At 63.0% G+C, this 55,297-nt stretch carries 55 protein-coding genes (2 of these 55 cut by a window edge); 29 read left to right on the plus strand and 26 right to left on the minus strand.

Annotated elements, in window-relative coordinates; genetic code table 11:
* Positions 1–217 carry the 5' portion of a CidA/LrgA family protein gene (locus tag MM194_RS03230; protein ID WP_241342632.1) on the minus strand. 185 nt of this gene lie to the left of the window's left edge, so only the first 217 of its 402 coding nucleotides appear in the window; it begins with the start codon at positions 215–217; its stop codon lies off the left edge, out of view.
* A 125-nt stretch (positions 218–342) separates the two neighbouring features.
* Here MM194_RS03230 and MM194_RS03235 point away from each other — a divergent pair, with 125 nt between their 5' ends.
* The gene (locus tag MM194_RS03235) at positions 343–1,221 is read left to right on the plus strand and encodes a LysR family transcriptional regulator (protein WP_218329385.1); all 879 of its coding nucleotides are present in this window, start codon (positions 343–345) and stop codon (positions 1,219–1,221) included.
* Positions 1,222–1,224: 3 nt separating this feature from the next.
* On the opposite strand, the gene MM194_RS03240 is transcribed toward MM194_RS03235, so the two are convergent.
* Entirely contained in the window at positions 1,225–2,649 is a 1,425-nt protein-coding gene (locus tag MM194_RS03240; RefSeq protein ID WP_241342633.1) for a PLP-dependent aminotransferase family protein, read from the minus strand.
* Positions 2,646–2,780 carry a hypothetical protein gene (locus MM194_RS21915; RefSeq protein ID WP_277605017.1) on the minus strand — a complete coding sequence of 45 codons (135 nt, stop codon included), beginning with the start codon at positions 2,778–2,780 and terminating at the stop codon, positions 2,646–2,648. The genes MM194_RS03240 and MM194_RS21915 overlap by 4 nt, the downstream gene beginning before the upstream one ends.
* Before the next feature lie 131 nt (positions 2,781–2,911).
* Here MM194_RS21915 and MM194_RS03245 point away from each other — a divergent pair, with 131 nt between their 5' ends.
* Genes MM194_RS03245 through MM194_RS03255 form a run of 3 tightly spaced genes read left to right on the plus strand, consistent with a single transcriptional unit; the run spans position 2,912 to position 4,555 of the window.
* Positions 2,912–3,379, plus strand: coding sequence for an OsmC family protein (locus MM194_RS03245; protein ID WP_241342634.1), 468 nt, complete (start codon positions 2,912–2,914; stop codon positions 3,377–3,379).
* 17 nt (positions 3,380–3,396) lie between these two features.
* Entirely contained in the window at positions 3,397–3,846 is a 450-nt protein-coding gene (locus MM194_RS03250; protein WP_241342635.1) for a rhodanese-like domain-containing protein, read from the plus strand.
* A 7-nt stretch (positions 3,847–3,853) separates the two neighbouring features.
* Positions 3,854–4,555 carry a GNAT family protein gene (locus tag MM194_RS03255; RefSeq protein WP_241342731.1) on the plus strand — a complete coding sequence of 234 codons (702 nt, stop codon included), beginning with the start codon at positions 3,854–3,856 and terminating at the stop codon, positions 4,553–4,555.
* Positions 4,556–4,649: 94 nt separating this feature from the next.
* Here the strand turns inward: MM194_RS03255 and ybaK are convergent, their stop codons facing one another.
* On the minus strand, positions 4,650–5,120 hold the full coding sequence (gene ybaK, locus MM194_RS03260; protein ID WP_241342636.1) for a Cys-tRNA(Pro) deacylase: 471 nt from the start codon (positions 5,118–5,120) through the stop codon (positions 4,650–4,652).
* A 202-nt stretch (positions 5,121–5,322) separates the two neighbouring features.
* Between ybaK and MM194_RS03265 the strand changes: the two genes are divergently transcribed.
* A complete protein-coding gene (locus MM194_RS03265; RefSeq protein WP_241342637.1) occupies positions 5,323–6,804 on the plus strand; it encodes a diguanylate cyclase in 1,482 nt (493 codons plus the stop codon).
* Positions 6,805–7,158: 354 nt separating this feature from the next.
* Here the strand turns inward: MM194_RS03265 and MM194_RS03270 are convergent, their stop codons facing one another.
* From MM194_RS03270 to argE, 3 genes are all read right to left on the minus strand, one after another.
* Positions 7,159–7,737 carry a hypothetical protein gene (locus MM194_RS03270; RefSeq protein ID WP_152598964.1) on the minus strand — a complete coding sequence of 193 codons (579 nt, stop codon included), beginning with the start codon at positions 7,735–7,737 and terminating at the stop codon, positions 7,159–7,161.
* A gap of 482 nt (positions 7,738–8,219) precedes the next feature.
* The gene (ppc, locus tag MM194_RS03275) at positions 8,220–10,853 is read right to left on the minus strand and encodes a phosphoenolpyruvate carboxylase (protein ID WP_033128895.1); all 2,634 of its coding nucleotides are present in this window, start codon (positions 10,851–10,853) and stop codon (positions 8,220–8,222) included.
* Between the two features lie 215 nt (positions 10,854–11,068).
* On the minus strand, positions 11,069–12,214 hold the full coding sequence (gene argE, locus MM194_RS03280; protein ID WP_241342638.1) for an acetylornithine deacetylase: 1,146 nt from the start codon (positions 12,212–12,214) through the stop codon (positions 11,069–11,071).
* Positions 12,215–12,475: 261 nt separating this feature from the next.
* Here argE and argC point away from each other — a divergent pair, with 261 nt between their 5' ends.
* The 6 genes from argC (at position 12,476) to MM194_RS03310 (ending at position 18,870) form a co-directional block, all read left to right on the plus strand.
* Positions 12,476–13,483, plus strand: a complete 1,008-nt coding sequence (argC, locus tag MM194_RS03285; protein WP_241342640.1) for an N-acetyl-gamma-glutamyl-phosphate reductase — start codon at positions 12,476–12,478, stop codon at positions 13,481–13,483.
* 23 nt (positions 13,484–13,506) lie between these two features.
* Positions 13,507–14,286 carry an acetylglutamate kinase gene (argB, locus tag MM194_RS03290; RefSeq protein WP_042653100.1) on the plus strand — a complete coding sequence of 260 codons (780 nt, stop codon included), beginning with the start codon at positions 13,507–13,509 and terminating at the stop codon, positions 14,284–14,286.
* 25 nt (positions 14,287–14,311) lie between these two features.
* Positions 14,312–15,223 carry an ornithine carbamoyltransferase gene (locus MM194_RS03295; protein ID WP_241342641.1) on the plus strand — a complete coding sequence of 304 codons (912 nt, stop codon included), beginning with the start codon at positions 14,312–14,314 and terminating at the stop codon, positions 15,221–15,223.
* 55 nt (positions 15,224–15,278) lie between these two features.
* Positions 15,279–16,514, plus strand: coding sequence for an argininosuccinate synthase (locus tag MM194_RS03300; RefSeq protein WP_218291603.1), 1,236 nt, complete (start codon positions 15,279–15,281; stop codon positions 16,512–16,514).
* Positions 16,515–16,711: 197 nt separating this feature from the next.
* Positions 16,712–18,094, plus strand: coding sequence for an argininosuccinate lyase (argH, locus tag MM194_RS03305; RefSeq protein ID WP_033128889.1), 1,383 nt, complete (start codon positions 16,712–16,714; stop codon positions 18,092–18,094).
* Positions 18,095–18,240: 146 nt separating this feature from the next.
* Positions 18,241–18,870 carry an FMN-binding negative transcriptional regulator gene (locus tag MM194_RS03310; protein WP_241342643.1) on the plus strand — a complete coding sequence of 210 codons (630 nt, stop codon included), beginning with the start codon at positions 18,241–18,243 and terminating at the stop codon, positions 18,868–18,870.
* Between the two features lie 111 nt (positions 18,871–18,981).
* On the opposite strand, the gene MM194_RS03315 is transcribed toward MM194_RS03310, so the two are convergent.
* From MM194_RS03315 to MM194_RS03355, 9 genes are all read right to left on the minus strand, one after another.
* Entirely contained in the window at positions 18,982–19,194 is a 213-nt protein-coding gene (locus MM194_RS03315) for a hypothetical protein (protein WP_241342645.1), read from the minus strand.
* Between the two features lie 161 nt (positions 19,195–19,355).
* Entirely contained in the window at positions 19,356–19,697 is a 342-nt protein-coding gene (locus MM194_RS03320; RefSeq protein WP_241342646.1) for a DUF1294 domain-containing protein, read from the minus strand.
* The gene (locus MM194_RS03325) at positions 19,694–20,284 is read right to left on the minus strand and encodes a sugar O-acetyltransferase (RefSeq protein WP_241342647.1); all 591 of its coding nucleotides are present in this window, start codon (positions 20,282–20,284) and stop codon (positions 19,694–19,696) included. The genes MM194_RS03320 and MM194_RS03325 overlap by 4 nt, the downstream gene beginning before the upstream one ends.
* A gap of 84 nt (positions 20,285–20,368) precedes the next feature.
* Positions 20,369–21,619 (minus strand): MgtC/SapB family protein, encoded by a 1,251-nt coding sequence (locus MM194_RS03330; protein WP_033128884.1) that lies wholly within the window; start codon positions 21,617–21,619, stop codon positions 20,369–20,371.
* Between the two features lie 228 nt (positions 21,620–21,847).
* The gene (locus tag MM194_RS03335; protein WP_241342649.1) at positions 21,848–22,684 is read right to left on the minus strand and encodes a transporter substrate-binding domain-containing protein; all 837 of its coding nucleotides are present in this window, start codon (positions 22,682–22,684) and stop codon (positions 21,848–21,850) included.
* The gene (locus MM194_RS03340) at positions 22,681–23,442 is read right to left on the minus strand and encodes an amino acid ABC transporter ATP-binding protein (protein ID WP_241342650.1); all 762 of its coding nucleotides are present in this window, start codon (positions 23,440–23,442) and stop codon (positions 22,681–22,683) included. The genes MM194_RS03335 and MM194_RS03340 overlap by 4 nt, the downstream gene beginning before the upstream one ends.
* On the minus strand, positions 23,439–24,101 hold the full coding sequence (locus MM194_RS03345; RefSeq protein WP_241342652.1) for an amino acid ABC transporter permease: 663 nt from the start codon (positions 24,099–24,101) through the stop codon (positions 23,439–23,441). The genes MM194_RS03340 and MM194_RS03345 overlap by 4 nt, the downstream gene beginning before the upstream one ends.
* Positions 24,102–24,305: 204 nt before the next feature.
* A complete protein-coding gene (locus tag MM194_RS03350) occupies positions 24,306–24,971 on the minus strand; it encodes an amino acid ABC transporter permease (RefSeq protein ID WP_033128881.1) in 666 nt (221 codons plus the stop codon).
* Positions 24,968–26,179, minus strand: a complete 1,212-nt coding sequence (locus tag MM194_RS03355) for a threonine synthase (protein ID WP_241342654.1) — start codon at positions 26,177–26,179, stop codon at positions 24,968–24,970. The genes MM194_RS03350 and MM194_RS03355 overlap by 4 nt, the downstream gene beginning before the upstream one ends.
* 324 nt (positions 26,180–26,503) lie before the next feature.
* Here MM194_RS03355 and MM194_RS03360 point away from each other — a divergent pair, with 324 nt between their 5' ends.
* On the plus strand, positions 26,504–28,651 hold the full coding sequence (locus MM194_RS03360; RefSeq protein ID WP_241342656.1) for an AsmA family protein: 2,148 nt from the start codon (positions 26,504–26,506) through the stop codon (positions 28,649–28,651).
* A 203-nt stretch (positions 28,652–28,854) separates the two neighbouring features.
* Here MM194_RS03360 and MM194_RS03365 read toward each other — a convergent pair whose 3' ends face one another.
* A complete protein-coding gene (locus tag MM194_RS03365) occupies positions 28,855–29,082 on the minus strand; it encodes a hypothetical protein (RefSeq protein WP_033128878.1) in 228 nt (75 codons plus the stop codon).
* Between the two features lie 329 nt (positions 29,083–29,411).
* Here MM194_RS03365 and MM194_RS03370 point away from each other — a divergent pair, with 329 nt between their 5' ends.
* On the plus strand, positions 29,412–30,146 hold the full coding sequence (locus MM194_RS03370; protein ID WP_241342657.1) for an SDR family oxidoreductase: 735 nt from the start codon (positions 29,412–29,414) through the stop codon (positions 30,144–30,146).
* Positions 30,147–30,207: 61 nt separating this feature from the next.
* Here MM194_RS03370 and glnE read toward each other — a convergent pair whose 3' ends face one another.
* The 3 genes from glnE to MM194_RS03385 form a co-directional block, all read right to left on the minus strand.
* Entirely contained in the window at positions 30,208–33,093 is a 2,886-nt protein-coding gene (glnE, locus tag MM194_RS03375; RefSeq protein ID WP_241342658.1) for a bifunctional [glutamate--ammonia ligase]-adenylyl-L-tyrosine phosphorylase/[glutamate--ammonia-ligase] adenylyltransferase, read from the minus strand.
* 143 nt (positions 33,094–33,236) lie between these two features.
* Positions 33,237–33,683, minus strand: coding sequence for a GNAT family N-acetyltransferase (locus MM194_RS03380; RefSeq protein WP_033128874.1), 447 nt, complete (start codon positions 33,681–33,683; stop codon positions 33,237–33,239).
* A 206-nt stretch (positions 33,684–33,889) separates the two neighbouring features.
* The gene (locus MM194_RS03385; protein ID WP_033128873.1) at positions 33,890–35,140 is read right to left on the minus strand and encodes a methyl-accepting chemotaxis protein; all 1,251 of its coding nucleotides are present in this window, start codon (positions 35,138–35,140) and stop codon (positions 33,890–33,892) included.
* 32 nt (positions 35,141–35,172) lie between these two features.
* Between MM194_RS03385 and MM194_RS03390 the strand changes: the two genes are divergently transcribed.
* From MM194_RS03390 to MM194_RS03430, 9 genes are all read left to right on the plus strand, one after another.
* Positions 35,173–35,994: a potassium channel family protein gene (locus MM194_RS03390; protein ID WP_033128872.1), complete on the plus strand. Its 822-nt coding sequence runs from the start codon at positions 35,173–35,175 to the stop codon at positions 35,992–35,994.
* Positions 35,995–36,147: 153 nt separating this feature from the next.
* Positions 36,148–36,753 carry a TIGR04211 family SH3 domain-containing protein gene (locus tag MM194_RS03395; RefSeq protein ID WP_033128871.1) on the plus strand — a complete coding sequence of 202 codons (606 nt, stop codon included), beginning with the start codon at positions 36,148–36,150 and terminating at the stop codon, positions 36,751–36,753.
* A gap of 172 nt (positions 36,754–36,925) precedes the next feature.
* A complete protein-coding gene (gene nudC, locus MM194_RS03400; RefSeq protein ID WP_033128870.1) occupies positions 36,926–37,705 on the plus strand; it encodes an NAD(+) diphosphatase in 780 nt (259 codons plus the stop codon).
* 155 nt (positions 37,706–37,860) lie between these two features.
* Complete coding sequence (gene hemE / locus MM194_RS03405; RefSeq protein ID WP_033128869.1) at positions 37,861–38,928, plus strand: uroporphyrinogen decarboxylase; 1,068 nt, start codon at positions 37,861–37,863, stop codon at positions 38,926–38,928.
* 217 nt (positions 38,929–39,145) lie between these two features.
* Complete coding sequence (locus tag MM194_RS03410) at positions 39,146–40,075, plus strand: ROK family protein (protein ID WP_033128868.1); 930 nt, start codon at positions 39,146–39,148, stop codon at positions 40,073–40,075.
* Between the two features lie 46 nt (positions 40,076–40,121).
* A complete protein-coding gene (gene epd / locus MM194_RS03415) occupies positions 40,122–41,132 on the plus strand; it encodes an erythrose-4-phosphate dehydrogenase (RefSeq protein ID WP_033128867.1) in 1,011 nt (336 codons plus the stop codon).
* 62 nt (positions 41,133–41,194) lie between these two features.
* Positions 41,195–42,358, plus strand: coding sequence for a phosphoglycerate kinase (locus MM194_RS03420; RefSeq protein ID WP_241342659.1), 1,164 nt, complete (start codon positions 41,195–41,197; stop codon positions 42,356–42,358).
* 116 nt (positions 42,359–42,474) lie between these two features.
* Complete coding sequence (gene fbaA, locus MM194_RS03425; RefSeq protein ID WP_033128865.1) at positions 42,475–43,554, plus strand: class II fructose-bisphosphate aldolase; 1,080 nt, start codon at positions 42,475–42,477, stop codon at positions 43,552–43,554.
* A 205-nt stretch (positions 43,555–43,759) separates the two neighbouring features.
* Positions 43,760–45,070, plus strand: coding sequence for an FAD-binding oxidoreductase (locus MM194_RS03430; protein ID WP_033128864.1), 1,311 nt, complete (start codon positions 43,760–43,762; stop codon positions 45,068–45,070).
* Positions 45,071–45,168: 98 nt separating this feature from the next.
* On the opposite strand, the gene MM194_RS03435 is transcribed toward MM194_RS03430, so the two are convergent.
* The 3 genes from MM194_RS03435 to cutA form a co-directional block, all read right to left on the minus strand.
* Positions 45,169–45,609 (minus strand): hypothetical protein, encoded by a 441-nt coding sequence (locus MM194_RS03435; protein WP_033128863.1) that lies wholly within the window; start codon positions 45,607–45,609, stop codon positions 45,169–45,171.
* A 128-nt stretch (positions 45,610–45,737) separates the two neighbouring features.
* Positions 45,738–47,522, minus strand: a complete 1,785-nt coding sequence (locus MM194_RS03440; RefSeq protein ID WP_033128862.1) for a protein-disulfide reductase DsbD — start codon at positions 47,520–47,522, stop codon at positions 45,738–45,740.
* A complete protein-coding gene (cutA, locus tag MM194_RS03445; protein ID WP_241342660.1) occupies positions 47,519–47,836 on the minus strand; it encodes a divalent-cation tolerance protein CutA in 318 nt (105 codons plus the stop codon). Before cutA ends, MM194_RS03440 begins: the two co-directional genes overlap by 4 nt.
* A gap of 194 nt (positions 47,837–48,030) precedes the next feature.
* Between cutA and MM194_RS03450 the strand changes: the two genes are divergently transcribed.
* The gene (locus MM194_RS03450) at positions 48,031–48,372 is read left to right on the plus strand and encodes a hypothetical protein (RefSeq protein ID WP_033128860.1); all 342 of its coding nucleotides are present in this window, start codon (positions 48,031–48,033) and stop codon (positions 48,370–48,372) included.
* 91 nt (positions 48,373–48,463) lie between these two features.
* Here the strand turns inward: MM194_RS03450 and MM194_RS03455 are convergent, their stop codons facing one another.
* Positions 48,464–48,901, minus strand: coding sequence for a PACE efflux transporter (locus tag MM194_RS03455; RefSeq protein WP_033128859.1), 438 nt, complete (start codon positions 48,899–48,901; stop codon positions 48,464–48,466).
* Between the two features lie 130 nt (positions 48,902–49,031).
* Between MM194_RS03455 and MM194_RS03460 the strand changes: the two genes are divergently transcribed.
* Complete coding sequence (locus MM194_RS03460) at positions 49,032–49,913, plus strand: LysR family transcriptional regulator (RefSeq protein WP_033128858.1); 882 nt, start codon at positions 49,032–49,034, stop codon at positions 49,911–49,913.
* A gap of 24 nt (positions 49,914–49,937) precedes the next feature.
* Here the strand turns inward: MM194_RS03460 and ygfZ are convergent, their stop codons facing one another.
* Positions 49,938–50,849: a tRNA-modifying protein YgfZ gene (ygfZ, locus tag MM194_RS03465; protein WP_241342661.1), complete on the minus strand. Its 912-nt coding sequence runs from the start codon at positions 50,847–50,849 to the stop codon at positions 49,938–49,940.
* A gap of 113 nt (positions 50,850–50,962) precedes the next feature.
* Here ygfZ and MM194_RS03470 point away from each other — a divergent pair, with 113 nt between their 5' ends.
* Both MM194_RS03470 and MM194_RS03475 read left to right on the plus strand, forming a co-directional pair.
* Positions 50,963–51,232, plus strand: a complete 270-nt coding sequence (locus MM194_RS03470; RefSeq protein ID WP_033128856.1) for a succinate dehydrogenase assembly factor 2 — start codon at positions 50,963–50,965, stop codon at positions 51,230–51,232.
* 68 nt (positions 51,233–51,300) lie between these two features.
* The gene (locus MM194_RS03475) at positions 51,301–51,672 is read left to right on the plus strand and encodes a protein YgfX (protein ID WP_033128855.1); all 372 of its coding nucleotides are present in this window, start codon (positions 51,301–51,303) and stop codon (positions 51,670–51,672) included.
* Positions 51,673–51,882: 210 nt separating this feature from the next.
* Here MM194_RS03475 and nadB read toward each other — a convergent pair whose 3' ends face one another.
* Positions 51,883–53,490 carry an L-aspartate oxidase gene (gene nadB / locus MM194_RS03480; RefSeq protein WP_241342662.1) on the minus strand — a complete coding sequence of 536 codons (1,608 nt, stop codon included), beginning with the start codon at positions 53,488–53,490 and terminating at the stop codon, positions 51,883–51,885.
* Positions 53,491–53,671: 181 nt separating this feature from the next.
* Between nadB and rpoE the strand changes: the two genes are divergently transcribed.
* The 3 genes in view from rpoE to MM194_RS03495 are tightly spaced (at most 24 nt apart) and all read left to right on the plus strand, a layout consistent with a single transcriptional unit that may run on beyond the window.
* Positions 53,672–54,253, plus strand: coding sequence for an RNA polymerase sigma factor RpoE (rpoE, locus tag MM194_RS03485; protein WP_033128853.1), 582 nt, complete (start codon positions 53,672–53,674; stop codon positions 54,251–54,253).
* 24 nt (positions 54,254–54,277) lie between these two features.
* Complete coding sequence (locus MM194_RS03490) at positions 54,278–54,865, plus strand: RseA family anti-sigma factor (RefSeq protein ID WP_241342663.1); 588 nt, start codon at positions 54,278–54,280, stop codon at positions 54,863–54,865.
* 21 nt (positions 54,866–54,886) lie between these two features.
* On the plus strand, positions 54,887–55,297 hold the 5' end (the start) of the coding sequence (locus MM194_RS03495; protein ID WP_033128851.1) for a MucB/RseB C-terminal domain-containing protein. The gene runs 570 nt beyond the window's last position; only the first 411 of its 981 coding nucleotides appear in the window; it begins with the start codon at positions 54,887–54,889; its stop codon lies off the right edge, out of view.

Here is a 55,297-nt window from a genome sequence, read left to right on the forward strand (position 1 = left end):
GCAGCATCTCCGCCAGCAGCCAGCGGGCACCGGCGCTGAACCAGCGGACCTTGACCACCCCGAGCAGGATGCAGGCGAGCAGCAACAGCATGCCGGTCAGGTTGGCGGGCAGGGGCAGGTGGAAGGTGCGCACCGCGGTGTCGGCCAGCAGCCAGATGGCGGCCAGCAGGGCGATTTGGAAGGGGGTTTGTAGCCAGCGCAGGCAGAAGGCTTTCATGATGGGCGTCTTTCTGTGAACCTGGTCACAGTATAAGGGGGGGCCAAACCTGCAAAAAATGAATTTAAATTATGAAAAATATGCCAAATTGGCATTATTTAGCGAACCCCTCCGACGAGCGTCCCATGGATATCCGAGCCCTGCGTTACTTTGTCGAACTGGTGCGGGAGCAGAGCTTCACCCGCGCCTCCGAGAAGCTGTTTGTCACCCAACCCACTATCAGCAAGATGATCCGCAACATGGAGGAGGAGCTGGGTCAGCCCTTGCTCAACCGGGAGGGGCACAGCTTCACCCTGACCGACAGCGGCCAGGTGCTGTTTGCCCGTGGCCAGCTGATCCTGGCCCAGATGCAGCAGCTGGAGGCTGAGCTCGCGGATCTGCAGAGCCTGCAGCACGGGCGCCTCGCGCTCGGTATCCCGCCCATGGTGGGCCACGTCTATGCGGATCTCATCCGCACCTACCGCAGCCGCTACCCCAGGGTGGAGCTCTCCATCGTCGAATATGGTGGCCGTCGCATCGAGCAGGCGGTGCTGGAGGGGGAGCTGGATCTCGCCATCACCATGTTGCCGACCAGGGAGGGGGGCGCCCTGAGCGCGCTGGAGCTGGATTGCTACCCGATCCAGGTGGTGCTGCCGGACCTGCCGCGCTGGCGCGAGCGCAACGAGATCCGGCTGGAAGATCTGCAGGAGGAGCCCTTCCTGCTCTACACCCAGGCTTTCACCCTGAGCGAGCGGCTGGAGCAGGCCTGCCAGCAGGCGGGCTTCGTGCCCCAGGTGGCGGCGCGCAGCAGCCAGTGGGACTTTCTCACCGCCATGGTGCGCAGCGGCATGGGAGTCGCCTTCCTGCCCGAGCCCATCTGCCGGCGGCTGACCCCGGACGGGTTGGTGTTGCGCCCCCTGCTGCCGGAGCTGAGCTGGCGACTCGGGGTGATCTGGCCGAGCCGGCGCTACCTCTCCCGCACCGCCGAGGCCTGGCTGGCCCTGTGCCGCGAGAGCCACGGCTGAGCCTCAGCCGCGCAGCAGGGCGCCCAGTTGGCGACATAGTCTGCGAAGGGTCTGGTTGTCGAGGCAGCCAAAGCCGAGCAGCCAGCCCTCCAGCCCGGGTTCGCCGAGGTAGAACTGGCCGAGGGGGCGCAGGCCCAGCCCCAGGGCGTTGGCGGCGTCGGTCCAGCGGGCCTCGCCACCCGGCGGCAGCAGCACGGCACACTGCAGCCCGGCGCCGCTGTGGATGGGGGTGAGCAGGGGGCAGTGCTCGGCCAGTTCGCTCAGCAGCAGATCCCGCCGGCTCTGGTAGAGCAGACGACTCTGGCGCAGGTGGGTGGCGAAGTGGCCGGCGCGGATGAAGTCTGCGGTGACCGCCTGCTGCAGCTGGTTGCTGTGACCGTCGAAGGCGGCGCGGGCCCGGCTGAAGGCCTCCATCAGGGGGCGCGGCAGCACCAGGAAGGCGAGGCGCAAGGAACCAAACAGCACCTTGCTGAAGGTGCCAACATAGAGGACCCGCCCCTGACCATCCAGCCCCTGCAGGGCGGGCAGCGGGCGCTGATCGTACTGATATTCCCCGTCGTAATCATCTTCCAAAATCCAGGCGCCGTGCCGCTCGGCCTCGGCCAGCAAGGCCATCCGCCGCGGCAGGCTCATGGGCACGCCGAGGGGATACTGATGGGCCGGGGTGCAGTAGATGAGCCTTGGCCGCGGATGTTCCCCCGCCGGGTTGAGACCTTCCTCGTCAACCGGCACCGGATGGACGCGGGCGCCGGCACTCTCCAGCGCGGTGCGCGCACCCGGGTAGCCGGGATCCTCCACCCAGACGCTGTCGCCGGCATCGATGAGCAGCTGGGTCGCCAGCAAGATGCCCTGCTGGGAGCTGGTGAGGATCAGGATCTGATCCGGCTCGCACTGCACCCCCCGCGACTGCACCAGATAGCTGCTGATGGCGGCGCGAAGCGGAGCCAAGCCTTGTGGATCCCCGTAGTTCATCCAGTCGCTGGCGCGCTGGCGCCACTGCTGCTGCATCAGCCGCCCCCAGAGTGCCTGGGGAAAGAGGCGCGGATCCGGCTGACTGGAGGCGAAGGAGTCACCCACCTGGGGCGCGTTATGGCAGGCCCCGCCCGCCGCCATCTCCTGACCGCGGCGCGACAGCCCGGCCGCCGACTGGGGCGGCCTGGGGGCGGGGCGCACTGCCGCCAGGGCGACGAAGCTGCCGGCCCCCACCCTGCGCACCAGGTAGCCCTCCGCCTCCAGCCGGCCGTAGGCCAGCTCCACCGTGCTGCGGGAGACGCCGAGATCCCGCGCCAGCATGCGGCTGGCGGGCAGCCGGCTGTGCTGGGGCAGGTGACCCGCGAGTATGGCTTCCCGCAGGGTGCGCACCAGCTGCTCGTGCAGGGGCAGGTCGTTTTGCTGCTGGTCGGCGAAGAGGGTCGGCAGGGCGGTCATATTGGGCTCCTCATGGACCAGGGCAGATGAACCCCCACCAAGATGGCGTCGCGCAAGGTGCGCACCAGCTGCTCGTGCAGGGGCAGATCGTTTTGCTGCTGGTCGGCGAAGAGCGTCGGCAGGGCGGTCATGGTTCTCTCCAGAGTGGGCTGGGGTCGCATAATTGGTCTGTCCATCTTGGCAAAATTGGTCGGCGTGGCAAGGCCATTTTCTCGCTACATTGAGTGAACGGAGCAGATTTTATCCATCACAAGGAGTCGGGATGTCTGAATTTGGTGCGGTGATCAGCTGGCAGCGGGGGAGCGACGAGCCCTTCGTGGATCAGCGTTACAGTCGAGCCCACAGCTGGGAATTTGACGGCGGCGTGCGGGTGCCGGCCTCCTCTTCCCCCCATGTGGTGCCCTTGCCCTATTCGGTGGCGGAGCACGTCGATCCGGAAGAGGCCTTCGTCGCCTCCCTCTCCAGCTGCCACATGCTGACCTTCCTCTGGCTGGCGGCCAGGGCGGGCTATCGGGTGGAGAGCTACCGGGACCAGGCGGTCGGCGTCATGGAGGCGGACGAGCGCGGCCGCCAGTCCATCACCCGCGTCACCCTGCGCCCCAGGGTGGTATTCGGGGGTGATCGCCAGCCAACCCTGGTCGAGCTGGAGCGGTTGCACCACCAGGCCCACGAGGAGTGTTTCATCGCGAACTCGGTCAGAACCCTGGTCACCACAGAAGTCGTGGCTTAATCACAAGGAGCTTTCACATGAGTCAGGTATTGAGTACAGGGGTGGCGAGCCCCGCCGAGGCCAGCGCCTTCTTCGAGGCCCAGCTGGCATACCGCACCGATCCGGCGGATCTGGCCGCGGACCTGCTGAGCGGGGAGGCGAGTGAGGGCGGGAAGATAGTGGTCATCGACACCCGCTCCCCCGCGCACTACGCCGAGGGCCATATCCCGGGGGCGGTCTCCTTCCCCCATCGAACCATGAACCCGGCCAGCACCGCGGCCCTGTCGAGAGACAAGGTTTATGTCTGCTACTGCGATGGCATCGGCTGCAACGGCTCGACTCAGGGGGCCTACAAGCTGGCGGCGCTGGGCTTTCGGGTGAAAGAGTTGATCGGTGGCCTGCACTGGTGGCGTCAGGACGGTTTCGCCGTCGCCACCGGCGGCGAGGCCGGTGTCTTGTTGGAAGGAGGGATTGCCTGTGCCTGTTAAGCCATCGATGAACGAGTTCGATCAACCTGTTGGCGCCGAGGTGCCGGGCTGGGCGGGGGCCGAGTTTCCACCCCACGCTGAGCTGAGCGGTTGGGGCTGCCGGTTGGAGCCGCTGGATCCCGAGCGTCACTGCGGCTCGCTCTGGCAGGCGTTTGGCGCCGACAGCGGGGCCATGTGGACCTATCTCACCAGCGGTCCCTTCGAGGATGAGGCGGCCATGCTGGCCTGGCTGCAACAGAGCGCCGCCAAGGCCGATCCCCAGTTCTATGCGATCGTGGACGAGGCGAGTGGCAAGGCGCTGGGGCTCGCCAGCTATCTGCGCATCGATCCCGCCGCGGGTAGCATAGAGGTGGGCTGGCTGCACTTCTCACCGGCCATGCAGCGTACCCGCCTCTCTACCGCGGCCATGGCGCTGATGATGGCCAATGCCTTCGCGCTCGGCTACCGCCGCTACGAGTGGAAGTGCAACGATTTCAACTGGCCCTCGCGCCAGGCTGCGCTGCGGCTCGGCTTCAGCTACGAGGGGACCTTCCGTCAGGCGCGGGTGGACAAGGGCCGCAATCGAGATACCGCCTGGTTCTCGGTGATCGATGGGGAATGGCCGGCCCTGAAAACGGCCTTCGAACGCTGGCTGGCGGATGAGAACTTCGATGAACAGGGGCGCCAGATATTGCGCCTCTCCGATCTTCGCCTGCCGCACCAAGGGTGATTAGGTTGGCATCCATGGCTGGCTCATAAGAGTGGCAGGCCCATAAAACGAGAGAGGCCCCGGATTGCGGGGCCTCTCTCGTTCATTCTGTGGCTTAGTCGTGATGATCGCCAATGGGGGCGGCGATCCACTTCAGAAGGCGAAGCATGTCTTGCGGCGCCACCCCGACCGAGAGGCCGCGCTTGCCGCCGCTCACCAGGATCTCGTCAAACGCCATGGCGGAGTCGTCCAGCACGGTCGGCAGCAACTTCTTCTGGGCCAGCGGGCTGATGCCCCCCACCTTGTAACCGGTCAGCTTCTCGGCCTCCGCCGGCTTCATCATCTCCACCTTCTTCAGCCCCGCCGCCTTGGCGAGCTGCTTCAGGCTGCACAGGCCCGATGACGGCACTATGGCCACCACCGCCTGCTTGTCGTGATGGGCGATCAGGGTCTTGAACACCTGGGCCTCCGGCAGGCCGAGCTGGGTCGCGGCATGCTTGCCGAAATCGTCGTGAGCTTCGCACTCATAGGGGTAGAGCTTGTGGGGGATCTTGAGCTTTTTCAGCAGGTTGATAGCGGGGGTCATCAGATTTCCTCGAGCCGGAACAAGGCCAGACAGTCTGCGCCCAGTCGGCTGGCGTGGCAAGAGGTGCCCAGATTCGGCTCTTCTCCCGGACATGACGGGCGTGGCCAGATTGAAAATGCGTGGGCCGATGAGCTGAGTTCTTGATCCCGCATGTCTACACTGGATGTGGCTATCTGTTGGCGATACGAAAGGAATCGTGGCCATGAATATCCCGGTGTCCAGCTCTCTCGATATTGGCGCTCTCGGCCGTTATGACGCCCTCGCCCGATTGACCGCCCTCGATCGCGCCTATGGCATCGTCGAGTTCGATCTCGCTGGCCACATCGTCTCGGTCAACGCGCTGTTCTGCGCCATCCTCGACTATCACCCCGAGGCGCTGATCGGCCAGTCCCATCTGCTGCTGCTACCCCCCGAGCAACATGGCGAGCACGACCGCTTCTGGCAGGGGGTGCTCTGCGGCAAGATCCATACCGGCGCCTTTCACCGCATTGCGCGGGGAGGCAGGAGTGTCTGGATCCACGCCACCTACACCCCGATCACCGACGAGGCGGGTGCCTTGCTCGGGGTGATCAAGCTGGCCCACGACATCACTCCCGAGGTGCTGGCCGAGCAGCTCGTCGAACAGCAGAGCCAGCTGTTCGACATCATAGTCGCCGCTCATCAGGGCTTTCTGTTGGATCGCAACCTCGCTTCCGCCTGCGACACCGTGTTCGAGCGGCTGCTCAGCGTCAGCCAGAGTGCCTATGGATTCATCGGCATAGTCCAGTACGAGGACGAGCAACCCAGCCTCTACGTCCCCTCCATCTCCAATCTCTCCTGGGACGAGGCCACCCATGCCTGGTATGAGCAACAGCGCCAGAGCAGAGGCGGGCTCATCTTCAGCAAACTCGACAACCTGTTTGGTCATGTGGTGACCCACAACACCCTGGTGTGCTGCAACGATCTGCCGCGCCATCCGGCGAGCCGCGGCACCTCCCCTCGCGGTCACCCGCATCTGGACTGCTTCCTTGGCATCCCGCTTCGTCACAAGGGGGAGGCCATCGGCATGATCGCCCTGGCCAACCGTCCGGGTGGCTTCGACGAGACCCTGGTGACCCTGCTCGAGCCGCTCACCACCGCCCTCGGCACCCTGGTTCACGCCCGCAACCTGGAGGACGAACGCGGCCGGATGGAGCGGGAGCTGCGCTTCAACGCCGAGCACGATTTCCTCACCAAACTGCCCAATCGCAGCAGTTTCTTCAGCCAAACCAACCTCCTGCTCGATCGTTTCTTGCGCCACCCGGCCGAGGGGAATACCTGTTGCCTGGCTCTGATCGACATCGATTTTTTCAAACAGATCAACGATGAACATGGTCATCTTGCCGGGGATGCGGTGCTGGAGACGCTGGCCCAGTTGCTGATGCAGGCAGTGCGCGGCAGCGATCTGGTGGCCCGCTTCGGCGGGGAGGAGTTCATCATGCTGCTGCGCGGCGTTACCCTCGGCGATGCCCGATCCCTGATGGATCACATCCGCCAGCAGATAGAGCGTCATCCCTTTCTGTATCAGGAGCGCGAGCTTGCCGTCACCATCAGCGTGGGGGTCACCCCCTATCAGCCGGATTATCAGCGGGTGGACGACTGGCTGCAATGCGTCGACCTGCGTCTCTACGAGGCCAAGCGCCTCGGCCGCAACCGCATCGCATAAGGCTTGTCGGACACAGGGAGGGATATGTGCGTAAATAGAAAGGGCGCCACTGTGGCGCCCTTTTGTGTGGGGAAGTCGCGCCGGATCAATTGGTGTTACGCACCCTGAGTCGAGTTGCGGCATGCTTGTCAACATCGCCGGGAGCCTCGTAATCGAAGGGGTAGAGTTTGTGGGGGGATCTTGAGCTTTTTCAGCAGATTGATAGCTGGGTAATCAGATTTACTCGAGCCTGAGCAAGGTCCAACAGTCTGCTTCTGCAAGGGGTAGGGCGACGGCTGATATTTAATGCTTGAATTTTAATAGCCATAAAAATGTAGCCACGGCTAAGTGGCTACATGTTGGATACTATTTTTATTACATAGGTTCAAGATAGATAAATATCGTGTCTTGGCCTGTGACTGCCGGGTCGTAATACCCTCTGAGTCTGGAGTTCTTATGGCCGCTAATGCCGTCAGTGTCATTAACAGTGGAAACGGAACCAGAGGTCATGTCGACAACTATGGCTTGCCTTTCGCCACCGTATTCATACTTTAAATAATCATTGCCGTTTGATTCATAAGGGAACAAATCATCAGAGCTCCCCCCATCATTCAAGTCCAGCATCTGAATTTTAGCACCGGTATATTCGAATCGAGCTTGTCCGTTATCCCAGTCGAAGATGAATTCATCACCCATGGCAAAGGTTATGGTACCAGGATCACCCACATCCTCTAAGCGAACCTTGAGAGGTATGGTGCCTATATTGTTGATAAGTTTAACATACCTTATGTCTGCCTTATTGAAATACACATTTTGAGTAGGATCAAATTGTGAGCCTGGAGTATTACTCGTTTGCTGAGCACCAGCGGCAGTTGATACCACATCATTATTTTCACCAGCAATTGCGTTGCCGATACATGCGGAAAGCAAAGCTGTCAGCAGAATCTTTTTCATAGTTTTATCCCAGTGGTTATCTCGTCTTACAGTATTTTTATTTGGCACTGTTATCGTGCCTATTCACGATAATTGCGCAGTTGAGTCCAAGCAACGAAAATGAGAGTCATGTTTATAGGTTTTTAATTCGCATCACAAAAAAACAAATTCGATCGTATTCGTTACATGGACGTTAAGTTTTCATACAGCATCATGTGTTATATGGATACTTCAACACATAAAATTCAATCATATTCAGTTCTGGTTATGTTAATGCTTTAAAATATGTGTCATTGCCATATGCCGTGATCTCTTATAAAAAACGCTGATGTGCTACTGAGTGAGTAAGATGGGCATAGCATCTATACACCTGTCGGTAGATTGGGTTTTCATCTCCAACGGAGAGGGATATCAGGACATCAGACGAGACAATCATGGAAATAGAAAGGGCGCCATTGTGGCGCCCTTTGACTTGATGGAAGGAGAGCTTGATAGCCCGCCTGTCAACCGGTGTTGCGCATACCTGCCGCTATACCGGCGATGGTCACCATCAGCGCCTGATCCAGCTCGGGGTGCAGGATCTCGGCGTGGTTGCGCGAGCGGCCAAGCAGCTCGACCTGCAGCACGTTGAGGGGATCCGTGTAGGGGTTGCGCAGCTTGATGGACTCCTTGATCCAGGGCTGGTCGTCGAGCAAGTCGCCCTGCGGGCGCAGCTCCAGCACCACCTGAATGGAGTCGGAGAGCTCCTGACGCAGCTGCTTGCCGAGGGCCCACAGCTCTTGCGGCACCAGACGGGTGTCGTAGTACTCCGCCAGCCAGAGGTCGGCCTTGAGGAACACCATCTCCAGCATCTCGAGGCGGGTGCGGAAGAAGGGCCACTGGCGACTCATCTCGTCCAGCACGCTCTTGTGGCCGTCATCTATGGCTTGCTGCAGCCCCTTGTGGGCGCCGAGCCAGGCCGGCAGCATCAGCCGGTTCTGGGTCCAGGCGAAGATCCAGGGGATGGCGCGCAGGCTCTCGACGCCGCCGTTGGGCTTGCGCTTGGCGGGACGGGAGCCGAGCGGCAGCTTGCCGAGCTCCATCTCCGGGGTGGCGGCGCGGAAGTAGGGCACGAAGTCAGGATGACCGCGCACTATGCTGCGGTAGTGCTCGCAGGAGGCCTCGGCCACCTGTTCGATCACGGCGCGCCAGCTCTCTTTGGGCTTGGGCGGCGGCAGCAGGTTCCCTTCCAGCACGGCGCTGGTGTAGAGATTCAGGCTGTGGATGGCGACCTTGGGCAGGCCGAACTTGAAGCGGATCATCTCGCCTTGTTCGGTCACCCGCAGGCCACCGCGCAGGGAGCCCGGCGGTTGGGAGAGGATTGCCTGATGGGCGGGGGCGCCGCCGCGACCGACGGTGCCACCACGGCCGTGGAACAGGGTGAGGCGCAGGTTGTTGGCCTCGGCCAGCGCCACCAGGGATTCCATGGCGGCGTACTGGGCCCAGCCGGCGGCCATCATGCCCGCATCCTTGGCGGAGTCCGAGTAGCCGATCATGATGTACTGACGGCCCTGGATGTAACCGCGATACCAATCCACCGACAGCAGGCGCTCCATCACGGCGGTGCCTGCCATCAGATCTTCCTGGGTCTCGAACAGCGGCGCCACCGGCATGCGGAACTTGCAACCGGCTTCTTTCAGCAGCAGTTGCACCGCCAGGACGTCGGAGGGGGCGCCGGCCATGGAGATGATGTAGATGCCGAACGCATCCGGATCGTGCTCGGCGATGACCCGACAGGTGTCTATGGTCTCGCGGGTCTCGGCGCTCGGCTCCCAGTCGGTGGGGATCAGCGGGCGGCGGGAGTTCAGCTCATTGAGCAGGAAGGCCTGCTTGTCGTCCTCGCTCCACTCGGCGTAGTCGCCCATGCCGAGGTAGCGGGTCAGCTCGGAGAAGACCTGGCCGTGGCGCTCGCCATCCTGGCGGATGTCCAGCTTGACCAGATGGATGCCGAAACAGGCCAGCTTGCGCAGCACGTCCAGCAGCATGCCATCGGCGATGTTGCCCATGCCGCAGGCGTGCAGGGAGTGGTAGCAGAGCTCCAGCGGCTCGCGCAGCTGGGCCGTGGTCTTGACCAGATCCCGGCTCTCGCTGACCTGACCCTGCACCTTGGCGGTGAGGAATTCCTGGGTCTCGCGCAGTTGCTCGCGCAGTTCGCGCACCAGGGCGCGGTAGGGCTCGGGCTGATCGCCCACCCGCTCGCGCAGGGCGTCTGTGCAATCGGCCATGGAGAGCTCGGAGGTGAGCTCCTTGATGTCTTTGTAGAACAGGTTCACCGCCATCCAGCGGCCCAGCTCCAGCACCTCGGCGGTCACCTTGGCGGTGACGAAGGGGTTGCCGTCACGGTCGCCGCCCATCCAGGAGGTGAACTTGACCGGCGCGGCATCCAGCGGCAGGCGCACGCCAAGGTGCTGCTGCAGACGCTCGTCCAGGGTGCGCATGAATTCGGGAATGGCGGGCCAGAGGCTGTTTTCCACCACGGCGAAGCCCCACTTGGCCTCGTCCACCGGGGTCGGGCGCTGTTCGCGGATCTCGTTGGTGTGCCAGGCCTGATTGACCAGCTGTTCGATGCGATTGAGGATCTTGTCCCGCTCGCGGGGCAGCAGATCGGACAGTTCCAGCGCTTCCAGGCAGTCGTTGAGCTGCACGTGCTTGTGGATCAGGGTGCGACGGGTCACCTCGGTCGGGTGGGCGGTCAGCACCAGATCGATATCCAGCTCGCGTACGGCCTGGATGATGGCCTCCTGCGACAGGTTGGAGGCCTTGAGCTTGGCAAACATCTGCTCTAGCGGATCCGGGGTGCTTTCCTGCTCTTCGCTGCGGCGGGAGATGGTGTGGAACTGCTCCGCCACGTTGGCCAGGTTGAGGAACTGGCTGAAGGCGCGGGCCACCGGCAGCAGCTCGTCATCGGAGAGGGTGCGCAGGGTTTCGAGCAGCGACTCACGGTCTGCCTCATTGCCCTTGCGGGAGGACTTGGCCAGCTGACGAATGGTCTCGATCTTGTCGAGGAAGGCCTGTCCCTGATGATCCTTGATGGACTTGCCCAGCAGTTGGCCCAGCATGCCTACGTTGGCGCGTAGAGCGGCGTACTTTTCGTTCATTCCACATCCTTATTTTGTTGGTGCCTCCTTACCTTCCGGGGTGAGAGGCAGCCTCACTTATTGTTGTGTGATTACAACATATGCTCCGTCATCTTAGGGGGACAATCTACTCGGATTGTCTGCGCAAGGTCAAATAACAGGCCGATTCAGAACATGTATTTCCCTCACCTGTCCCTGGGCGCCATGTCATGTAACTTACTTACATTCCCCTCGATTCAGAGGCAGAAACGCCGGATCAGGTGCTGCAGCACCGCCGTGGTCGGCTTGACGAACGACAGATCCAGATACTCGTCCGGTTGGTGCGCCTGGGTGATATGACCGGGTCCCATCACTATTGTCTGGCATCCCAACTGCTGGATAAAGGGGGCCTCGGTGCAATAGTTCACGGATTCGGCGGCGCGGCCACTCGCCTTCTCGGCCTCGCGCACCAGCACGGAATCATCGGCGCAGGCGTAGGCGGGGATCGGCTCGTGCAGGTGTTGCAGGTGCAGGCAGCCCGGCTGATGGACTTCGATGGGGGCGAGCGCCTCCTTTAGCATGCCCATCAGCTCGTCCGGCCCCACCTGCGGGGTGGGCCTCATGTCGATGTGCAGCTCGCAGCAGCCGCAGATGCGGTTCGGGCTGTCGCCCCCCTGGATGTAGCCCAGGTTGAGGGTCGGCTGTGGCACCGCGAAGCGATGATCAGCGTACTTCTCCTTCAGGCTCTGCTGCAGCCTGAGCACCTGGCCCATGGCCTGGTGCATGATCTCCAGCGCATTGACGCCGTTGGCGGGATCCGAGCTGTGGCCGCTCTTGCCCGTGATGCGAATCGCCTCGGACATGTGGCCCTTGTGGGCCACCACGGGCACCAGCCCGGTCGGCTCGCCGATCACCGCGTAGTCGGGTTTCAGCTCGGCCGCCGCGGCGATGGCGCGGGCGCCCGCCATGGTGGTCTCCTCGTCGGCGGTGGCCAGGATGCGCAGCGGCTTGCTGAGGGTGGTCAGGTCGATCTCTTTCAGCGCCTCGACGATGAAGGCGAAGAAGCCCTTCATGTCGATGGTGCCGAGCCCATACAGGCGGTTGCCCTCTTCGGTCACCTTGAAGGGATCCTTGCTCCAGCCCCCCTCATCGAACGGCACCGTATCGGTGTGGCCCGCCAGCAGCAGGCCCCCTTCCCCCTGGCCATAGGTCGCCACCAGGTTGAACTTGCCCGGCAGGTCGGGCAGCGCCGTCACCTCGCACTGGAAGCCGAGCTGGCCGAACCAGTCGGCCAGCAGCCGGATCACCGCCTCGTTGCTCTGATCCCAGCGGGGATCCGTGCTGCTGATAGAGGGAATCGCAATAATATTCTTATAAAGTGAAAAAAAATCCAGATTGGCCATCAGCTGCTCCTTGCGTCCCCGGAATGTTTCTGTTAGAAAATACAAATGCAAAGTGAGTGCATGAATATTCTTTTCGAGTGCTCATCGACAAGGCTTCTAGTTGTAAGGGAAAGTTAATGTTCTGTCACCTGATCTATAACCGACGACACACACCCGCCTGATTTGCCCCTCCGCACTCGTTGCATCAAAGGGGCGATAGCTCACCCCTTGCACCGCAGCTCCATGCTGTGAACTTCGAACTCAGACTTGGAATATTCAACAATGCTTAACACTGTTATCGTCGGTGCCAGTGGCTACGCGGGAGCCGAACTGGCCGCACTGGTCCAGAACCATCCACAACTCAAGCTGTTCGGCCTCTATGTGTCGGCAGGCAGCCAGGATGCGCACAAGCGTTTCTCCTCCCTGCATCCCCAGTGGGTCGGCGCGCTGGATCAGCCGCTGCTGCCCCTGGACGAGGACGGCATGAGCCGGATCCTGACCCAGGCCGATCTGGTGCTGCTGGCCACCGCCCACGAGGTGAGTGCCGAGCTCGCGCCAAAGTTCCTGGCCAAGGGGCTGCCGGTGTTCGATCTCTCCGGCGCCTTCCGGGTCAAGGATCAGCAGTTTTATTCCTCTTTCTACGGCTTCACCCACCAGAGCGAGCAGTGGCTGGACAAGGCCGCCTACGGCCTGGCGGAGTGGAATGCCGATGCGATCCAGGCCGCCCAGCTGATTGCGGTGCCTGGTTGCTATCCGACCGCGTCCCTCTGCGCCCTCAAGCCGCTGCAGCAGGCGGGTCTGATTGCCAACGGCTGGCAGCCCATCATCAACGCGGTCTCCGGCGTCTCCGGGGCAGGTCGCAAGGCGGCCATCGGCACCAGCTTCTGCGAGGTGAGCCTGAATCCCTACGGCACCTTCAACCACAGACACCAGCCGGAGATCAGCCACCACCTGGGCAAGGAGGTGCTGTTCCAGCCCCACCTCGGCAACTATGTGCGCGGCATCCTGGCCACCATCTATGTGCAGCTGGCGGACGGCGTGACGGCGACCCAGGTGGATCAGGCCTTCCTCAAGGCCTACGAGGGCAAGCCGCTGGTGCGTCTCACCGGCCAGATGCCCTCCATCCGCGGCGTGGCGAGCACCCCCTATTGCGACATCGCCTGGCAGCAGCAGGGCAACATGCTGGTGGTGGTTTCCGCCATCGACAACCTGCTCAAGGGCGCCGCCTCCCAGGCCATCCAGTGCATAAATATCAAGTTTGGTTTTGAACCGGCCACCGGCCTGATTTAACGCTTTAAGGAAGGATCGAGAAGATGGACAAGCAGACGCTGGTAATCAAGTTAGGTGGGGCGCTGATCGAGAATGACGAGGCGCTGACCGCCCTGTTCGCCACCCTCAAAAGCTTCTTGGATGAGCAGCACCGCCCCCTGGTGCTGGTGCACGGCGGCGGCTGCCTGGTGGACGACCTGCTCAAGGGCCTGGGGCTGACCTCCACCAAGAAGAACGGCCTGCGGGTCACCCCGTTCGAGCAGATCCCCTTCATCGCCGGCGCCCTGGCGGGGACCGCCAACAAGATGATGATGGCCAAGGCCATTGCCACCGGCATCCCGGCGGTGGGGCTCTGTCTGGCCGACGGCGGCCTGTGCCAGGTGACCCAGCTCGACCCGGATCTCGGCGCCGTGGGTGACTGCCAGCCGGGCAACCCGGCGCTGGTGCAGGGCATCCTCGGTCAGGGCTTCCTGCCGGTGGTGAGCTCCATCGGCATCACCGCCGCCGGCCAGCTGATGAACGTCAACGCGGATCAGGCGGCCACGGCGATTGCCGAGGCGCTCGGCGCCGATCTGGTGATGTTGTCCGACGTGAGCGGCATCCTGGATGGCAAGGGCAAGCTGGTGCCGCAGCTGAACAAGGCGACCGCGCTGGATCTGATGGAGAAGGGGGTGATCAGCGACGGCATGGCGGTCAAGGTGAAGGCCGCGCTGCACGCCGCCGAGACCCTGGGCAAGCCGGTCTGCGTCGCCAGCTGGCGCTACCAGGATCAACTGCTCAAGCTGCTGGCCGGCGGTGCGGTCGGCACCCAAGTCACCCTCTAACCCTGGCCGGAAAAAGGAACATCCGATGCAACATCTTCTGAAAGATAGCGATCTGAGCAAGGCTCAGATCGAGGCGCTGATCGCGCTGGGCAAGGCGGTCAAGGCGGATCCGAAAAAGTACGGCCAGGCGCTGGCGGGCAAGAGTGTGGTCACCCTGTTCGAGAAACCCTCCCTGCGCACCCGCGTCACCTTCGACATCGGCATCGCCCGCCTCGGCGGCCACAGCGTCTATCTGGATCAACAGAACGGCGCGCTCGGCAAGCGCGAATCGGTGAAGGACTTCGCCGCCAACCTGTCGCGCTGGTGTGATGCCATCGTCGCCCGGGTGTTCGATCACCAGACCCTGGTCGAACTGGCCGAACATGGCTCCGTGCCTGTGGTGAACAGCCTGTGCAACCTCTACCACCCCTGCCAGGGGCTGGCGGACTTCATGACCATCAGCGAGCAGTATGCGGATCTGTCGAAGGTGAAGCTGGCGTATCTGGGCGATGGCAACAACGTCAGCCACTCCCTGCTGCTGCTGGGGGCCACCCTGGGCACCGATGTGACCCTGGTCTGCCCCAAGGGCCACGGCCCTGATACCCAGATCTTCCTGCAGGCCCAGGCGCTGGCGGCCCAGTCCGGTTCGCACATCCACATCAGCGATGACGTGGGCGCCATCGAAGGCTTTGACGTGGTTTACACCGATACCTGGGTCTCCATGGGTGACAGCACACCAATGGAGCAGGTAAAAGATATCTTCATGCCTTATCAGATCAACCAGGCCCTGCTCGACCGCACCGGTATCCAGTATGTGCTGCATTGCCAGCCGGCGCACCGGGAGCTGGAGATCACCTCGGAGGTCATGGACGGACCAGCCTCCCTCATCATGGATGAGGCAGAAAACCGTATGCATATCCAGAATGCCGTGCTGCTGACCCTGCTGGGTCACAAATAAGCCGGCGACCGACCCTGAATCAAACACCTTATCGAATCATCACGGAGAGAAGTAAATGAGCGGAATCAACAAGATCGTACTGGCTTACTCGGGCGGACTGGATACCTCGGCCATCATTCCCTGGCTGAAAGAGAACTACGATGCGGAGATCATTGCCTTCGTCGCCGACGTCGGTCAGGAGCGTGACGATCTGGACGGGATCGAGCAGAAAGCCATCGCCTCCGGCGCCACCAAGTGCATCGTCAAAGACTTGCGTGAAGAGTTCGTCAAAGAGTACGTCTATCCGACCCTGAAGACTGGCGCCGTCTACGAGGGCACCTACCTGCTGGGCACCTCCATGGCCCGTCCTATCATCGCCAAGGCCATGGTGGAAGCGGCCCTGGCGGAAGGTGCCGACGCCATCTCCCACGGCTGTACCGGCAAGGGCAACGATCAGGTGCGTTTCGAAGGCGCCGTGGCGGCCCTGGCCCCGCAACTGAAAGTGATCGCCCCCTGGCGTCTGTGGGACATGCGCTCCCGGGAAGACCTGCTGGCCTATCTGGAAGCCCGCGACATCCCCTGCAAGGCGACCCTGAAGAAGATCTACAGCCGCGACGCCAACGCCTGGCACATCTCCACCGAGGGTGGCGAGCTGGAGAGCACCTGGAACGAGCCGTCCGAAGCGGTCTGGCAGTGGACTGTGCCGGCTGAGCAGGCACCGAACGAGCCGGAGTACGTCAAGCTGACCGTGGCTCAGGGTGAAGTGGTCGCCGTTGACGACCAGCCGCTGACCCCGCACCAGATCCTGATGACCCTGAACGAGCGTGCCGGCAAGCACGGCGTGGGCCGCATCGACATCACCGAGAACCGCATGGTGGGCATGAAGTCCCGTGGCTGCTACGAGACCCCGGGTGGCACCGTCATGGTCGCCGCACTGCGCGCCGTGGAAGAGCTGGTGCTGGACAGACCGACCCGCGCCTGGCGCGAGAAGCTGGGTGCCGAGTTCTCCCACCTGGTCTATGACGGTCGCTGGTTCACCCCGCTGTGCAAGGCCATTGTCGCCTCCGCCAACGCCATCGCCGAGGATCTCGACGGTGAAGTGGTGCTGAAGATGTACAAGGGCCAGGTCAGCGCGGTGCAGAAGAAGTCGCCGAACAGCCTCTACTCCGAAGACTTCGCCACCTTCGGCGCCGACGAGGTGTACGACCAGAGCCACGCCGAAGGCTTCATCCGTCTCTACACCCTGGCCAGCCGGATCCGTGCCATGAAGGAGCAACAGCAGGCGATCGGTGGTGACCACACCCACGGTTGAGCCCTGGCTTGACTCGCTGATACCGGTGAGGGGGCTTGGCCCCCTCACTTATAACAGGCGGGTAAGCAGCGGGTTGTGATGACAGCGGCAGCGCCTTGGCCGCGTCTGTGAGATAACAGGCTCGCAGATAAACAAGGCCAGATTTCAAGTTCGGCAGGCGCACAGGCGCCGCCGGCAACGCATTCAAGGAGAGCAGTATGGCACTTTGGGGTGGACGCTTCAGTCAGGGAGCCGATAGCAGGTTCAAGCAGTTCAACGATTCGCTGCGGTTCGATTACCGGCTGGCGGAGCAGGATATCCAGGGCTCCATGGCCTGGGCCCGCGCCCTGGTCAAGGTGGGCGTCTTGACCGCCGATGAGCAGGCGCAGTTGCAGCAGGCGATGGAGGTGCTGCTCGCCTCGGTGCAGCAGGATCCCCAGCAGATCCTGAGCTCGGATGCCGAAGACATCCACTCCTGGGTCGAGGGCAAGCTCATCGATGCCGCCGGCACCCTGGGCAAGAAGTTGCACACCGGCCGCTCGCGCAACGATCAGGTCGCCACCGATCTCAAGCTCTGGTGCAAGGCGCAGGGTGAGCTGCTGCTCGGCTCCATCACCGCTCTGCAACAGGGGCTGGTGGCCTCGGCGCGTGCCAACCAGGCCGCGGTGCTGCCCGGTTACACCCACCTGCAGCGGGCCCAGCCGGTCACCTTCGCCCACTGGGCGCTGGCCTATGTGGAGATGCTGGAGCGGGACTATTCCCGTCTGCAGGATGCCCTGAAGCGCCTCGATACCAGCCCGCTCGGCTGTGGCGCCCTGGCGGGTACCGCCTACGCCATCGACCGCGAGGCGCTGGCGCTGGACATGGGCTTCGCCGGGGCGACCCGCAACAGCCTGGATTCGGTCTCCGATCGGGATCATGTGGTGGAGTTGATGCACGTGGCGTCCCTCTCCATGACTCACCTGTCGCGCTTTGCCGAGGATCTCATCTTCTACAACACTGGCGAGGCGGGCTTCGTCGAGCTGTCCGACGCGGTCACCTCCGGCTCTTCCCTGATGCCGCAGAAGAAAAACCCCGATGCGCTGGAACTCATTCGTGGCAAGACCGGTCGGGTGGTCGGCGCCCAGATGGGCATGCTGATGAGCCTCAAGGCGCTGCCGCTGGCCTACAACAAGGACATGCAGGAAGACAAGGAAGGGCTGTTCGATGCCCTCGACACCTGGCACGACTGCCTCGACATGGCGGCGCTGGTGCTGATCGATCTCAAGGTGAACGTCGAGCGCACCAAGGCGGCGGCGCAGGGCGGCTACGCCAACGCCACCGAGCTGGCGGACTATCTGGTGGCCAAGGGGATCCCGTTCCGCGAGGCGCACCATATCGTCGGTGAGGTGGTGGTCCACGCCATCGGCGTGAAGAAGCCGCTGGAGGAGCTGTCGCTGGCAGAATTCCAGCGCTTCAGCCCGGTGGTCGGCGAGGATGTCTATCCCAACCTGGAGCTGGAAGCGACCCTGGCCAAGCGGGTCGCCAAGGGTGGCGTCGCCCGCGAGCTGGTGGATGCGGCCCTCGACGCCGCCGAAGCCTGGCTGGCCAAGCGCAGCTGACGGCAGACCTGGATGAGAAAGAGAGGGCCCAGGCCCTCTTTTTTTATTCCTCGTTGGGCTATCGCGCGTCGCCTTCGAACGGGTGAGAATGGGCATCCAGCCTGGTGCCCTTGCACGGAAGCACCACCACAGCACAAGGAGTCTGCATGTACCTGCCATCCCATTTCGCCGCCGCCGATCCCGAGGCGCTGCATCAGATTGTTCGAGCCCATCCGCTGGGGGCCCTGGTCACCCATGGCGAGCAGGGGCTGGATGCCAACCACCTGCCGTTCGAGTTCGATGCTGGGGAGGGGGAGCATGGCGTCCTGCGCGCGCACGTCGCTCGTAACAACCCGCTCTGGCAGGTGGTGACGGACGGGCAGGAGGTGCTGGTGATCTTCAAGGCCGCCGATGCTTATGTCTCCCCGAACTGGTATCCGAGCAAGCAGACACATCACCAGCAGGTGCCGACCTGGAACTATGCCGTGGTGCATGTCCATGGCCGCATCCGGGTGCGCGACGATGCCCGCTTCGTGCGCCGCCTGCTGGCGAGTCTGACGAGGGTTCATGAGGCGGCGGAGTCCAAACCCTGGAAGATGGCGGACGCGCCGCGAGACTATCTCGAGGCCATGGTGGCGGCCGTGGTCGGCATCGAAGTCGAGATAACCAGGCTGGTGGGCAAGTTCAAGCTGAGCCAGAACAAGGAGGGGGAGGACCGGCAGGGAGCCATAGATGCTTTGCAGGAACGTGGGCATGGGGTGCTGGCAGAGGCGATGCAACGTGGACCATCCCGCTAAAGGCAGTGATAAACACCAACCCTGCTACATATAGCGAAACGGCAACCTGTTGGTTGCCGTTTAAACGAAATATTTCGCTGCCTGCTGGCGCCGTGTCGTCAGCTCTGAGGCTTAAAGCTCCTTGAATGGCCGCCGCTTTTCCTCTTCGATAACGATGGCCTCCAGGTTGGCGATCCGCTCCCGCAGCTCCTGAATAAGCACATCCTGCTTGCCGAGGCGATCCGTGATGCGGGCATCCCCCAGCTGGTAGCGGGCGCGCTTGCCGAGGTAGCCAAACAGCACGCTGATAAAGACGATCAGGACTATGCCTGTCCACATGGTCATAACGGACTCCTTTCGTTCACGAGTGCGTGACTGAGTAATCACCCTCATTCTCGGCCCTTCTCCCGCCAGAAGGGAAGGGAAAAACGGTGGTCATATTGGCCTGCATTGTTCTGCCCCAAGCAGAGCTATCCCAAGGAGAGCCATAAGGGGAAGATGAGCCTTCAGCCTCCCTGCCAGAGCGGCCGGCCGACCCAGAGCCCCCACAGGGTCAGGTGCAGCAGCACGATAAACCAGAACACCAGCCGATAACTTCCCTTCTGGGTCTTGTGGCGCAGCCAGTGGCGGGCGATCAGGGCGCCGGGCCAGCCGCCGAGCAGCTCCAGCAGGTGCAGGCGGGATTCCGGGATGCGCCAGCCGCCACGGATGGCCTGGCGCTTGTCGTGGGCGTAGGCGAGCGTGGTGAGCAGGCTCATGGTGGTGACCAGGGCCAGCGGCCACCAGTTGGCGTCCTGAATGCCGAGCCAGCCGGTCCAGATCAGGGGCAGCAGGGCGAGCCAGATCATGAGACGAGCGCCGGATCCCGGGGCTCATCCGGGTTGAGCGCGCGGATGACTTTGGCCGGGTTGCCCACGGCCAATGAGTCCGCGGGGATGTCGCGAGTCACCACGGCGCCGGCCCCTATGATGGAGCGTGGCCCTATGGTGACGCCGGGGCAGATGATGGCGCCGCCCCCGATCCAGCAGTCATCGCCGATGTGGACCGGCTTGTTGTAGGCGGTCCAGTTGCGGCGTTCCAGGTGGTTCATGCTGTGGGTGGCGGTGTAGATCTGCACGTTCGGGGCCAGCAGCACGTTGTTGCCGATGTGCACCTCGCCGACGTCCAGTATGGTGACGTTGAAGTTGAAGAAGGTCTTCTCGCCCAGATGGATGTTGCGGCCGAACTCGCAGATGAAGGGGGAGCTTATCCAGCAGGAGCTCGGGCACTGGCCGAACAGCTCGCCGCACAGGCGCTGGCGCACCTCATGATCCCCCGCCGGGGTGGCGTTGAGGCTGGCCAGCAGGGCCTGGCCGCGAATGCGGTCGTTCGCTATCTCCTCGCTCTGGCTGTCCAGGGCGCCGCCCGCCAGTACCTTGTCCCAATCGCTTGCCATGCTCGTCTCTCCTCCTGTGCCAAGAGGCGCCAGTATACCCCTGTTGGCGGGGTCCGTCAGGAGCCCTTGGCCAGGTTTGGCCGCTCAGAGCAGGGGCAGGATCAGCAGCGCCGAGACCAGATAGGGCAGCATGACCCGCATCCCCAGCCGGCGCCCTCCTATCACCAGGGCCAGCAGCCCCTTCACCAGGGAGTTGACCAGGCCGGCCAGCAGGATGCCTCTAGCCGCCACCTCCAGCGCCAGATCCTTGTGGGCGAGCTGGGAGAGGGAGAGCGTGATGGCGTCCACGTCCGTGATGCCGGAGACCAGCGCGAGCAGGTAGACCCCGGAGTCGCCCACCCTGCTCTGCAGCAGTGTCGCCATGAAGCCGATCAGCGCCAGCAGCAGGCCGAACTTGATGGCGGTGGCGAGATCCAGCGGATTGCTGGTTTCCGGCTGCACCGGGTTGTCGCTCATCTCCTCGCGCTGGCGCCAGAACCAGAAGGCGAAGCCGTAGACGGTGGCGGCCAGCAGCAGCAGGGGGAGGGCGAGGCGGAGCGCCAGCTCGTTGTGGATCAGCAGCACCAGCACCAGCAAGCGCAGCCACATGGTGGCCCCCGCCAGCAGTATGCCGGTGGCCAGCAGCCGCTCCAGCCCGGGCTGCGCCTTGTTGAGGCGAGCAAACTGCAGGGTGAGAGCGGTGGAGGAGGCGAACCCCGCCAGCATGCTGGTGAGCACCAGCCCGGAGCGGGTGCCGAGCAGGCGCACCGCGAAGTGGCCCGAGAACGAGATGCCGGCGATCACCACCACCATCAGCCAGATCTTGAAGGGGTTGAAGGCATTGAGGGGGCCCATCTCGACGTCGGGGAGCACGGGCAGCAGCACCAGGGAGATGAGCAGGAAGCGCAGGGTGGCGTGAAACTCGGTCTCGCTTAAAAACAGCATACCCTGCTGGATCTTGCCCTTGAGCCCCATCAGCAGGGCGGCCAGCACGGCGCAGGCCACCGCCTCGCGCGGGCTTTGCAGCACCGACATCAGCCCCAGCAGATAGGTGAGCACCATGGCCACCGAGCTGGTGAGGCCAAATTCCCCTTGCCAGCGCTGGGCCAGCCAGACCGAGAGGCCGCAGCCTGCCACCACCGCCAGCAGGCCGAGCAGCGGCAGCCAGGGGCCCAGGCCCGGCAGCAGCAGGGCGCAGACGCCGCCGAGCAGGCCGATGAGGCCATAGGTCCGCATCCCGGCGATGCGCTGGTTGTCCCCCAGCTGGCGTACCTGCCAACCGCGCTCCAGCCCTATGATGAGCCCGATGGCCAGTGACACCAGGGCGCCGTAGACGGGTTCCGCCTCGATCCACATGGGGTTCTCCTCTCGTTGCTGTCCCTGTCAGGATGGCACAGGCGCCGGGCGGACAGGGGGAGCTGGCTCACAGCGCGAGTACGGCGACTTGCCCCTGTTCCGACAAGTAAAAAAAAGGCGCCCCCCATGCAGGGGACGCCTGTAAAGCCAAACCTCGCGGCTGGCGGACCAACGGAACCAAAGGATCACAGACTTCACACACTCAGCACTTCCTCGGGGTGGCGGGGCTCAACCCTGCCATTTGCCTCCTTCCACTATCACGTCGTTGGGATTGGTGTCGGCGCTCAACTTGTCGCGCACATACTGGTCGTAGAGCTTGAGCAGGTATTTCTCTTCCCCCAGCTTGGCGAGACGGTCGTTGACCCAGTCACGCAGCTCGATATTGCCCTTCTTCACCGCCGGCGCGATCGGATCTTCCGAGCCCAGCTTCTGGGGCAGCACGCGATAGCCCGGATTCTCCTTGGCCCAGCTGAACAGCACCAGGTTGTCCTGGGCATAGGCATCGCCACGGCCCTGGGCCAGGGCCTGCAGGGATTCAGAGTTCTTCTCGAACTTGAGCAGCTTCCAGTCCGGGTGGTTGCGGGTCAGCCAGATGTCCGCCGTGGTGCCGGTGGTGACGATCAGGGTCTTGTCCGCGAGATCGTCCAGCCCCTTGGCGGCGCTCTTCTCCGGTACCAGCACCTGCACCGCCACCCTCAGGTTCGGGTTGGTGAAGTCCACCACCTCGCGCCGCTCCGGGGTCACTGTCATGTTGGCGAGGATGAGATCCACCTTGTCGCTCTGCAGGAAGGGGATGCGGCTGGCGGGTTCCACCGCCACGAACTCGACCTTGTTCTCGTCCCCCAGCAGGTCCTTGGCGAAACGGCGACCCAGATCGGTGTCAAAGCCGACGTAGTTGCCCTTCTCGTCCACATAGCCGAAGGGGGGCTTGTCGGTGAAGACGCCGACGATGAGCTTGTCGCGGGCCTTGATCTTGGCGAGGGAACCGTCCTCCGCCTGGGCGGCGCCGCTGGCGATACCCAGGCCTATCAGTGCACTGAACAGAACCGAAGTGATTATTTTCATGCTGACTCCTTTCGTTTGATGACAGTTGTATAAGAAAACTTGGCGAGGAACTGGCGCGCACGCGGGCTCCTTGGGTTGTCGAAGAACTGGCGGGGAGGAGCCTGCTCCAGGATCTGGCCCTCCTCCATGAAGACGATGCGATCCGCCACCGCCCGAGCGAAGGCCAGCTCGTGGGTGACGATGAACAGGGTCATGCCGCTGCCGGCGAGATCGCGGATCACCTCCAACACCTCCTGCACCATCTCGGGATCCAGGGCGGCGGTGACCTCGTCAAACAGCATCACCTGGGGATTCATGCACAGGGCCCGCACTATGGCGATGCGTTGCTGCTGGCCGCCGGAGAGCTCGCGCGGATAGGCGTGGCGCTTCTCCCAGAGGCCCACCCGGGTCAACAGCTGTTCCGCCTGCAGCAGGGCCTCCTGCCGCTCCCGCTTTTGCACCTGGAGGGGGCCGAGCAGCACGTTCTCCAGCACCCTCAGGTTGGGGAAGAGGTGATAGCTCTGGAACACCATGCCGATGCGCTGGCGCAGCCGCTGCCAGTCGGTATCTGCATCGAGGGGCTGGCCATCGAAGCGGATCTCGCCGCCTTGAATGGGCTCGAGCCCGTTGAGGGTGCGCAGCAGGGTGCTCTTGCCGCAGCCGCTCGGCCCCAGGATGACGATCACTTCCCCGGGGTTCACGGCGAGGCTGACCCCGTCCAGTACCCGGTTTTGGCCAAATTGTTTGCTGACAGCATTGAGTTCAAGCAGAGGCGTCATACCGCATTACCCCATTTTTGCTCGAGCCGGCGCGAGGCGAGCGAGAGCGGATAGCAGACCGATAAGAAGAACAGGAACAGCAGGCCGTAGATAAGCAGCGAGGCATAGGTGCGCTCGATGATCTGCTGGCCCACCTTGATCACCTCTACCACCCCGATCAGCACCGCCAGCGAACTGGTCTTGATGATGCGGGTGTGGATGTTGATGGTGGGCGGTGTCAGTCGCTGCAACGCCTGGGGCAGCAGCACGTGGCGATAGAGCTGCCAGGTCGAGAGCCCGAGCGCCAGCCCGGCCTCCTGCTGACCACGGGCCAAGGATCCCAGGCCGCCGCGCACCACTTCCCCCACCTCGCTGGCGCCCCACAGGGAGAGCACCAGCACGGCGCACCAGAAGGCCGGGATGTCGAGGCCAAAGACGATGGGCAGCCCGAAGAAGAATAGATAGAGCCACACCAGCACCGGCACCACCCGAAACAGCTCCAGATAAACCCGCAGCAGCCCTCGAACCAACCGGCTTCCCTGTTGCGCCAGCACGCCGTAAGCGACGCCGCCCAGGGTGGCGAACAGGATGGCGAGCAGGGAGATGGCGAGGGTCTGGCCCGCGCCCACTGCCATCAGGGGCAAGGCCTGGCCCAGCAACTCAGAAACCGGAGTGGCCATGCTCATCCCTCCCTTCCAATGTGCGCAGTGTGGGTGACGGCAGCGGTCGAATGATCCGTGCCCACATAGGGAGCCGTGACTGCATCAGCGACTCAGTGACCGAACTGACCATATTGAACCCTCCTTTCCCATGCGTGCAGGGTGGACGATGGCAACGGCAGAAAGATCAGTGTCCATATCGGGATCCGCGCCTGCATCCGCGACTCAGTAACCGAACTGACCATGTTGCAGCCTCCTCTCCAGCGCTCGCAGGGCGAGGGACAGCGGCAGGAAGATCAGCACGCACATCAGGGTCAGCATCGCCAGCATCTCGTAGGTCTTGTAGTAGAGGGCGATGTAGTTCTTGGTGGTGTAGAGCAGCTCCGGCACCGCCACCGCGGAGGCCACGGTCGTCTCTTTCAGCAGGAAGATGAAGTTTGCAAACAGCGCCGGCAGGCTGGCGAGCCAGGCCTGAGGCAACTGCACGTGGCGCAGCAGTTGCCAGCGGGAGAGGCCGATAGCCTGGCCCGCCTCCAGTTGGCTGTGGGGCACAGCTTGCACCCCGGCCCGCAGCGCCTCTGTCAGGTAGCCGCCGCCGAGGAAGGTCATGGCGATCACCGCAGTGGCAAAGCCCGACAGGGACAGCCCCAGCGCCGGCAGCCCGAAGTAGAGGAAGAACAGCTGGATCAGCAGCGGCGTGTTGCGGGCCAGCTCCACATAGCCGCGCACCAGGGCACTGAGCGCTGGCTTGTGCAGCCCGAGCAGCGTCACATTGAGCAGGGCCACCACGAGGGAGGTGAGGATCACGATGGTGCCAAGCTGCAAGGTGACCCAGACCGACTTGCCGAAGGCGGGCAGGGTGGAGAGGATGAAGGCCCAGTCGAAGGTCATGCGGGGATCCTCCCGTCACGGCGCAGCCGCTGAGGCAGCACAGTGATGGCGTCCGGATACTTGATGCCGGCGCCGGTGTTGAGCACCACCACCCGCTCGTGCTCCTTGATCCAGCCCGCTTCCCGTAATTGGCGGGCGGCGGCGAAGGCGGCGGCTCCCTCCGGGCAGACGAAGCTGCCCTCACGGGAGGCGAGCTGGCGGATCTCTGCCTGGATGGCTCTGTCGTCCACTGCTATGGCGCAGCCCTCGGTGCGATAGAGGGCGTCCAGCACCAGAAAGTCCCCCAGCGCCTTGGGCACATTGATACCAAAGGCCAGGGTCTGGGAGTCCGGCCAGAACGTCGACTCGCTGGCTCCCTGCTGCCAGGCCTGCACTATGGGGGCGCAGCCGCTCGCCTGCACCGCCACCAGTCGGGGCAGCTCCCCTTTTATCCAACCGAGCTCCTGCAATTCCCGCAGCGCCTTGTAGATGCCGATGAGACCGATCCCGCCGCCGGTGGGGTAGAGGATCACGTCCGGCAGGGTCCAGCCAAGCTGCTCGGCGATTTCCAGCCCCATGGTCTTCTTGCCCTCGATGCGGTAAGGCTCCTTCAGGGTGGAGGCGTCGAACAGAGACTGCTCCGCCACCGCCTGGGCCACCTGACGGCCGGCATCGCTGATGAGGCCGTCCACCAGATAGAGGCGGGTACCGGCCAGGGAGGTCTCCAACCGGGTGATGGCGGGTGCCGCCTGGGGCATGACGATGGTGCTGCGCAGTCCGGCGCGAGCACCGTAGAGCGCCCATGCCGCGCCGGCATTGCCGTTGGTGGGCATGGCGAAGTGAGTGACGCCGAGCTCGCGGGCTCGGGACACGCCGACCGCGGCGCCACGGGCCTTGAAGGAGCCGGTGGGGATGATGCTCTCATCCTTCATCCAGAGATCCGGGATACCTATCTGCTTGCCCAGCGTCGGCAGGGGCAACAGCGGGGTGAAGCCCTCTCCCAGGGTGACCACCTGGGCGGGATCGCGCACCGGCAGCAGCTCGTGATAGCGCCACAGGGTGGCGGGGCGCCCCAGCAGATCGGCCGGCCGCCAGACCTGTTTCAGGGCCTCGAGATCGTAGCTGGCAAGCAGCGGTGCCCCGACCCGGCTCAGTTGCTGGGGCTGATCGGCATCATGGATCTCGCCTGTCTTGCTGCAGCGCAGATGTGAGAGATAGCTGTACGGCATGGAATATCCTGAGCGGGTCGCTGTGGTCAGTCAGTTATGCCATCCTGTGACCCAAGTGCCGGATAACAAACAAAATAAAGCGCAAAACCAAAGTGAAAAACCTGATATGCCGGGGCGGGTGGCTGGCCCGGCGTCCGGTGGCATCGCTTTTTGGGGAGGGCGTCGGCGGCCGCCAGGGCCATGAATTCGGGGTCTCCGGGAGGGGGCCAGAGGGGACGGCCGCGACCATCCCTGTCTCGGTATTTCCCCGTTTTGGCGGCAGTGCGCCATCTGTCATCCCCCCGGTGGTATAGTCAGCCACAGGATCTGCATTGAGGAGCCATCGTGAAGAAGATCATCTACATACTGCTGGGGCTGGCGTTGGCCGCCCTGATCGCCATTGCCGCCCTGGTCAGCCTGATCGACCCGAACCAGTTCAAACCCCAGCTGGCGGAGCAGGTGAAAAAGAACACGGGCCGCGAGCTGGTGATGGAAGGGGACATCGGCTGGCGCTTCTGGCCGAGCCTCGGCCTCTCTCTCGAGAAGGTTGCGCTGCGCAACCCCGCCGGTTTTGCCGAGCCGGATCTCATCCGGGTCGAGCGGGGGGACGCTTCGGTCGCCCTGCTGCCGCTGCTCTCTCACCGGCTGGAGATAGGCGAGATCACCCTGGCCGGGGCCCATCTCTTCATCCAGACCCGGGCCGATGGCCGCTCCAACCTGCAGGATCTCGTCCTGGATCGGAGCAAGAACGTACCGCCCGCGGGCGACACCCCGGCGCCCGCCAGCCCGGCGACCGGGGAGGAGGGCAAGCCCTGGCAGATCGAGCTGCAGGGGGTGGTGCTTGAGCAGGCCAGCGCCCTGGTGCGAGACGATCGCAAGGGCACCGAATCGCGCCTCGAGCGGCTCGACCTCAATCTGGGCAGGCTGACCCTGGGTCAGTGGGTGCCGGTGACCCTGGCCGCCAAGGGAGAGCAGGGCAAGCTGGCCTTCGAGCTCAAGGGGCAGGCACAGATCAAGCTGGCCGAGGATGCAAGGGACAGCGCGCTGAAAGAGCTGACCCTGAGCGGCAGCCTGAGTGCGCCGGCGCAGCGACTGGATGCCTTCAGCCTCAAGGCCGATCGACTGGCGCTGGGGGAATGGAGCAGCCTGATCCTGAGCCTGAACGGCGTAGAGGGGACTGGGGATAAGCCGGCCCTGGCCGGCTCGCTGGAGGGTACCCTCAAGGCGCGGCTCGACAAGGATCTGCAACTGCTGGAGGTCTCGGATGCGGTGCTGAGCGCCAACCTGAAGGGGGAGGCCCTGCCGCGCCCGCAGCTGGCCCTCAAGCTGGCGGGCTTTGCCCGCGCCGAGCTGGACAAGCAACTGATCACCCTGAGCAACCTGGTGATGGGGGCGGATGATGCCCTGCTCAGCGGCAACGGCACAGTGCGACTGGGGGCCGTGCCCAGAGTGGAGTTCGATCTCAAGGGGGACAAGCTGGATCTCGACGGCTGGCTCGGCAAGCAGGGCGAGGCCAAGGCTGCCGCCCCGTCGCTGGCGACCGCCAGCCCGGCACCCGCTGCGCCCGCTCAGGGGGCACAGGCTCTCTCCTCGGTGGAGCCTGACTTGAGTGTGCTCAAGCTGGTGGATCTGGCCGGGCGGTTGCAATTGGGCAACCTGAGGGTAAAGGGGCTGGATCTCAGCGCCGTCGATCTGCGGCTCGCCTTGGCCGGGGGTCAGCTCAGCTTCAGCCAGTTCAATGCCGGGGTGGCCGGTGGCCAGGTGAGCGCCAACGGGGTGCTCGATGCCCGCCAGCAGCCCGCCAGCTATCAGGTCCACAAACGGGTGCAAGGGGTGGATGTGCGCCCGCTGCTGCAGACCCTGGCCCAGAGCGATCTGCTGGAAGGCAAGGGGGATCTCGAGGTACAGGTGCAGGGTCATGGCCTGTCCGAGCAGGCGTTGCGCAGCCAGATGCAGGGCAAGGTCAGCCTGGCCCTGCACGATGGCGCCCTGCACGGCGTCAACCTGGCACAGATGATCCGCGAGGCGCGGGCCACCCTGACCGGCAAGGGGGCGGAGCAGGTCAAGGAGGTGCGCAAGACCGACTTCAGCGCCCTCACCGCCAGCTTCCAGCTGGCGAACGGGATTGCCAGCAGCAACGACATTCAGCTGGCCGCTCCGGCCCTGCGGGTGCAGGGACAGGGCCAGACCGCGCTGGTGCCCGAGACCCTCGACTTCCTGTTTTTGACCTCGGTGGTCGAGAGCAGCAAGGGGCAGGGGGGCAAGACGGTGGATGAGCTCAAGGACATCAGCATACCGGTGCGCATCGGCGGCCACTGGCAGGCTCCCAGCTACCGGCTTGATGTGAAGGAGCTGCTCAGCAACAACAAGGTGCTGGAGGACAAGGCCCGCAAGGAGGCCGAGCGCGGCCTCAAGAAGCTGCTGGGGGACAAGGCCGACGATGAGCAGGTCAAGGGGGTGGCGGATCAACTGCTCAAGGGGTTGTTCAAGTAAACGTCGTCAGCTGTGATCGTCATGACAACGGGCCCATCGGGCCCGTTTTGTTTATCCGTCAGGCGGTGATCCGGTCCTTGCAACCTCGAGCGGAGATTGCCGTCAAAGGCGATGTCACCTCCTGGCGCCCCGCGGGAAAGAGCCTAAAAAAACAGGCCGGCTGCCTTGTCAGGCACCGGCCATGCAAGTGTGGCGTCGCCCGCTTAGCGAACCTTGCCACCCTTGGCGTTGCACTCTTCCCGGGTCATGCTGCGGGTGCTCTGATCCTTGCAGACGGACTGACCCGTGCAGCTGTTCGCCGCCATACACTGAACCTGATCCTCGCCATGCTGCCCCGTGTTGGCGGCCATGACTGCGCCGGAGAGGGAGACAGCCGCCATCGCCAGAGCGGCGACGGCCAGACGGTTGAGGGTGTTGCGGATTGCGTGCATCTTCTACTCCTTGGACATTTCGGCACCCGGCCAATCTTGGTCGGGTGTCCGCATGACGTCATCTTGGTGAGAAGCTGACCTCCGGCACTGCTCTCGGGGAGGCGGTGACTCACGGATCCTATTACGATCCGGTTCGTGCAACTGGATCATTCCGGGTCGCGCCGACGACGCTCATTCAACAAGACCGGTGTGATGACCGCTCGCATTCATGAAAAATGCACCTGTTGGGGCGCCTCACGACAAGGAATACAGACCCATGGCCGCCGTTGCAGTTGGCCGATCATGGGGTAGTATCGAGAGCCAGCAAGGGTGCTGAACAAGGAGGCGTGATGAACAGGATTGCACTGATCACCGGGGGTGGCAGAGGGATAGGGGCGGCGACCGCTCGCCATCTGGCGAGGCAGGGCTACCGGCTCTGCATCAACTATCGCCAGGACAAGGGGTCAGCCGAGGCGCTGGTGGCCGAGATCCGCGAGGGTTTCGCTGTCTCCTGTATCGCGGTGCAGGCCGATGTCAGCGTCGAGGCCGAGGTGGTGCGGTTGTTCGACGAGATGGACGCCCGGCTCGGGCCCATCACCCATCTGGTGAACAACGCCGGCATCTTGCAGCCCCAGATGAGAGTGCTGGAGATGAGCGCCGAGCGGATCAACAAGACCCTGACCACCAATGTGACCAGCTGTTTCCTCTGCTGCCGCGAGGCGGTGCGCCGCATGGTGCCGGGTTGCGCCATCGTCAACGTCTCCTCCGCCGCCGCCCGGCTCGGTTCGGCGGGGGAGTACGTGGACTACGCCGCCTCCAAGGGGGCCATCGACGTGCTGACCAGGGGCCTGTCCCTGGAGGTGGCGGCCCAGGGGATCCGGGTCAACGGGGTGCGCCCCGGCTTCATCCATACCGAGATGCACGCCGATGGCGGTGAACTCGGCCGGGTGGAGCGGGTGAAGGGAAATATTCCGCTGCTACGGGGTGGCCAACCGGAGGAAGTCGCTGCCGCCATCGCCTGGCTGCTGTCCGACCAAGCCTCCTACGCCACCGGCACCTTTATCGACGTGGCCGGCGGACGATAGGAGCAGGCCACGCAAGCAGAAGGGGCGCCGCGGCGCCCCTTCTCTTTACTTCCCCAGTGACTTATTCCCCGAGCTGCTGTCGCCAGACTGCCAGCACATGGTCCCGCTCGACCAGCAGTTGATCGTCTCTCACCTTGCGGGAGATCTCCGACAGGTTGAGGCGATGACCCAGGTTGCGGATCTCCAGATAAGCCTGCTTCAGGTTTTCCGCCTGCTCCAGGCTGAGTACCCCCGCCAGTACGCACTCATCGAAGATGCGCACGTTATCGGACCAGCGGGTGAGGGCGTCAGGTTCGCCATTGGCGTGGGCCAGCACCAGGTACTGGGCGATGAACTCGATGTCCACCATGCCGCCGGGGGACTGCTTGAGATCGAACTCCCCCTCGCCCGCTTTGAGCAGGTGATCCCGCATCTTGTGGCGCATCTCGCGCACCTCGCGGGCCAGGGTGGGCAGGTCGCGCTCCCTGGCGAGCACGGCGCGCCTCACCTCGGCAAAGGCGGCCTGGATGGCGTCATCGCCGTAGATGGGACGGGCCCGTACCAGCGCCTGATGCTCCCAGGTCCAGGCCTCTTTCTGCTGGTATTGCTCGTAGGCGGAGAGGGAGGAGACCAGCAGGCCGGCGTCGCCGCTGGGGCGCAGCCGCATGTCGATCTCGTAGAGGATCCCGGACGGGGTGCGGGTGCTGAACAGGTGCAGGATCCGCTGGGCCAGGCGCAGGTAGAACTGGCGGCTGTCGATGGGCTTGCGGCCATCGGTATAGCGGTTGGGATCCCCGCCGTGCAGGAACACCAGATCGAGATCCGAGCCGTAGCCGAGCTCGATGCCGCCGAGCTTGCCATAGGCCACCACGGCGAAGCCGCGCCGGCCGCTCAGGGTCACCTCGGGGGGCACCCCGTAGCGCTCGCTCATCTGGGCCCAGGCCTGGTTGACCACCTCCTCTGTGATGGCCTCCGCCAGCCAGGTGAGGTGGTCGCTCACCTTCATCAGCGGCAGGGCACCGGCGATGTCGGCGGCGACGATGCGCAAGAGCTGCACCTGCTTGAACTGGCGCAGAGCCTCCATCTGCTGCTCCACGTCCTCCTCGGGGATGCGCAGCAGGAACTGGCGCAGCTGGGGTTTGTACTGATCCAGCGGGGTCGGGTGGTAGAGGTGCTGGGGATCCAGCAGCTCGTCCAGCAAGATGGGGTAGCGGGCGAGCTGCTCGCTCACCAGGTGGCTGGCATCGCACAGTCGTACCAGCTGGCGCAGGGCGGCGGGGTTTTCCGCCAGCAGTTGCAGATAGGCGCTGCGGGTGAAGATGCGGGTCAGCAGGGTGCAGACCCGCTCGAACAGCCGTGCCGGTTGCTCGCTGGCCACCACCAGCCGCAGTAGCTCTGGCATCAGGGCGTCCAGGGCGACGCGTCCCTGGGGGCCGACCTGGCGACGCCGGTACTCCTCCTTGAAGCGCAGCAGGGCGGCGCACAGCGGGACCGCATCATTCACCCCCTGCGCCCCTAGCAGCTTCTCCAGCTCGGCGGCGTCGAGTTCGGTGCGCCACAGATCGAGCCAGAGCTGATCCAGATGGGAGGGCACTTCCTTCTCTTCCCCCACCACGGCGACGAACTCCTGATGGACGGCGGACATCTCCTCGTCGAGATGGGCCATAAAGGCACCCCAGTCTTCAAAGCCGAGGGAGGCTGTCAGCCGCTGGCGATCCCGCGGCTCTGTGGGCAGGGTCTGGGTCTGCTGATCCCCTATCTCCTGCAGTATGTTCTCGACCCGACGCAGGAAGCGGTAGGCACCGAGCAGCCGCGCGCAGCGTTCACCGTCGAGGGCACCACAGGCGGCGATGGCCGCCAGCGCCTCGGGCAGGTGGCGCACCCGCAGGGCGGGCTCGCGGCCGCCGCGGATGAGCTGCAACGCCTGGGCGATGAACTCCACCTCGCGAATGCCGCCGGCACCGAGCTTGATGTTGCCCTCCAGCCCCTTGCGGCGCACCTCGGCGGCGATCATCGCCTTCATCTGGCGCAAGCCGTCGATGACCCCGAAGTCGATATAACGGCGGAACACGAAGGGGCGCAGCAGCTCGGTGAGGGCCTGGGCGTGTTCACACTGGGCGCCCAGCACCCGCGCCTTGACCATGGCGTAGCGCTCCCAGTTGCGGCCGTGGTGCTGGTAGTAATCCTCCATGGCGGCGAAGGAGATGGCCAGCGGGCCCGCCTCGCCGAAGGGGCGCAGCCGCATGTCGACCCGAAACACCTGACCATCCTGGGTCGGCTGGTGCAGGGCATTGATCAGCCGCTGGCCGAGCTTGATGAAGAACTGCTGGTTCGCCAGCTCCCGCCGTCCGCCGACGGTGTAGCCGTTCTCCGGGAAGGTGAAGATGAGGTCGATGTCGGAGCTGAAGTTCAGCTCGCCGCCGCCGAGCTTGCCCATGCCGAGGATCAGCAGCGGCTGGGGATCCCCGTTGCCATCCACTGGGGTGCCGAGTTCGCCGCACTGTTTGGCATAGAGCCAGTCGCGGGCGCCGCAGATCAGCGCATCCGCGAGCTTGGTGAGATGGATAAAGCTCTCTTCGACCTCGGCATGACCCAGCAGCTCGCGCCAGGCGATCACCAGCATGCGGCTGCGTCTGAATTGACGCAGGGCGCGCTTGAGCGTCTCCTCGTCGTTCACCCCGGCGAGCAGTGTCGCGAGATCCGGCTCATAGGCGGGCCAGCGCGCTTGCCGTGCGAGATCCCCCGACGCCAGGGTCTGCCCCAGCAGTTCAGGCTGCTTGATGAGGGAATCTGAGACGAAGTCGGAGAGGCCGAACAGGGTGAGCAGTGTTTGCTGCTGTTCCAGGGGCAGATCCCCATAGTCGGGGGCCAAGGCGAGCAGCCGTTGCCACTGGCGCTGGGCCTGATCTTGCAACAAGGGAGGAAGAGCGGGGGAAACAGACGAGAGAGAAGAGGGATGCTGGGCCACGGTTGCCGTCCTTGTGATTAACGGATCTGCACATTGAGTAGAAATATCGGCAGCCAATCTATCACTGCCGCCCCGCCTCGTCACAGGTCGAGGAAAAGAACCATGATCCGACAAGGAAAATGGTCGCTCGGGGCGGCAAGGGCTTAAGTGCGCCGATAGATCTCGGGATCGTATTTCTCCATCAGGCTGGCGGGACTGGCCGGTGGTGTGAAGCCAAAGCCGGCGTAGAGGCCCTGGGCATCCGAGGTAGCCAGGGAGAGGCGACGCAGCCCCTGCAGATCGGGGTGGGCCAGGATGGCGGCGATCAGCGCCTTGCTGTGGCCCTGGCCACGATGGGCGGGCAGCACGAACACATCAGCCAGGTAGCCGAAGGTGGCCTTGTCGGTGATGACCCGGGCGAAGGCGACCTGCTGGCCCGCCAGATAACCGCCGAAGCAGAGGGAGTGGTTGATGGCGCGCTGCAGGGTCGAGCGCGGGATACCGAGGCACCAGTAGGCCTCCTCGGACAGGAACTGGTGGATCAGCGACACGTCGAGCCGCCCCTTGTCGTCGCTGATCTCCAGTTGGGGAGAGTGTTGTGCTGTCTGCATCCTGGCTCCTTGCCGTGACATGAATAAGAAAGGCCCCTCGCGGGGCCCTCCAGTTTACTCAAATCACGACCTCAGGCCAGCTTGAAGGCCTGGGTGGCATGGATGTCCAGGGTCTGGCTGTGGTCCTTCCCCCTTTCTGACACCTTGCTGTGATATCAATAAAAAAGGCCTCTTACGGGGCCCTTATGTGTACCAGGTTGATGCCATCAGGCCAGCTTGAAGGCCTGGATATGGGAGTCCAGGGTCTGGCTGTGGTGCTCCACCAGTTCGGAGGCCTCACGCAGTTCCCGCAGCACCACCACGGATCCTTCCACCACCTGTTTGACCTGCTCCAGGTTGGTGTTCATCTCCTCGGCGACCGAGCTCTGCTGCTCTGAGGCGGTGGCGATCTGGCGGTTCATGTCGGCCACCCCCTGTACCCGCTGCACTATGGTGGCGAGCTGATTGCCGGCCTGGGTCACCTGCTCCACCCCCTTGTCGGCCTGCTGCACGCTCTGGGCCATCAGATCGACGGCCTGGCGGGCATTGCCCTGCAGCAGTTCTATCATCTTCTGGATCTCGACGGTGGCGGCCTGGGCCCGGTTCGCGAGCTCGCGCACCTCCGAGGCCACCACGGCGAAGCCACGGCCCGCCTCGCCGGCGCGGGCGGCCTCAATGGCGGCATTCAGCGCCAGCAGATTGGTCTGTTCCGAGATGCTGCGGATGGTGTCCACCACAGAGCCGATCCGATCGACCCCTTGTTCCACCGCATTGACCACGTCCGAGGAGCGCTGGATGTTGCCGGACAGAGTGTCTATGGTGCTGACGGTGTCGGCCACGCAGCGGCTGCCCTCCCGGGCAAGCTGGCTGGCGTCGGCGGTGGCGTGGGAGGCCTGCTCCGCATGATTGGCGACCTCTCGAATGGCGCCGACCATCTGGCTCATGGCACTCGCCAGCTGCTCTATCTGGGTGAATTCCTCGTTGATGGCCTCGTTGGCCTCCTCCATGCACAGGGTGACCTGGGAGGCGATGTCGTTGAGCTCCTTGCAGGCGACCCGCTGGGTGCCGAACACCTGCTTGAGATTTTCCTGGGAGTGGGCGACCGCCTTGGCGATGTCGCCGAATTCATCGCGTGACTTGAGCAACACGCTGTGGCTGAGATCCTTGCGCGCGAAGCGCTCGAGCAGCCCCACCAGGTAGTGCACCTGCTTGACCATCAGGCGGGAGCCGGTCAGCAGCAGGACGACGAAGACGACCCCCATCAGCGCCGTCTCCATGACGCCGGTCCAGAGCAGGCGATCGGCGATGGCATTGGCCTTGGTGGCCTCTATCCCTTCCGCCAGCAAAGTGGTCTCCAGATTGCTGGCATCAAACCAGAGCTTGGCCAGCAACAGCAGTGTGCTGAACACCATGAGCAGTACCACTTTGGGCACCAGCCGGATATTGCTCATTCGCCGTTCCAGCGGGTTTAACTGCATAATCTTTCTCCTTCTTTGATGGCGGTTTTCCTTTGTCCTCAGGACTATCGGCATTATCTTCCTTTTTATTAATTCGCACTGTGCTTGAAGTAGGAAAATGTATGCGACATCACTTAACTCATCTGCGCACCATGGATCTGTTGATGGCGTTTCTGTCGGTGATCTCCGTGTGTCTGGTGTCTGCCCGTTGGTGGGGGCATAACGAATGGAGCCCGCAAACCCTGCAACTGTTCTATGACATCGACAGCCTGATCTGCTACTTCTTCCTCGCCCACTTCGCCTATGGCTGGGTGCGGGCCTCCGACAAGCTGGCCTTTCTCAAGGCAAACTGGTTCTATCTGCCGGGCAGCCTGCCCATGGTGGAGCAGCTGCGCTGGGCACGGCTCATCCAGCTGTGGCGGGTCTATCAACTGCTGCGGGACAGGCCGGATCTGCTCTCCATGTTTCGCCGCGAGCGCAACGAGACGACCCTGTCCGGCATTTTGTTCCTGTTCTTCCTGCTGTTGGGGCTGGGGTCGGGTGTCATGTACTGGCTCGAGACGGGCCAGCCAGACAGCCTGATCCAGACCCCCTATGATGCGTTCTGGTGGACGCTCGTCACGTTATCCACCGTGGGGTACGGGGATCTGGTGCCCAAGACCGAGGAGGGGCGCTTCGTCGCCAGCCTGCTGATCCTGTTCGGGGTCGGGCTGTTCGGTGCCCTCAGCGGCTTCATGGCCAGCCTGTTCGTTCATCCCGGGCGAACCAACGACGACGATGCCCAGTGGCGACGCCAGCACAATGAACAGCAGGCGCTGTTGCTGCAAGAGCTCAAGGCGCTGCGCGAAGAGGTGCAGTCCCTGCGCCAGCCTTAGCCTCCGGCGTCTGGAATGGTCGCGTGGCAAAGGGGAGAAGATGCGAGACAGCTCTCAGGGAGGGGGAAGACGCTTTTCTTTGCTTGTCCTTTGACCCGCCAGCAGCTTAACATTCGGCCTGTCACCTAATTCAACGAAGAGAATCGATCGACCATGCGCGCCCTTCTCGGGATCCTGATCTGCTTGTGTGCCCAACAGGCACTGGCCGATACCCGTTATGTTTCAGACGACATATTTACCTATATCCACAACGGTCCTGGTACCCAGTACCGGATTCTCGGCAGCGTCAAGGCCGGTGAACCGCTGGAGGTCAAGGCAGTGAACAACGAGGCCGGTTTCACCCAGGTGGTGGACGGTCGCGGCCGTGAAGGCTGGATCAAGAACGCCGAGCTGCAAACCGGCATCAGCCTGCGCGAGCGGCTGCCCCAGGTTGAGAAAGCGCTGGAAGAGGCCAAGGCCCGCCTGCTGAATCTCAACGGCGACAACGAGCGACGCTTCACCGAGAAGGATGGCCAGATCGCCGAACAGACCAAGGAGATCGCCAGCCTGAAGGCCCAGCTCGCCAGCCAGAGCGATGAGATGGGGAGTCTGAAGGAGCAGAACGACGCCCTGACCCAGAGCTATGACAACCAGGAGCACGACATGCAGATGGACTGGTTCATCCGCGGTGGTGCCATGGTGGGTGGCGGCATCCTGCTCGGGATTCTGTTGCCTATGCTGCCTCGCCGTCGCAAGAGCAGCGAACGCTGGATGAATTGATCGAACGATCGATTGAAAGAGAGAGGGGTCGCCAAGGCGGCCCCTCTGCTTTTGGGCGGCGAGATAGTCGATGCCGTGACCATCTTGGGGTCGCCTCCGGGCTGGCCCGATCGTAAGATAAACCCCACTTGTCCGTGCCTCGCACGCCCTTCTCAACAAGAGCTTTCATCTTATGTCATCGACCGAACAGGCCCGCTGGTTCGTGCTGGGGGGCGATCACCTCGTCCTGCTGGATACGCAGGGGCAGATCCCGCAGGGCTCGCGTGAATGCTTGCCACCGCCGCTGCAAGAGGCCCCGTTCGAGCGCTTCGACGACTGGGGTGGCGAGCCCTGCTACCTGCTGGATCTGGGGGAGGATGCCGATACCCAGGCCATGGCGGGCCTGCGCCAGCTGATGGTGGCGGGAGATGAGGAAGGGTTTCGCCTTGCCGGTCGCGCCTGGCAGTTGGCCACCTTTAGGCGCAGTCACCGCTTCTGTGGCGAGTGTGGCGCCCCCATGGCCCCCAAGGCGGGGGAGTGGGCATTGGGATGCCAGCAGGGCCATCTGGTCTACCCGCGCATCTCTCCCTGCATCATAGTGGCGGTGCGCAAGGGACCGGCCGTGCTGCTGGCGGCCCATCGCCGTCACTATCAGGCGGAGGATCCCATGTATACGGTGCTGGCCGGCTTCGTGGAGGCAGGTGAGAACCTGGAGCAGTGCGTGGCGCGGGAGGTGTTCGAGGAGAGCGGCATCCGGGTCGACAATATCCGCTACGTCGCGAGCCAGCCCTGGCCCTTCCCCCACAGCCTGATGATGGGCTTCACCGCCGACTACCTGAGCGGCGAGATCAAGGTGCAGGACGAGGAGTTGGTAGCCGCCGACTTCTTTGAGGCCAATGCGCTGCCCCGGTTGCCGCCCCAGGGCACCATAGCGCGGCGACTGATCGCGCTGTGCCTCGGCGACGGGGTCTGACGGAGCCCATGCCGGCAGGAAAGCGGGTCCCTTGTTTGCGCCCCCTCACATCTTTGCACTCGAACCGGTCAGGCCGTGCGTTTGGGCCGCCCTTCTCCCCACACAAAGTGGTATCATATCCGCCATTTTATGCTGGATATGACTCAGGAACTGGGATGAAAGAGCTGAAGAACGATCGATACCTGCGTGCCCTGCTGCGCCAGGAAGTGGACATGACCCCGGTCTGGATGATGCGTCAGGCTGGCCGTTACCTGCCGGAATACAAGGCGACCCGCGCCGTCGCGGGGGACTTCATGTCCCTGTGCCGCAACGCCGAGCTGGCCTGCGAGGTCACCCTGCAGCCCCTGCGCCGCTATCCCCTCGATGCCGCCATCCTCTTCTCCGACATCCTGACCGTGCCCGACGCCATGGGGCTCGGTCTCTACTTCGAGCACGGCGAAGGCCCGCGCTTCGAGCGCCCTATCAAATCCATGGCCGACGTGCAGGCGCTGCCCATTCCGGATCCGGAAGATGAACTCGGCTACGTGATGAACGCGGTGCGCACCATCCGCCGTGAGCTCAAGGGCGAAGTGCCGCTCATCGGTTTCTCCGGCAGTCCCTGGACCCTGGCCACCTACATGGTGGAGGGGGGCAGCTCCAAGGCGTTCACCAAGATCAAGCAGATGATGTACGCCGAGCCCATGACCCTGCACCTGCTGCTGGACAAGCTGGCGGACAGCGTGATCGCCTATCTGAACGCCCAGATCAAGGCCGGTGCCCAGTCGGTCATGGTGTTCGATACCTGGGGCGGCGTGCTGACCCCCCGCGACTACCGCGACTTCTCCCTGCAATACATGCACAAGATCGTCGACGGCCTGATCCGTGAGAATGAGGGGCGCCGCGTCCCTGTCACCCTGTTCACCAAGAACGGCGGCCAGTGGCTTGAGCAGATCGCCGCCACCGGTTGCGATGCGCTGGGCCTGGACTGGACCACCGACATCGCCGATGCCAAGCGCCGGGTGGGTGACAAGGTGGCGCTGCAGGGCAACATGGATCCCTCCATGCTCTATGCCGCGCCCGCGCGTATCCGCGAAGAAGTTGCCTCCATCCTCGCCGGTTTCGGTCAGGGCAACGGCCACGTCTTCAACCTGGGCCACGGCATCCATCAGGATGTGGATCCCGAGCACGCAGGGGTGTTTGTGAACGCGGTGCACGAGCTGTCGGCCCAGTATCACGGCCGCTAAGGCGACAAAATCTGTATGACGACGGGGCCTGCTGGCCCCGTTTCGTTTCTGGCGATCTGGCGTTGAGGGCCTGTCGCCTGGGCTGCACTGTTTGGGAGCTGCGCAGGGGCCCCGGCTCGGGTTACACTGCGCCATCTGTGGCGGTGGCCACACACAAGATGAGCGACAGCCGGTGGGGACGCGTCTCGGCCGACTCGCTCGCCATGCAGGAGGCAGAATGAGCAAGACATCGTGGGATTGGGGCATCGACCTTGGCGGGACCAAGTGCGAGTGCGTGGTGCTGGCGGGTGATGAGGTGCTGCTGCGCCATCGTATCCCCACCGAACGCCACGGTGGTTATCAGCACATGATCGGCCAGATTGCCAAGCTGGTGGAGGAATGTGCTGAGAAACTCGGCCAGCGCCCTAGCGTCATCGGCATGGGCACGCCGGGGGCACGGGATCCCCAGACCGGTCTGATGAAGAACTGCAACACCACCGAGCTCAACGGCAAGCCGTTCAAGGAAGATCTGGAGCGCAAGCTGGGTGTGCCGGTGCTGATCGCCAACGACGCCAACTGCTTTGCCCTGGCGGAAACCCATCTGGGGGCGGTGCGTCAGCATCATCCCGAGGCCAAGGTGGTGTTCGGCATCATCATGGGCACCGGGGTCGGCTCCGGCATTGTCATCAACGGCCGGATCCTCAACGGCCACCACGGCATCGCCGGGGAGTGGGGTCACAACGTGCTCTCTCCCGATGGCCCCGAGTGCTACTGCGGCAAGCGCGGCTGTGTCGAGACCTTCATCAGCGGCCCCGCACTGGAGGCCTGGTACGAGGCCAAGGCCAAGCGCCACCTGTCCCTCGCCCAGATTGCGGCGGCCAGCGCCCACGATCACGTGGCAAAGCTCACCATAGACCGCCTGCACCTGCTGTTCGGTCAGGCCCTGGCCAACGTGGTCAACATCCTGGATCCGGACGTCATCGTCATCGGTGGCGGGGTCGGCAACGTGCAGAGCCTCTACACCGCAGGCCGGCAGACGGTGCTGCCCTTCCTGTTCAACCCCCGCTTCGCCACGCCCATCATAGCGCCGGCGCTGGGGGACAGCGCCGGCGTCTTCGGAGCGGCGCTGCTGGCCAGAGGCGTCTTCCAGGATGCCCTGCTGTCGTGAGCCATCCACAGGCCCCTTTTGTCGTCGCTAAGGACACACTTTTTCCATGATCAAGATTGCCATCAACGGGTACGGGCGCATCGGCCGCAACGTGCTGCGGGCCCTCTACGAGAGCGGGCGTGACAAGAACATCAAGATAGTCGCCATCAACGAGCTGGCGGCGCCCGAGGCCATGGTGCACCTCACCCGTTTCGACACCAGCCACGGTCGTTTCCACCATCCGGTGCAGCTCGCGGGCAACAGCATGCTGGTGGGGGAGGATCTCATCTCCCTGTTTGCGGAGCGGGATCCGGCCAATCTGCCCTGGCGGGCGCTGGGGGTGGATGTGGTGCTGGACTGCACCGGGGTGTTCGGCTCGCGAGCCGATGCCGAGCGTCATCTGGGGGCGGGGGCGGGCAAGGTATTGTTCTCCCATCCGGCCGAGGCGGACGTAGACGCGACAATCGTTTTCGGGGTGAACCACCAGGTGCTGACAGGAAGGGAGCGGATCGTCTCCAATGCCTCCTGTACCACCAACTGCGTGGTGCCTGTCATCGAAACATTGCATCGAGAATTCGAGATAAATTGTGGTACTATTACGACAATTCATTCGGCCATGCACGATCAGCAAGTCATCGATGCCTACCACAGTGACTTGCGCAGAACCCGCGCTGCCAGTCAGTCCATCATCCCGGTGGATACCAAGCTGGCAAAGGGGCTGGAGCGTATCCTGCCCCACTTCGCCGGCAAGTTCGAAGCGATCGCGGTACGGGTGCCGACCATCAACGTCACCGCCATGGATCTGAGCATTACTGTTCGTAAAAAAGTGACAGTTAGTGACGTAAATCAAGCCCTGCAACGGGCATCCAGAGGTACATTAAGCGGTATCCTGGACTACACGGAAGAGCCTTTGGTCTCCGTAGACTTTAATCATGATGCACACTCCTGCATCATTGATGGTACCCAGACCCGGGTGAGCGATGCCAACCTCGTCAAGATGCTGATGTGGTGTGATAACGAATGGGGCTTCGCAAACCGTATGCTGGATACCACCCGGGCCATGATGGCCGCATGCTGAGAGCGTGCACCGGGCGCAAGGTTACTGTTTTTAACATTACCTGAAAATATAGAGGACTGAATATGTCTGTTATCAAGATGACCGACCTGGATCTGGCGGGTAAACGCGTTCTGATCCGTGCTGACCTGAACGTACCGGTAAAAGACGGCAAGGTCACTTCCGACGCACGTATCGTGGCAACGCTGCCGACCATCAAGCTGGCTCTGGAAAAGGGCGCCAAGCTGATGATCACCTCCCACCTGGGTCGTCCGACCGAGGGTGAGTACAACGAAGAATTCTCCCTGGCCCCGGTTGTCAACTATCTGAAAGACGCTCTGTCCTGCCCGGTTCGCCTGGCCAAGGATTATCTGGATGGCGTAGAAGTCGCCGCCGGTGAGCTGGTTGTGCTGGAAAACTGCCGCTTCAACAAGGGCGAGAAGAAGAACACCGAAGAGCTGGCCAAAAAATACGCCGCCCTGTGTGACATCTTCGTAATGGATGCATTCGGTACTGCCCACCGCGCCGAAGGTTCTACCTACGGTGTGGCTCAGTTCGCCCCCGTCGCCTGTGCCGGTCCGCTGCTGGCTGGTGAACTGGAAGCCCTGGGCAAGGCCATGCTGAAGCCCGAGCGCCCCATGGTTGCCATCGTGGGCGGCTCCAAGGTCTCCACCAAGCTGACCGTGCTGGAATCCCTCTCCAAGATCGCTGACCAGCTGGTGGTCGGTGGTGGCATCGCCAACACCTTCATCGCCGCTGCCGGTCACAACGTCGGCAAGTCCCTGTGTGAACACGACCTGCTCGACACCGCCAAGAAGCTGGCCGCCGAGACCAACATTCCGGTCACCACCGACGTGGTCGTGGGTACCGAGTTCTCCGAATCCACTCCGGCGACCATCAAGTCCGTCTCCGATGTGACCGACGGCGACATGATCTTCGACATCGGCCCTGACTCTGCCAAGGCCCTGGCCGACATCATCATGAACGCCAAGACCATTCTGTGGAACGGCCCGGTCGGCGTGTTCGAGTTCGACCAGTTCTCGGCAGGCACCAAGGTGATCGCCGAAGCGATCGCCGCGTCCCCGGCCTTCTCCATCGCCGGCGGTGGTGACACCCTGGCCGCCATCGACAAGTTCGGCATCGCCGACAAGGTCTCCTACATCTCCACCGGCGGCGGCGCCTTCCTGGAGTTCGTGGAAGGCAAGGTACTGCCGGCCGTTGCGATGCTGGAACAGCGCGCCAAAGCCTAATTGACCCGGGACGGGGGGCAAAAGCCTCCCGTTTCGTTTATCATGTGACCGCTGTGCCAGTTCATGATGAACCCCCCATTTTTTATTAACGGCATACGAGAACAGGACGATTTAACATGTCTAAGAAAATTTTCGACTTCGTAAAACCCGGCGTGATCACTGGTGATGACGTTCAGAAAGTGTTCGCCATCGCGAAAGAGAACGGCTTCGCTCTGCCAGCCGTCAACTGCGTCGGTACCGACTCCGTCAACGCCGTACTGGAAGCTGCTGCCAAGGTCAAAGCGCCGGTCATCGTTCAGTTCTCCAACGGTGGTGCCGTGTTCACCGCCGGTAAGGGCCTGAAGCTGGAAGGTCAGCAAGCCGCCATCCTGGGTGCCATCTCCGGTGCCAAGCATGTGCACGCCGTTGCTGCCGCCTACGGGGTTCCGGTTATCCTGCACACCGACCATGCCGCCAAGAAGCTGCTGCCGTGGATCGACGGTCTGCTGGACGCGGGCGAGAAGCACTTCGCCGAGACCGGCAAGCCGCTGTTCTCCTCCCACATGCTGGACTTGTCCGAAGAGCCGCTGGAAGAGAACATCGACATCTGCTGTGAGTACCTGACTCGCATGGCCAAGATGAACATGACCCTGGAGCTGGAACTGGGTTGCACCGGTGGCGAAGAAGACGGTGTGGACAACAGCCACATGGATCAATCCGCCCTGTACACCCAGCCGGAAGACGTGGCTTACGCCTACGAGCGTCTGTCCAAGATCAGCCCGCGTTTCACCATCGCTGCCTCCTTCGGCAACGTGCACGGCGTATACAAGCCGGGTAACGTCAAGCTGACCCCGTCCATCCTGGACGCTTCCCAGAAGTACGTTTCCGAGAAGTTCGGTCTGCCTGCCAAGTCCCTGGACTTCGTGTTCCACGGTGGCTCAGGTTCCACTCTGGAAGAGATCCGTGAATCCATCTCCTACGGCGTCGTGAAGATGAACATCGACACCGACACCCAGTGGGCTACCTGGGAAGGTCTGTTGCACTTCTACAAGACCAACGAAGCTTACCTGCAGGGTCAGCTGGGCAACCCGGAAGGCGCCGACAAGCCGAACAAGAAGTTCTACGATCCGCGCGTATGGCTGCGTGCCGGTCAGACTTCCATGATCGCCCGTCTGGAGAAAGCCTTCTCCGACCTGAACGCCATCAACGTACTGTAATTCGTTACCGTACCTTGCATGCATAAAGAGGCGCCCCACGGGGCGCCTTTTTTATGTCATCTCGGTGACGGTATCGCGTAGATAAGGTGTCCTTCGGGGCACCTTTTGCATTTCTGTGATCCCGACAGGCTGGATCCGTGCCCATGGGCTGGGTATTATCGATAACAGATCGTTTAATTTAGTAAACGAATGCGACCAAGGCAGGATGCTGAGCATGCACACAGGAAGACAGGGACATCAGGAGCACGTCGCCTCCTACTATGCGGCGACCCGCAACGACCATCAGCAGTGGCCCGAGCTCAGCGGTGAGCGGGATGCCGACGTCTGCATCATAGGCGGCGGCTTCACCGGCCTCAATACCGCCATCAACCTGGCACAGGCGGGCTACAAGGTGGTGCTGCTGGAGGCGAACCGTATCGGCTGGGGGGCGTCTGGCCGCAACGGTGGCCAGCTCATTCGTGGCATCGGCCACGACACCAGCCAGTTTGCCCGCTGGATCGGCGAGCAGGGGGTGCGCGAGCTGGATCTGATGGGACTGGAGGCGGTGGAGCTGGTGCGCCAGCGCATCGAGCAGTTCAACATCGATTGCGATCTGCGCTGGGGCTATTGCGATCTCGCCACCAAGGCGCGCCATCTCAAGGGATTTGAGGAGGATGCCGAGCACCTGGCCAGCCTGGGCTACCGGCATGAGGTCAGGTTGGTGCCCGGCGGCGAGATCAAATCGGTGGTGGGGTCGGATCGCTACCTCGGTGGCCTGATCGACATGGGCTCAGGCCATCTGCATCCCCTCAACCTGGCGCTGGGCGAGGCGCGCGCCGCCGCGAGTCTGGGCGCTTCCCTGTTCGAGCAATCCCGGGTGATCCACATCGACTACGGCGATCGGGTGCAGGTCACCACGGCCCACGGCCGGGTCAGTGCCGACTACCTGGTGATCGGCTGCAACGCCTATCTGAACGATCTCAATCCCGACCTGGGGGGCAAGGTGCTGCCCGCGGGCTCCTATATCCTCGCTACCGAGGTGCTGGAGAAGCGGCTGCGCCAGCGCTTGCTGCCGCAGAACATGGCGGTCTGCGATCAGAACGTGGCGCTCGATTATTACCGGCTGTCAGCCGATGGCCGGCTGTTGTTTGGCGGGGCCTGCAACTATTCGGGACGGGATCCCACGGACATCAAGGCCTTCATGTTGCCCAAGCTGCTGCGGGTCTTCCCTGAGCTGGCGGGCACCGCCATCGAGTTTCAGTGGGGGGGGATGATCGGCATAGGCGCCAACCGGCTGCCGCAGATCGGGCGTCTCAAAGAGTACCCCAATGTGTTCTATGCCCAGGCTTACTCGGGACACGGCCTCAATGCCACTCACATGGCCGCCAAGTTGGTGGCCGAGGTGATCAGGGGGGAGAGTCGGGGCTTCGATCTGTTCAGCACCGTGCCTCACATGACCTTCCCAGGCGGGCCCTCCCTGCGCTCCCCCCTGCTGGCGCTGGGGATGTTGTGGCACAGGATGAAGGATCTGCTGTGAGGACTTGACCGGCGCCTGGGAGGTGCCGGGTTAAAGCGGCAAGGGATGGGTTGCAAAGGGATGGTGTCGGGGCCAGGCGCTGCCAGGCCCCGAGGCAATCAGGAGGCGGGGGAGTCCGGTGCTTGCGTCTGGCCTGGCTCGGCGAGGCGCCAACCCTGTTCGGTCTTCATCATCCAGACTTCGGTCTCCTGGGCCAGCGCCTGGCCGGCCTCGAATTCGCCGTATTTGCGCTCCAGCTCCATCAGCCCCATCTCTTGCTGGAAGGGGCCCACCCTGTCGTAGATCAGGTCTTCATCCTGCAGGATCTGCAGCTGATCCAGACTCTGCTTGAAGTGCAGTTGGTAGCCCACCTTCACCAGATAGACGCCCTCCATCCGCTCCTCCTTGCCGAGCACGGCGAAGTCGCTGATCTCAAACAGGTTGGCGTCTGTGTCTGCCTGGAGTCTGGCGGTGACCTGAGTCTGGATCGCCTCTTCACCTGGACCTGCATCGCAGCCATAAAGCCAGCAGGCCAGCAGGGGGATGAACCACTTTTTCATCAAAACTCCGGATGATGCGAGACGGGAAAGGGCAAAGTTTGCCACGGCGTCTCGCAGATACAAGGGATGGTCAGAAAAATCAGCCGCCGATCGCGGCAGGCCCGGGGCTGCGGCCCCGAGCCGAAGTCTTAGCGCAGCTTGTCCAGATGACCGAGGAACTCGGTCGGCCCCATGAAGCCGGTCACCCGCTGGCCGCTTACCTCATTGCCGGCACTGTCGAAGAAGATCAGGGTCGGCAGTCCCAGCACGTTCAGGCCGTTGAGCAGATCGACATCGGCATCGTCGTTGGCGGTGACATCCGCCTGCAGCAGCACCATGTCGGCGAAGCGTGCCCGCACGGCGGGGTCGCTGAAGGTCTTGTGTTCGAACTCCTTGCAGGCCACGCACCAATCGGCATAGAGATCCAGCAACACCGGTTTGCCACGGGCGGCGGTGAGCTGGCTCTTGAGATCGTCGAGAGTCTTGATGCGGGTGAATTGGGGCGTCTGGGTCTGGGTGTTGGCACTGACCCCTGGCGCCGGCAACAGCAGCTCCTTGCCCACTACCACGGTCCCTATCATCACCAGCAAGAGGGTGAAGCCGCACAGACTCCGGCCTACCGAATGGGGCCTGTGCTGGTTGTGGTGATAGAGGTAGGCGCACAGCGCCAGACCCCAGCCCAGCCAGACCAGGTTGGTGATCTGATCGCCCCACAGCCGCGAGAGCAGCAGCACGGGCACCGCCAGCAGCGCAAAACCGAACAGTTGCTTGATCACATCCATCCAGGCGCCAGCCCTGGGCAGCAGCTTGCCTCCCGAGGTGCCGAGCAGTAGCAGTGGCAGCCCCATGCCGAGTGACAGCGCATAGAGGGCCGCGCCGCCGAGCCAGAGATCGCCGCTCTGGGCCACGTAGATGAGGGCGCCAGAGAGCGGCGCCGTGGTACAGGGGGAGCAGACCAGGCCGGAGATCATCCCCATGATGGCGACCCCTACCACGGAACCGCTCTGCTGGCGGTTGGACAGGCCTACGATCCGGGTCTGCAGGCTGCTCGGCAGTTGCAGGCTGTAGAGCCCGAACATGGAGAGGGCGAGCAGCACGAACATCACGGAGAGGCCGATCAGCACATAGGGGTGCTGCAGCGCCGCCTGGAACTTCAGGCCCGCCGAGGCGACCACCAACCCGAGCAGGGTGTAGGTGACCGCCATCCCCTGCACATAGACGAAGGAGAGCAGGAAGGCGCGGCGGGTGGAGAGATGCTGGCCGGCACCGGCGATGATGCCGGTCAGTATGGGGTACATGGGGAAGACGCAGGGGGTGAAGGCGAGCCCCAGCCCCAGTGCGAAGAAGGCGGCGATATTGAGCCAGAAGCCCTGGCTGCCGAGGGCGGCGGCCAGCTGATCCTGTTGGCTGCTGGCCGGGGTGGCGGCCGTTTCTGAACTCGCCGCCGCTGCCGCCTCGCCAGCGGACTGCGCCGCGACCAGGGGTTGCACCGCAATCTGTTTGTCGGTGGGCGGGTAGCAGAGGCCATCGGTGCAGCCCTGATAGCTGATCTTGATGCTGGCGGCTTGGCCCACCTCGGTCAGGGTGAGCGGGATCTGCACTTCCTGGTAGAAGACCCGGGTCTTGCCGAAGAAATCGTCCTGGTGCTCGGTCCCGGTGGGCAGCTCGGGCTCGCGGAAGGCGAGGTTCTCCCCCTTGAAGCTGAAGCGATGGCGATAGAGATAGTAGCCATCGGCGATGCGCAGGGTCAGCAGCAGTTTGTCCCCTCGCTGCTCGCTGTCCAGCACGAAGGCCTCGTCGACGGTCAGAAACGTGGGCTGGGCACCGGTCGCGATGCCGAGGCTGGCGAGCAGATCGTTGCCGCTGGCGTGCACGGGGGACGCCAGCAGGCTGAGCAGGAGCAGCAGAGGGGAGAGCAGGCGTGGCAAGGTCATGAGGTCTCCTGTGTTAACCAGTCGAGATAGGGCTGATGACCTTGGCTGACGGGCAGCACCAGGATCTCCGGCACCTCATAGGGATGATGATCGAGAATGCACCGGCGTAGGGGCTCGAACAGCCCGCTCCTCGACTTGATGATGAGCTGGATTTCACGACTGCGTTCAATCTTGCCTTGCCAGCGATAGACGGAGGTGAGCCCCGGCAGCTGATTGATACAGGCGGCGAGGTGTTCGGTCAGCAGCTGTTCGCAGATGCGATCCGCACTGGCTTCATCCGGGCAGGTGCATAGCACCAAAATAGCGTCGGTCATGGCGTGAAAATCTCGTCAGAATGGGCTGAAACAGACCCATAAACCAGAGGCTACTATACCCTAGGGGCCGCATAAATAGCACCCGCCGTGCATGTCCTGCCAAGCCGCCAAATAAGTGATGCGCCCGAGATAGACGCTGTGAAAAGGACAGGGCAGAATGAGCGGGCTTGTTCCCATTCGACGTAAGGAAATGTATGACCCAACAGAATGAGCAGCAGAGAAACCGCATGTTGAGCCTGTTGCGCGAAGGTGAGCGCCGTATGCTGGTGCAACTGGCCGGTCTGCTGCGTACCAGTGCCGATGAAATCAATGCCGAGCTGGAAAAAGAGGAGCTGCTGGCTACCCTGGATCAACCTGTCACGGTGGAGTATCTCAACGGCGTGGTGCAACACCATCTGTTCGAGCGTCTGCACAAGGGGGATATGGTGGCGGCCCAGCGCATGCTGAACCAGTACCAGAGCAAACTCGAGGCCCTGCTGGCCCAAGAGTCAGCCGAGGCAGAAGCCCCGGCCGAAGAGGTGAAGGCGCAAGCCTGATCGCCCGGCAGGCCCGGCGCCTTGTCCTCCCAGCACCATCATGTCTCTCGCATGATGGTGCCTCGCATGACTTATCACTTCTTTTTATCGCTTAACCCAGTGCGTTCTGCTGCACCCGAGCCGGGATGGGGAACAGCTTGTCATAGCTCCAGTTGTAGACGAAGGCATAAACCAGATAGAACAGCACGAAGCCCAGATCCAGCACCAGCGCCTCCAGCAGGCCGATGTTGAGCCACCAGGACATCACCGGCAGGGCGACGATCAGCAGGCCCCCCTCGAATCCGAAGGTATGCAGCACCCGTTGCCACAGCGTCTTGTGGGTATGCCCCTGGTAACGCAGCAGCAGCTTGTCCACCCCGATGTTGTAGACATAGTTCCAGACGGTGGCGACCACCGAGAAGAACAGGGCCAGCGGGCCCATGTGATTGAGGCCGACGCCGGTGACCCAGCTTGCCAGGGGGGCCGCGATCAGCAGGCCAATGAGTTCGAAGCCAATGGCATGGCGCAGACGATCACGAGTATTACGCATCTTCAGTCTCCTTTACTTGATGGCTGAATCTCTATGGCGGTCAATTTACCGCTTATATTGGATAGATTCACGTTAGTATCTATCGCTAAAATAGATGGATAGAACGCCCACCAATGACAGGAACAGGCCGATGAACCCCTCTCTGGAACAACTCAAGGCGCTGCTGGCGGCGGCACAAACCGGCTCCTTCTCGGCGGCGGCGCGCAAGCTGGGCAAGGCGCAGTCGGTGGTCAGCACTGCCATCGCCAACCTGGAGATTGATCTCGGGCTGGAGCTGTTCGATCGCACCGGCCGCTATCCCGTGTTGACCGAGGCGGGGGCCCGCATCAGCCAGGAGGCCGGTATACTGCTGGCCCAGAGTGAGCGGCTGCAGGCGATTGCCGGGGAGCTGGCCACCGGCATCGAATCCCGGCTCACCCTGGCCATCGACGACGACTCCCATCTTCCCTGGCTCGGCTCTTTGCTGGAGGAGTTCGCCACCCGTTACCCGACGGTGGAGCTGGAGCTGCTGTTCCCGCTGATGGAGGACGTGACCGAACTGCTCAAGAGCGGCCGCGCCCAGCTTGGCATCAGCTACCAGAAGGAGCAGCCGGAGCGGGAGATAGTCGCGCGCTCCCTCGGGGTCGTCAGCATGCCGCTGGTGGTCTCCCCGGATCACCCGCTGGCCCACAAGGCGCCGCTGCGGGAGAGCGACCTGCAAGGGGCTCGCCAGCTGATGGTGACGGGACGACGGGAGGGGACGGAGCGCCATCGCTTCCGCCTCTCGTCCCAGGTGTGGTGGGTCGAGGGGGATCTGGGCATCCTGGAGCTGGTAAAACTGGGGTTGGGCTGGTCGGCCGTCCCCGATTTCTTGCTGCATCGGCCCCTGGCCAGGGGGGAGGTGGTGATACTGACCCCCGACTTTCTCTCAAGCCAGGAGCTGGGGTTGGAGTTGCAGTGGCATCGCGCCCGCCCGCTGGGGCTGGCGGGGCGCTGGCTGAAAGAGGCACTGCTGGCGCGGGTGCCTCGTTAGCGATCGGCATCCGCCGATCGGGGATCAGTCGATCAGGGGATAGGGCAGGGGCTGCAGGCCGAGGCTGGAGCCTTCGTCCTGCTTGAGACGGAACTGGGCGTCGGCCTCGGTATCCTTGGGCAGCACGGCGGTGAGCCACAGCTGTCCCTCCTGCTGCCAGGCGTTGAGCACCATGCCACTGCGGCGCCAGTTGTCACCGAGGCGGATCTCCAGGGGATCGCCGCTGGCGACGGGGGCATTGGCTTGCCCGGCCAGCACGAACAGGGCGCGGTTGTTGGCGCCGCGATACTTGGCGCGGGCCACGATCTCCTGCCCCATGTAGCAGCCCTTGGTGAAGCTGATGCCATCCAGCGCCTGCAGGTTCAACATCTGGGGAATGTATTCCCCCTGATGCACCGCCTCCATATGCGGCATGCCCGCCTTGATCTCCAGCCCCCACCAGAGTGACTCGTTGCCGGCCGGCAAGTCGATGGCGGGGGGCTGCTCACTCACCAGCAGCCAGCGATCCGCCTCGACCCGCACCGCCATGCCGCCTTCGATCAGCGCCGTCTGTGACAAGCCAAAACGCGTCGCAACCCAGCCGTCCGTGCCCTGACCGGCCACCCCGACCGCCTGACCGTGGTTCTCGCCGATCTCGACCTTGGCGAACACCGCAAACTTCTTGAGCTCCGGCAGCTGGTGCACCAGCACCGAGGGCTTGGTCAGCAGCAGCAGGCGATCCTCCAGGCAGAGCAGGCGAAAATCGCTCCACAACTTGCCCTTGGGATCGCAATGACCTCCCAGGCTGCTCTGGCCCGGTAGCAGCGCATTGACGTCACAGGTGACCTGGCCTTGCAGATACTTGGCGCGGTCCTGACCGGTGAGGCTGGTGATGGCGAGGTCCGTCAGGGGGAAAAGGGTTGGCTCGGCAGGAAAAACAGGGGTCGGCAGGCTCACGATGGTATTCCAGAGACAGAAAGTATGTGACCTGCATGGTAAAGACGTAAGGAATGTTTGTCAGCCGGAAAATCCAGCTGCTACCATTCCCGCGTCTTTGTAAGGAGAGTTCCATGTTGAGCCCAATTGAAAAGTCCCGCCTGAAATGGGCCTGCCGTCGCGGCATGCTCGAGCTGGATGTGATCTTTATGCCTTTTCTTGAACACGAGTTCGACAGCCTGAGCGACGAGCAGCAGCAGACCTTCATCCGCCTGCTGGCGTGCGAGGATCCGGATTTGTTCCGCTGGAGCATGGGCCACGGCGTGCCGGAAGATCCCGCCTTCGCCGCCATGATCCCGCTGATCCTGGAACGTAACCAGGCCCGTCACGACAATCTGCGCTAATGCTTCGCACCTGACGCGCACCCAGGGCCATCATGACTGACGGCGCAGCTTCCCGGACGCGGGTTCAGATGCCCGTTATCGTCTCCCGCCAGCAACTTTGCCTGCTGTGCCTCCTGTTTCTGTTGCTGCTCTGGCCTACCGCCAGCCTGATCCAGGGCTGGCAGTGGGGGCTGTTTCTGCCTTGCTGGCTGACGGGCCTCTGGCTTGCCTGGCGTCGTGTCATGCTCATTCGCGGTGAGCTGATCTGGGATGGCGAATGGCTGGAATGGCAGGGGAAGCGTTACCGGCTGGGTTCCCGCAGCCGCATCCTGCCCGGCGTGCTCTGGCTACAACTGCAGGGGGAGGGGCCAAGGCTCCAGCTCTGGCTCTTCTCCGATGCGCTGGCGCCGGCACACTACCGCCTGCTGGCCCGCGCCATCCACCTCGCGCCGCCCCGCTGACCACATTGTTCCGTCGCCCACAAACAGAAGACCCCGCCACGGCGGGGTCTTCTGTTTGTGGTTATCGGGCGATCATTCCCGATCCGGGGTCAGCCTCCTTGTCTTGGAGTCCGGAGGGTCATTCCCGATCCGGGGTCAGTCTCCTTGTCTTGGAGTCCGGCGGGTCATTCCCGATCCGGGGTCAGGCTCCTTGTCTTGGAGTCCGGCTGGTCATTCCCGATCCGGGGTCAGCACCGTTGGCTTGGAGTCCGGCTGCAGGTCCGGATAGTCCAGATTGTAGTGCAGGCCCCGAGACTCCTTGCGCTGCAGGGCGCAGTTGACGATGAGCTCGGCCACTTGCAACAGGTTGCGCAGCTCCAGCAGGTTGTTGGAGACCCGGAAGTTCGCGTAGTACTCCTGCACCTCCTGCTTGAGCAGGTCGATGCGGCGCTTGGCGCGGGCGAGACGCTTGTTGGTGCGCACTATCCCCACGTAGTCCCACATCATCAGCCGCAGTTCGTGCCAGTTGTGCTGGATCACTACCTGCTCGTCCGAGTCGTCTACCTGGCTCTCGTCCCAGGCTGGCAGCTTGGGCGGCTCCACGCTCATGGGCAGCTTGGCCAGAATGTCGGCCCCCGCCTGATGGGCGTAGACCACGCATTCCAGCAGCGAGTTGGACGCCATGCGGTTGGCGCCGTGCAGGCCGGTATAGGTCACCTCGCCGATGGCGTAGAGACCGGGAATATCGGTCTGACCGTTGTTGTCGATCATCACGCCACCACAGGTGTAGTGGGCCGCCGGCACGATGGGCATGGCCTCCTTGGTGATGTCGATGCCGACCGCGAGGCAGCGCTCAAAGATGGTCGGGAAGTGTTTGATGATGAAGTCCGCCGGCTTGTGGCTGATGTCCAGATACATGCAGTCGGCGCCGAGGCGTTTCATCTCGTGGTCGATGGCGCGCGCGACTATGTCCCGCGGTGCCAGCTCGGCCCGCTCGTCGAAATCGGGCATGAAGCGGCTGCCGTCGGGGCGGCGCAGATAGGCGCCCTCACCGCGCAGTGCCTCGGTAAGCAGGAAGTTGGGATCGTCGGGGTGGAACAGGCTGGTGGGGTGAAACTGGTTGAACTCCAGGTTTGCCACCCGACAGCCGGCGCGCCAGGCCATGGCGATGCCATCGCCGGAACTCACGTCCGGGTTGGAGGTGTATTGATACACCTTGGAGGCGCCGCCGGTGGCCAGTGCCACGAAGCGGGCGCGGATCACCTCGACCTGTTCGACGTTGCGGTTCCAGACGTAGGCGCCGAGCACCTTGTTGCCTGGCAGGTTCAGCTTGCGGGTGGTGATGAGATCCACCGCGTTGAAGCGCTCCATCAGCCGGATGTTGGGGTGGGCCCGCACCTGATCGATCAGGGTGAGCTGCACCGCCTTGCCGGTGGCATCGGCCGCGTGGAAGATGCGGCGATGGCTGTGACCCCCTTCCCGGGTCAGGTGGTAGTGGGATTCGCCCTCGGCATCCTCTTCCTGATCGAAGGGGACCCCTTGCTGGATCAGCCACTGGATGGATCCACGGGCGTTGCGGGCGGTGAACTCCACCACGGCCGGGTCACATAACCCGGCGCCGGCGTTGAGCGTATCGCTCACGTGGGATTCGATGCTGTCGGTCTCGTCGAACACGGCAGCGATGCCTCCTTGCGCATAGAAAGTGGCCCCCTCACTGATGGGCCCCTTGCTCAGAACCAGGACTTTGGCCTGGTCCGCCAATCGCAATGCGAGGGACAGACCGGCGGCACCGCTGCCAATGATCAGTACGTCGCAAAGGTATTCAACACTTGCTTTCATAAGTATCATTGGCCTGGATTAAGAACTGGCCCCATGGTAGCCCAAGGGGGGTTGTGATGCAGCTCGCATCACATTTTTTTCAATGCAAGCGAACTTTCTCTGATTCCTCCTGTCTGAACTTGTGCGCTTAGAAAGGGCCGGAAAAGAAGAACGATAACCTGATGGGGGTTTTACGGCTCTGATGAGCGACCAGAATCTACTGGACGAACAGCTGGTTGAACGGGTCCAGCGTGGCGATAAAAATGCATTCAACCTGCTGGTAAAAAAATACCAGCATAAGGTGGTCAACCTGGTGGCCAGGTATGTCAACAATCCGGGCGATGTACCGGATGTGGCGCAGGAGGCCTTTATCAAGGCTTACCGTGCGTTACCGACATTCCGTGGCGAGAGCGCGTTTTACACCTGGTTGTACCGGATCGCCGTCAACACGGCCAAAAATTACCTGACCTCACAGGGGCGCAGACCGCCCAGCAGTGATGTCGAAGCAGATGAGGCTGAATACTATGGTGGGGGCGAAGCCTTGCAAGAGGTGGCTACCCCGGAAAACCTGGCGCTGACCGACGAGATCAAGCGTACCGTGTTTACCGCCATAGAAGCCTTGCCTGAAGACTTGAGAACAGCGATCACCCTTCGTGAAATGGAAGGGCTGAGCTACGAAGAGATTGCGGAGATCATGGATTGCCCTGTGGGTACGGTGAGATCCCGCATCTTCCGGGCGAGGGAAGCAATCGACAAAAAGCTGCAACCTCTGATCGAGAATTAAAACTGGGGAAAGACAGGCAAACTTATGGCAAATAAAGAGCAACTTTCAGCCCTGATGGATGGCGACCTGAGCGATGTTGAGGTACTGAATGAGTTGGGAATGGATCCGGCTCTGCAGGATACCTGGGCTCGTTACCATCTGATCGGTGATGCCATGCGGGGCGACCTGTCGGTCAATCTGCAACTGGATCTCAGTGACAGCATCATGCTGGCGCTGGAAGACGAACCAACAGTGCTGGCTCCCAAGCCGGTACAACCCACAGCGCCGCAGGTTCACACCACCGGCAAGGTGCTGCCGTTGATCCGCCGCTTCGGCCAACAGATGGGGCAGTACGCCATCGCCGCCTCGGTCGCCGCCGCCGTCATCTTCGGTGTGCAGCAGTATCAGGGTCAGGACGGTATGCCGGTCAATCCTGTGCTCAATACCATACCGGTGGGCGGCAGTGCCACCCCGGTGAGCGTGCATTATCCGCAAGATGGCAACCGCGCCACCACTCGCCAGCAAGGGTTGAGTGAGCAGCAGATGCAAGAGCAGCGCGAGCGGATCAATGCCTTCTTGCGAGATCACCAATTGCAACAACGTCTGCTGCAAGACAAGCAGATCCAGGAATAACGCATTTTTAGGGATCAGATCGTGCGCCAGTCCAGCCGTGTCCTGCTGGCCTCTCTCCTGCTAATTTGTGCCAAGGCCTCGGCCGACGATCTGTCGGCCGAGGCCTTGTTGCAGCAGATGCAGAGTGCCGTTTCACATCAAAATTTCGAGTTATCCATGGTCAAGGCCCGTCAGGGGCGCCTCGAGCCCATCCGCTTCAGTCACGGAGTGATAGATGGCAAGGAGATCGCTCATCTGAGCTATCTCGATGGCAAGACGGTGGAATACCTGCAACGCCAGAACGAATACACCTTCTTCGAAAATACCCATGAACCCTATACGCTCAAGGGCGCCCGTTTCCCCGGTGTCTGGTCGAGCCTGGTGAAGATGCCGTTGCCGAGGGTGCTGGAGAGCTATGACCCCGTGCTGGCTGGCCGCAGCCGGGTCGCCGGT

The organism is Aeromonas sp. MR16 (assembly GCF_022549315.1).
Classification (GTDB): Bacteria; Pseudomonadota; Gammaproteobacteria; order Enterobacterales; family Aeromonadaceae; genus Aeromonas; species Aeromonas aquatica.

What these genes read in the sequence shown, in the direction of transcription:
- MM194_RS03470 (WP_033128856.1), top strand. Translation starts at nt 50,963, where the DNA reads ATGTTGAGCCCAATTGAAAAGTCCCGCCTGAAATGGGCCTGCCGTCGC.
- MM194_RS03315 (WP_241342645.1), bottom strand. Translation starts at nt 19,194, where the DNA reads ATGACCATGTGGACAGGCATAGTCCTGATCGTCTTTATCAGCGTGCTG.
- epd (WP_033128867.1), top strand. Translation starts at nt 40,122, where the DNA reads ATGATCAAGATTGCCATCAACGGGTACGGGCGCATCGGCCGCAACGTG.
- MM194_RS03255 (WP_241342731.1), top strand. Translation starts at nt 3,854, where the DNA reads ATGAACGAGTTCGATCAACCTGTTGGCGCCGAGGTGCCGGGCTGGGCG.
- MM194_RS03325 (WP_241342647.1), bottom strand. Translation starts at nt 20,284, where the DNA reads ATGGCAAGCGATTGGGACAAGGTACTGGCGGGCGGCGCCCTGGACAGC.
- MM194_RS03490 (WP_241342663.1), top strand. Translation starts at nt 54,278, where the DNA reads ATGGCAAATAAAGAGCAACTTTCAGCCCTGATGGATGGCGACCTGAGC.
- MM194_RS03460 (WP_033128858.1), top strand. Translation starts at nt 49,032, where the DNA reads ATGAACCCCTCTCTGGAACAACTCAAGGCGCTGCTGGCGGCGGCACAA.
- hemE (WP_033128869.1), top strand. Translation starts at nt 37,861, where the DNA reads ATGAAAGAGCTGAAGAACGATCGATACCTGCGTGCCCTGCTGCGCCAG.
- argE (WP_241342638.1), bottom strand. Translation starts at nt 12,214, where the DNA reads ATGGCCAATCTGGATTTTTTTTCACTTTATAAGAATATTATTGCGATT.
- MM194_RS03335 (WP_241342649.1), bottom strand. Translation starts at nt 22,684, where the DNA reads ATGAAAATAATCACTTCGGTTCTGTTCAGTGCACTGATAGGCCTGGGT.
- MM194_RS03395 (WP_033128871.1), top strand. Translation starts at nt 36,148, where the DNA reads ATGCGCGCCCTTCTCGGGATCCTGATCTGCTTGTGTGCCCAACAGGCA.
- MM194_RS03300 (WP_218291603.1), top strand. Translation starts at nt 15,279, where the DNA reads ATGAGCGGAATCAACAAGATCGTACTGGCTTACTCGGGCGGACTGGAT.
- nudC (WP_033128870.1), top strand. Translation starts at nt 36,926, where the DNA reads ATGTCATCGACCGAACAGGCCCGCTGGTTCGTGCTGGGGGGCGATCAC.
- MM194_RS03420 (WP_241342659.1), top strand. Translation starts at nt 41,195, where the DNA reads ATGTCTGTTATCAAGATGACCGACCTGGATCTGGCGGGTAAACGCGTT.
- MM194_RS21915 (WP_277605017.1), bottom strand. Translation starts at nt 2,780, where the DNA reads ATGACCGCCCTGCCGACGCTCTTCGCCGACCAGCAGCAAAACGATCTG.
- MM194_RS03235 (WP_218329385.1), top strand. Translation starts at nt 343, where the DNA reads ATGGATATCCGAGCCCTGCGTTACTTTGTCGAACTGGTGCGGGAGCAG.
- argH (WP_033128889.1), top strand. Translation starts at nt 16,712, where the DNA reads ATGGCACTTTGGGGTGGACGCTTCAGTCAGGGAGCCGATAGCAGGTTC.
- MM194_RS03430 (WP_033128864.1), top strand. Translation starts at nt 43,760, where the DNA reads ATGCTGAGCATGCACACAGGAAGACAGGGACATCAGGAGCACGTCGCC.
- cutA (WP_241342660.1), bottom strand. Translation starts at nt 47,836, where the DNA reads ATGACCGACGCTATTTTGGTGCTATGCACCTGCCCGGATGAAGCCAGT.
- MM194_RS03320 (WP_241342646.1), bottom strand. Translation starts at nt 19,697, where the DNA reads ATGATCTGGCTCGCCCTGCTGCCCCTGATCTGGACCGGCTGGCTCGGC.
- MM194_RS03355 (WP_241342654.1), bottom strand. Translation starts at nt 26,179, where the DNA reads ATGCCGTACAGCTATCTCTCACATCTGCGCTGCAGCAAGACAGGCGAG.
- MM194_RS03270 (WP_152598964.1), bottom strand. Translation starts at nt 7,737, where the DNA reads ATGAAAAAGATTCTGCTGACAGCTTTGCTTTCCGCATGTATCGGCAAC.
- fbaA (WP_033128865.1), top strand. Translation starts at nt 42,475, where the DNA reads ATGTCTAAGAAAATTTTCGACTTCGTAAAACCCGGCGTGATCACTGGT.
- MM194_RS03295 (WP_241342641.1), top strand. Translation starts at nt 14,312, where the DNA reads ATGCAACATCTTCTGAAAGATAGCGATCTGAGCAAGGCTCAGATCGAG.
- nadB (WP_241342662.1), bottom strand. Translation starts at nt 53,490, where the DNA reads ATGAAAGCAAGTGTTGAATACCTTTGCGACGTACTGATCATTGGCAGC.
- MM194_RS03250 (WP_241342635.1), top strand. Translation starts at nt 3,397, where the DNA reads ATGAGTCAGGTATTGAGTACAGGGGTGGCGAGCCCCGCCGAGGCCAGC.
- MM194_RS03330 (WP_033128884.1), bottom strand. Translation starts at nt 21,619, where the DNA reads ATGTGGATCGAGGCGGAACCCGTCTACGGCGCCCTGGTGTCACTGGCC.
- MM194_RS03370 (WP_241342657.1), top strand. Translation starts at nt 29,412, where the DNA reads ATGAACAGGATTGCACTGATCACCGGGGGTGGCAGAGGGATAGGGGCG.
- MM194_RS03385 (WP_033128873.1), bottom strand. Translation starts at nt 35,140, where the DNA reads ATGCAGTTAAACCCGCTGGAACGGCGAATGAGCAATATCCGGCTGGTG.
- ybaK (WP_241342636.1), bottom strand. Translation starts at nt 5,120, where the DNA reads ATGACCCCCGCTATCAACCTGCTGAAAAAGCTCAAGATCCCCCACAAG.
- MM194_RS03240 (WP_241342633.1), bottom strand. Translation starts at nt 2,649, where the DNA reads ATGACCGCCCTGCCGACCCTCTTCGCCGACCAGCAGCAAAACGACCTG.
- MM194_RS03310 (WP_241342643.1), top strand. Translation starts at nt 18,241, where the DNA reads ATGTACCTGCCATCCCATTTCGCCGCCGCCGATCCCGAGGCGCTGCAT.
- MM194_RS03380 (WP_033128874.1), bottom strand. Translation starts at nt 33,683, where the DNA reads ATGCAGACAGCACAACACTCTCCCCAACTGGAGATCAGCGACGACAAG.
- MM194_RS03340 (WP_241342650.1), bottom strand. Translation starts at nt 23,442, where the DNA reads ATGACGCCTCTGCTTGAACTCAATGCTGTCAGCAAACAATTTGGCCAA.
- MM194_RS03350 (WP_033128881.1), bottom strand. Translation starts at nt 24,971, where the DNA reads ATGACCTTCGACTGGGCCTTCATCCTCTCCACCCTGCCCGCCTTCGGC.
- MM194_RS03475 (WP_033128855.1), top strand. Translation starts at nt 51,301, where the DNA reads ATGCCCGTTATCGTCTCCCGCCAGCAACTTTGCCTGCTGTGCCTCCTG.
- MM194_RS03345 (WP_241342652.1), bottom strand. Translation starts at nt 24,101, where the DNA reads ATGGCCACTCCGGTTTCTGAGTTGCTGGGCCAGGCCTTGCCCCTGATG.
- ppc (WP_033128895.1), bottom strand. Translation starts at nt 10,853, where the DNA reads ATGAACGAAAAGTACGCCGCTCTACGCGCCAACGTAGGCATGCTGGGC.
- MM194_RS03265 (WP_241342637.1), top strand. Translation starts at nt 5,323, where the DNA reads ATGAATATCCCGGTGTCCAGCTCTCTCGATATTGGCGCTCTCGGCCGT.
- MM194_RS03365 (WP_033128878.1), bottom strand. Translation starts at nt 29,082, where the DNA reads ATGCACGCAATCCGCAACACCCTCAACCGTCTGGCCGTCGCCGCTCTG.
- MM194_RS03455 (WP_033128859.1), bottom strand. Translation starts at nt 48,901, where the DNA reads ATGCGTAATACTCGTGATCGTCTGCGCCATGCCATTGGCTTCGAACTC.
- argB (WP_042653100.1), top strand. Translation starts at nt 13,507, where the DNA reads ATGGACAAGCAGACGCTGGTAATCAAGTTAGGTGGGGCGCTGATCGAG.
- MM194_RS03245 (WP_241342634.1), top strand. Translation starts at nt 2,912, where the DNA reads ATGTCTGAATTTGGTGCGGTGATCAGCTGGCAGCGGGGGAGCGACGAG.
- MM194_RS03410 (WP_033128868.1), top strand. Translation starts at nt 39,146, where the DNA reads ATGAGCAAGACATCGTGGGATTGGGGCATCGACCTTGGCGGGACCAAG.
- rpoE (WP_033128853.1), top strand. Translation starts at nt 53,672, where the DNA reads ATGAGCGACCAGAATCTACTGGACGAACAGCTGGTTGAACGGGTCCAG.
- MM194_RS03440 (WP_033128862.1), bottom strand. Translation starts at nt 47,522, where the DNA reads ATGACCTTGCCACGCCTGCTCTCCCCTCTGCTGCTCCTGCTCAGCCTG.
- MM194_RS03450 (WP_033128860.1), top strand. Translation starts at nt 48,031, where the DNA reads ATGACCCAACAGAATGAGCAGCAGAGAAACCGCATGTTGAGCCTGTTG.
- argC (WP_241342640.1), top strand. Translation starts at nt 12,476, where the DNA reads ATGCTTAACACTGTTATCGTCGGTGCCAGTGGCTACGCGGGAGCCGAA.
- MM194_RS03435 (WP_033128863.1), bottom strand. Translation starts at nt 45,609, where the DNA reads ATGAAAAAGTGGTTCATCCCCCTGCTGGCCTGCTGGCTTTATGGCTGC.